Below are 57,671 nucleotides of genomic sequence, written 5' to 3' on the forward strand. Positions count from 1 at the left end.
CTTTTTTGGGTACATTCAGATGTCACCAGATCCAGGAGTAAGCGAAGCTTATGATACGTCGGGATGACAGCCCTCTGTTCCGCTACGGTTCAGTCGGGCTGACGGAACGGCCATGCTGCGCTAAATCACCCCATCCTACTCCCGTTGCTTCCACCAGGGTTTTAGCTGCAAACTTTTGTCGCTGAGGTTGGTAATATGTCCTATAGCCGGCGTAAGTACCGCTACCTGGTGCTGAGTCCCCAGCGCCGATATCCGCTCCAGCGGCTCATACCAGGCATGGTTGGCCAATGAAAACTTACCGGAATGTACCGGTAGTAAGGCTTTTGCCCCGAGGTCCCGGGTGGCCTGGATAACTTCTTCCGGCTGCATATGAATAAATTTCCAGCTCAGGTCATATTGCCCGTTTTCCAGGATTGCCAGGTCAAACGGTCCCAACCGGCGGCCGATTTCCGCGAAATGGGTGTCGTAACCGCTGTCGCCGCCCAGGAACAGGTGCATCGACGGTGTCTTCAGGGCATAGGAAGTCCACAAGGTATTCGCAGACCAGATGCTCCGCCCCGAAAAATGGCGCGCCGGTGTTAAGATGACCCGGAAGCCGTCGCCGAGGTTTACTTCGTCCCACCAGTCCTTTTCAATAATCCGGTCAGACGCGTAGCCCCAATATTCAAGATGTGCGCCTACGCCCAGGCTACAGATGACCTTGCCTACCTTCTCCCGGATTTTTACAAGCGTTCCATAATCCATATGGTCATAATGATCGTGGGAAATAAACAGGTAGTCTATCTCCGGCAGTGCCTCTGCCGTCGTAACGGTGGTTCCTTTAAAAGCCCGGGCGCTGCCGGGAATCGGCGATGCGCTTTCGCCGAGCACCGGGTCTACCAGGATATTTTTTCCGTCGATATGAATCAGGTAGGTGGAATGTCCCAGCCATACCAGGCTCGGTTGATCGGCAGGAAGCCGGCCCCAGTCGATCTTTTCGGCAGGAATCGGCGCTTTGGGAATATTGTCCTTGGATCTGTGGAACAGGAAGTCACTCAGCGCGATGCGGACAGGCCTTGTGAGCTGTGGTGTAACGTGGGTGTTGCGGAATTTTCCGTCTCGATATTGAGGAGATTGTTTAATCCGTTCCAGTCGCTCGCCGGAAGGGCGTTTTCCAAATGCCGGGTGCATGTTGTAGTAGCAGATCATTCCAATGAACAAAGCCAAAACCAGGCCTGTCCATTTGATTCCTGATGATATTTTAGTGGGGGTACCAATCGATTTTGCCATTCTTATTATTCTAAACAGAAAAGCAGATTGTCCCCGAAAAAGTTTCCCGCTATCGGGATTTATTTGCTCTCCACAGAATTGTCCCGTTTTTGCTACCTTAGCTACGTATTCAACATCGGAAGTAATGACTCAGGAGCGTTTGAAAGACGGGGGCATAGGCCGGCGTATCACGCCTCCGGCAAGCGAGGAGGCAGTTTTTACGCATTTTTATTACGCCCGGAACGACAGTGATAGCCCGGTGACCAGGCACTTTATCCCGTCATTCGAAATCTTTATGGTTTTTAGTTTCGGGACACCCGTTACGCTAGCCATCCCCGATCGGGAGCCAATGACCGGCGACCGCTGCCTGCTGATTGGCCCGGTGAGAAGAGCGTTTGCCTATACCATGCACCCCGGAAGCGAAATTCTTTCCGCCAATTTCAAACACGATGCCTATTACCGTTTCTTTGGCGAAATTAACCCGGGCGGGAATCCCGTAAACCCGGACGAGTCCTTCGAAGGCACCCCTTTCCGCAATTTATCGGACTCGCTTTCGGGGCTTCCGGGCGTGGATGAAAAAGTAGCTGGTATCCTTGCCTTTGCGCGGCCTTACCTGGCGCCCAGGGCGGCTTCCGGCGAGCGTATTGTAGCGCTGTCGGAGCTCGAGGCTCATCTGAACCCGATCAAGGTGATTTCCGGCGAGGAACAAATAAGCGAACGGGCCGTGCAGCTGCGGCACAAAAAATACCTGGGTTATACCGCCAAAGAAATTACACGCTACAAGCGTTTTCTGCAAACGCTGAAGTTCCTGGAGGGCAAAAAGCTTCCGGTAGACTGGGCCGAAACCGTGGCCTTGAACGGTTACTATGACCAAAGCCAGATGATCCGCGATTTTAAATTTTACCTCAACCTGACGCCGACCGGATACCTCGCTTCCAGAGAATCTCTCTGTTCTTCCAATGTAGATTGACCGTTTCGTTTTCTTACAATGGATTGAGCGACAGGAAGGGTAGTTTTGCAGAGTAAAAGGGAGGTCGGAAATCAGAAATCGGAAATCGGCCCGCCACTTTCGTCACGGCAGATTCCAATTTCCGATTTCTGATTTCCAATTTCCGATTTCCATCCCCAACAAAAGTTTAAAAAATGGCACTACATACTTTATTAGGCGGCAATGGTACCATTGCCCAGGCGCTTTACCCTTTGTTGCTGGAAAGCGGTGCGCGGGTCAGATTGGTTTCGCGGAGCAGCCCGTCGGTACCAGGTGCGGAATCGGTAGCGGCCGACATGCTGGATCGTGAGGCCGTTATGAAGGCAGTGGCAGGATCAGACGTCGTATATCTCCTCGTAGGAATTGCTTATGATGCCCGTGTCTGGAAACGGGATTGGCCGGTCATCATGCAGAACGTGGTAGATGCCTGTAAGGCGTCCCGGGCCAGGTTGATGTTCTTTGACAATGCATATATGTACGGCAAACAGGACGGTGTAATCACCGAAGAAACACCCTACCGGCCGGTGAGCAAAAAAGGAGAGATCCGGGCGGGCGTAGCCAGGATGCTGGAGCGGGAAATGCAGACCGGCGGCCTCCAGGCGGCCATTGTGAGGGCCGTTGATTTTTACGGGCCGGGCGTGACCGACAAGAGCGCGCCGGGTATTTTTGTGTTTGCCAACCTGGTAAAAGGACGGCGTGCCATGTGGCCGGTCAATGCGGACGTACCCCGTTCGTTCAACTATGTTCCGGATGCCGCAAAAGCGATGGTCCTGCTGGCAAACGATAGCCGGACCTGGGGCGAAACCTGGCATCTGCCGTCTGTACTGCCTGCGCCTGCAGGCCGTGAGTTTGTACGGATTGCTGCCGGGAGCCTGGGTACGGCGGGGAAGGTTACTGTGCTTCCCAAGTGGCTCCTGAAGGCTGCCGGATGGTTTGTCCCCTTCATGCGCGAAGCCTATGAAATGCTTTACCAGGATGAGTTCGCTTTCCGGTTCAGCTCGGAAAAATTTGAAAAAGCCTTTCAATTTGTACCGGTTTCATTTGAAGAGGGGATACGGGAAACCGCCCGATGGTTCATGAAAGAAAAGGGCAACCCGGGGTGACGCTTGCCGCCATTTCCTTATCTTAGGAGCAGCGCTTAAAAGAGAACCCTATGCTGACGTTTACAAATAGTGGCTTTTATTGCGAGCCGGGAAGGTTTTACATCGACCCGTGGCGGCCGGTTGATCGGGCAGTCATTACCCACGGGCACGGCGACCACGCCAGGCCGGGAATGGGCAGCTACCTTTGCCACACCCATACCGTGCCGGTTCTCCGCAGCCGTTTGGGGGAGGATATACAGGTCGAAGGCGTTCCGTACGGCCGGCTTTTGTCGGTGAACGGCGTGAAAGTTTCGCTTCATCCTGCCGGCCATATCGTGGGTTCTGCGCAGGTCAGGATGGAATACCGCGGAAAGGTGGTGGTGATTTCAGGAGACTACAAAACGCAGGACGACGGCCTGAGCACGCCATTGGAAATAATTCGCTGCCACGAATTTGTAACCGAAAGTACATTCGGGCTCCCGATTTACAATTGGACGCCGGTAGCAACCCAGAACGAGGCTTTGAGAAGCTGGGTGGCAGGGAACCAGGCCGCCGGTAAAACATCGGTACTGGTCGGTTATTCGCTAGGCAAAGCGCAGCGGATCATGAAGGCGCTGGAAAGCATGGCGCCGCTGCATGTGCACGCAAGCATCGGGCGCCTGAACCAGGCCTATGAAAGTGCCGGTGTAACGCTCCCTGAGTATAAGGTAATTAATTTTTATGAAGACGTCCGGCATTTAAACGGTGCAGTGGTCATTGTTCCGCCTTCACTGCTTCACAGCAACCTGTTGCAGAAAATCCCGAACCGCGCGGAGGCGCTCTGTTCAGGCTGGATGCAGGTACGCGGTGCGCGCAGGTGGCGCAGCGCAGACGCCGGGTTTGCCATAAGCGACCACGCCGACTGGAACGGCCTGCTGCAGACCATAACCGCGACGGAAGCGGAAAAGGTATATGTGACACACGGCCAGACGGCGGTTTTCGCCAGGTACCTGAATGAAGCCGGCATCCCGGCCGGCGAAGTAAAAACAGAATTCGGGGATGAGGAAGGGCCGGAATCGATCCCGGCCGGGACTTCCCCCGATAAAATGGGAGACGCGTGAGAGCTTTCGGAACATTGATCAGCCGGTTGGACAGCACCAACAAAACCAGCCTCAAGCTGGAAGCTGTGGACCAGTTTCTAAGGGAGGCTCCGGACGAAGACAAACTATGGCTGCTGGCGCTGTTTACCGGGAAAAGGCCACGCCGGAAAGTGAGTACAACCCTCCTGAAGGATTGGGTAATGGAGCAGACGGGTATCCCTGAGTGGCTGTTCCGGGAAAGCTACGCGGCGGTCGGCGACCTCGCAGAAACCATTTCCCTGCTGCTCCCCGAACCCGACCGGTACGACGACCGGAGTCTCAGCGAGTGGATGGAGGAAATTCTCGTAGTGGGAGAGAAGCCGGATGCGGAAAAAAAAGAGTTTGTTTTGCGGGCCTGGCACATGCTTCCCCACCAGGAGCGTTTCATCTTCAATAAATTACTGGGCGGGAGCTTTCGGGTAGGACTGTCGTCCGCCGGGCTGATCAACGCCCTGGCCCGTCATTATGAGCTGGACCCCAATGCTGTGGCACATGCTATCATGGGTGACTGGGGGCCGGAATCCGTTGCCTTTGAAAGCCTGGTCCGGGGGCATTATGCCAACACCAGCCTTTCTAAACCTTACCCTTTCTGCCTGGCCTACGCTGTGGAGAAAGAAGTGGAAGAGTTAGGTGAGATAACGGACTGGCAGGCTGAATACAAATGGGACGGTATACGCGGTCAATTTATCCGGCGCGAGGGAGAGGTTTTCATCTGGTCGCGGGGTGAAGAACTGGTAACCGATCAGTTCCCGGAAATACGGGACGCGCTTCTGAGCTGGAAGGACGATTTCGTGCTGGACGGCGAGATCCTCGTCTTTAAAGACGGCGCTGTCCAGAATTTTTCCGAATTGCAGAAACGGCTTAACCGGAAGACCATTACCAAAAAGATCATGGACGATCTGCCGGTAGTGGTCTATGCATATGATTTGCTGGAATACCGGGGAAAAGACATCAGGGAGGAACCGATGATATGCAGGAGAAAGCGTCTGGAGGTGTTGTTTGCCGGGAATCTGACCGCACCGTTTTACCTGTCCACGGTCATTGAGCCGTCGGATTGGGAACAATTGAAACAGTTACGCCTGGAATCGCGTGGCGTAAACAGCGAAGGCCTCATGCTCAAGCACCGGCAGTCGCCCTATCATACCGGGCGGAAAAAGGGTGATTGGTGGAAATGGAAAACCGACCCGCTGACCATTGATGCGGTTTTGGTTTATGCGCAAAAGGGTAGCGGGCGCAGGAGCGGCTACTACACGGATTACACCTTCGCCGTGCGGCAGGGCGACAACCTGGTGACGATCGCCAAAGCCTACTCGGGCCTTACCGACAAGGAAATCCAGGAAGTAAGCCGGTTTGTCAACCAGAACGCGCTGGAAAAATTCGGCCCCGTACGGACGGTCAAGCCGGAGCTGGTTTTTGAAATCGCCTTCGAAGGAATCGGTTTCAGCAGCCGGCACAAGTCGGGCGTAGCGCTGCGTTTTCCGCGGATCCTGCGTTGGCGGAAAGACAAAAAAGCAGATGAAATCGACGATATAGAAGAGATCAAAAAGCTGATTGTCTGACGGAGTGCCTCTCCGGGCCTAATGCCGGTTCCAGACCTTGTCGAGCTCTTCCAGCCTGACGCCGCTGGTTTCAGGAAGCATTCGCCACGAAAACACCACGCCACTCCAGCAAATGGCCGTAAATATGAGATACATGCCTGCGGTATTGCCATAAGTATTCTCAAACCATTCGCTCATGACCGGGAAAACCTGGGCGATAGCAAATGAAGAAGCATACAGGAAAAAGCAAACTACGCCCATCGCCTTGCCGCGAATTTTGTTGGGGAATATTTCCGAAACAATCACCCAACTAAGCGGCGCAAGGCCGAGCGTAAAGGCGCCGGTTGCCAGTAACATGGGGAACAGGATAGAAAGCGGCGGCATATCCAGGTAAAGGATCACCGCCATTGCTACATGGCCGGCGCCCATCAGGAAGAAACTGAAGTTCAACAAGCCCTTCCGGGGGTATTTCCGGATCAGCGGGAAGGCTAGTAGCGTGCAGACAAAAATGAACAGGTAGACCGGGATGGAACTCAGGATGGCGCTGGAGCCGACGCTTATGCCGGCCTGGGCAAGAATCGTCGGCGCATACAGCAGCATCATGTTCACACCGTTAACCTGCGACAGTACCATAAGAATGGTGCCGACGATCAGGGCCCGTTTGTTGCCGCCGTTAAACAGGTCCCGGAAGCCTCCTTCTTCCTGTGCAATGGCCTGCTCGATTTCCTTGAATTCGATTTCGGCGGCCCGGCTCCCGTTAATCCTGGTCAGGATGCGCAGCGCTTCATCCAACCGCCCTTTTTCGACAAGCCAGCGGGGACTTTCCGGGATGAGCATCAGACCGACCATAAGCAGTAGCACAGGAACGCCCTGCGAGCCGAACATCCAGCGCCAATCGCCGTCGAAAGACAGGAAATAACTGACTATGACGGCCATATTGATGCCGATTACGTTAGAAAGCTGGTTGACGTTCACCAGTCGTCCGCGCTGATCGGCCGGCGCCAGCTCGGCGATATAGATGGGCGAGGACATCATGGCCAGCCCGATCCCGATTCCTCCCAGAAAACGCCAGAAACAAAAATCCCACACGGAAACAGCCAGCGCACAGCCGATGGTGGACACCATAAAGAAGAGGGCGGCAACAAGCATGGTTTTGCGGCGGCCGATCCGGTCGGCAAACCAGAGGCCGATCAGCGGGCCCGAGATAGCGCCCAGTAGCGCGCTGCTGACCACAAACCCTTTCATGGCGGCCGTCAGGTGAAAGTGTTTTTCCAGGAAGAGGAGTGCCCCGGAAATAATGACAAGGTCGTACCCGAACAGAAAGCCGCCCACCGAGGCGACCAGCGCGATTTTGTAAACATAAAAAAGTCTGCGCTGTTTTTCCCGGTTTTCGTTCATATGGAAAAGGTTAGGTATCTGGTGTTTGGGTTTCCGCTTTACACGGAGGTCAGGCGGTAGGTGGGGTTCTCAGGGGTGAAAAGTTCCGGCAACCAGGCGGCGCCCAATCCGGCCCTTTCCGGCGCGGCAATGGCTCCGTCTACTACCTCAACAGGTGCATCGATCAGCTTCCGGTACACCACGCGCAGGTGTGCCCGGACGCTCTCCTGGAAAACAACATTCGGACAGGCAATTCCGACATGAACACCGGCCAGCAAGGTGAAAGGCCCCGTACAGTCATGCATGGTAACGGGGATGTTATAAGGAATCGCCATTTCGGTTATCCGTTTCGTTTCGGAAATACCGCCTACCCAGGTGGGGTCGATCATGACGTAATCCGCTGCCTGATGCTCCAGGATGTGGCGAAAATCTTCCCGGGTGGTAAACATCTCGCTTACGGCAATAGGTACGCCCGCCATTTCGTGGAATTTACGAAGCTGGTCCGCGTTGTCAACCCGCAGCACGTCTTCCATCCAGAGCGGTTTGATATCGCGCATCACTTCCGCAATGCGCATAGCAACCGGCCACTGGAAGAAACCGTGGCCGTCGAGCATAATTTCGATGTCGTAGCCCACCCGCTCCCGGATCCGGAAAAGCGGCTCCAGGGCTTTTTTGATGTCGCCCCAGGAGGCATACAGACTTCCGTTGGTCCGGTGCGCGAGCGGATCCAGCAGCCAGGTCTTCATTCCCTTGTACCCTTCCCGGATCAGCTCTTCGGCATAGTCGGCCGGCCTATGGACGCTCGACCAGTTGTCTTCCAGCGGGCCTTCGAAGCCGATGCTCCCGTGACCGGGCCAGAAAAGCTTGTCGCGCAGGCCCGCCTTCGGGCCTGGCGCCGGAATTCCGTAGCTGGTACCGCCTGCGCTGTTGTAAGCCTGTACCGCCGGACGGGTTTTTCCGCCCAGCAGCTGCCAGACCGGCAGGCCGCAGGATTGCCCGAGAATATCCCAGAGGCAGAGATCCAGGGCGGACAGTGCCCTTAATTCTGCCCCACGCCCGCCGAAATTGATAAAACGCTCGTAGAAAAAACGCCAGTGTCGTTCAATGGCAAGCGGGTCTTCACCCAGCAATTTCTGCGACATCCAGTCGTGGAGAATGGAGGCCACCGCTTCGGGTGCGTAGTAGGTTTCCCCGTTTCCGACAATCCCCTGGTCTGTGTGGACCCGAACCGCCAGCAGGTGCGATTCCCAAATGGTTTCGATTTTTGTAATTTTCAAGGTCTTTGTCTGTAAAGATTTTGTCAAAACAAGTTCAGGTTATCCCATGTACCAACCGCCGTTGACATGGAGCTCATGGCCGGTAATAAAACGGCTTTCGGGCGAAATCAGGAACCAAACGGCGTTGGCTACGTCTTCTGGCGCTGCCCGGAATTTAAGCGACTGTTTGGCCAGGATGGCTGCGTCGAGTTCCGACCGGTCGTCTTTCCAGAATTTGCGTTCCATAGCGGTAGGTATGGCGCCCGGGCTCACCGCGTTGACGCGGATTGAATCAGGGCCAAGCTCGCGGGCAAGCGAGCGGGTCATTCCCAGCAGCGCGCCTTTGGACATGGCATAGGGTGCCCGATTTTCCCACCCGCCACTGAGAATAATGCTCAGGATGCTGACGATCTGCCCGCCCCCGATCGCTTTCATGCCGGGCGCAACCGAACGACTCAGTATATAGGCCGATTCCGCGTTGATGCGTTGGGTAAGCAGGTATTCTTCTATTGTAGTCGTTTCCAACGGGCCCATGGTATCAATGGCCGCGTTGTTTACCAGTACCTCAAACGGTCCGTATTGTTCCGTCAGCTGAGTCGCTGTCTGGTGCAGCGACTGAAGGTCGGCCAGGTCGGCATAGACGAATACCGCCGCACTTTTTCCGTTTTCGCCGGTCAGCCCGGCCGCAAGCGCCTGACCTTCGGCGGTTGCTACGTCCATCACAAAAACCCGGTATCCTTTTTCGTGCAGGATCCTGCATACGGCAGAACCTATTCCGCCGGCGCCGCCGGTAACCAGTGCGTTGGGGTGCTTTTTCATGGCCGGGAAACTTATGGAGCTACTTTTTGTAAGGCAGTTTCGGTCACATTCCGCATTTCCTTCTTATCCATTGCGTAATGTATAACCTCCGGGCCCTTGCCCGAATAAAGTATGTTCATGAAATGGCAGTCGGCCACGGGGGCTTCAATCATGACGGCGGCGTGCCCCGTGGAGACAATATTCTGTGCGTAGATGTGGTTCAGCTTACCCGGTTGGGAAAGCGCACCATATCCCTTGCCGCCGATGAGCAGCGCATTGTGCCTGCCGCCCACTCCGGTCGTCTCCCTGGAAACAATGCCGGAAATGTACACATGGTGGATACTGGCGCTGTCGCTTGCCCGGATGGCAATACCCCGGCAAATGGATTCGCAGGTGATATTGGAGATAAAAATCTGTTCGGTGTCGTCTTCCGGCCCGTGCCAGCCGCTTTTGGTGACCATGGTTGAATTCAGGCTGCCGCTTTTCCGTGTGAGCGCGGGCTTCACATCGAGACTGGACAACGCAATAAAATCGTCGCCGGTAAACCCGTGAATGTTATTAATCCGGAAGTTCTTGCATCCCTGCCGCAGATCGATGCCGTCTTTGTTGAACACTTTCACTTTACGGTTCCCGATCGTAATTTCCTCCGGGTTGTGAAGGTAAATCTGTTCCAGTTCTACGTTCCGGGCACGCTCGAAACTGACTGCCCAGGCGTGGGAATTTTCGATCCTGACGTTGGTCATCGAGAAGCCGTCTACCTCGGCGACCAGGATCATGATGTTGCGCCAGTCTCCGGTTTGTTTGCGGTCCGGGAAAGCCGCATCGCTGCCATAGCTCACCCGCCAGCTGCCTTTTTTCCGGTCAGCCTCCGGGTCAAGCGAAAGCTGCCGGGCGCCGTCACCGGTGGACCGCGGGTTTTCTGCTCCCTTCAGCAAAACCCGCCCGACACCGATGAGGTGTATGTTGCTGATGGTTCGCGGATTTTCGATACCGATACCAACGTTGGCGCTCCTGAACATGTTGTCGCGACAGGAATCCGATAACTGAATCGTGCAATTGTCGAGCATGACCGTCATGTTACCGGGTAGCAGAATGGCTTCGTCTATTTTCCAGAGGGCGGTGCCGTTCGCATTGTGCCGGGGAATCCGGACCAGGTTGGTGGTTCCTTTTGCGGCATCCAGGGCTTTTTTTATCCGCTGGGAATCACTTCCGGAAAAATCGTTCGGTGTAATTTCCGCCGGTCCGGTGGCAGCGATTGCGCTGCTGTAGATAACCTGGCATATTCCCAATATAACGACATGCAATAATTTCCTCATAATAACTTGATGATGTTCGGGTTCAGGGCATTTTCATGAAGTTCTCCACTGAAACGCCTTTGGTATCCGTTACGGGCACATTAAAAGTGACAGGCTGTGGTGCAATGCCTGTATAAATTCCATTTACAAACCTGCAATTTTCAACCGGCGCCTCAATAAGTACCAGGTTTTTTCCGTCACCCATGAGGTTAAAGGCATAGATATTGTTGATTTTACCCGGCTGGGAGGGCGCGCCATAACCTTTTCCGCCGACGAGCAGGGTATAGGGGCTTCCGCCATAGGGTGGCGGGGTGTCGGGCCTCGCTTTGGTGATCACGCCGTTGACATACACATGGTGAACGCTGGCGCTGTCGCTGGCACGAATGGCCACGCCGGTGTAATTGGTCTGGCAATTGGTGATGAAGACCTGCTCAATGTCGTCCTCGGGGCCGTACCATCCGGAGCGCGTGACCATGGTTGAGAATAACGTCCCGTTGACGCGGGTAAGTGCGGGTTGTACGTCCAGGCTAGACAAGGCAACGAGGTCATCGCCGTTAATACCGTCAATGTTGTTAATGCGGAAATACTTGCAGCCCTGGCGTAGGTTGATCCCGTCTTTGTTATAGACTTTTACTTTGCGGTTGCCGATGGCGATTTCTTCAGGGTTGTGAATCTGGATGTCTGAGATACGGGCATTCAGCGTTCTTTCAAAGCTCACTGCCCAGGCATGCGAATGTTCGATTCTCACGTTGGTTAACGAAAAACCGTCCACTTTTGCGATCAGGACCATGATGTTGCGCCAGTCGCCGGTTTGTTTGCGGTCCGGGAAAGCCGCATCGCTGCCATAGCTCACCCGCCCGATCCCTTTTTTTTGCGACGCTACGGGGTCAAGCGTGAGCTTGCGTGCCCCATCGCCGGTAGAACGCGGGTTGGCCGCGCCGCGCAAAATGACCCGCCCCATACCTACCAGGTGAATATCCCGGTTCCAGCCCGGGTTTTCAATGCCGTCCCCGACATTGTCGCTTCTGAACATGTTGTCGCGGGATTGATCGGAAAGCTGCAGCGTGCAGTTATCCAGGATTACCCGGATGTTGCTGGGCAGTAAAATTGCGTCGTCGATCATCCAGACGGAGGAGCCGTTGGCATTTTCTGCCGGAATCCTGATAATATGGGTAGTTCGCGAAGCTTTTTCAACCGCTTGCCGGATGCGCTGCGTATCGGTTCCCTGAAAGGCATTCGGCGTAATTTCCAGAGATTCGCTGCTTTCGCCCCCCTTGACCATCCCCCAGGAAAACAAGACGGTAAATACCGTCCACCATATTTTTTGCATTTTTTTTGAGGTTTGAGGTTTGAGGGGTGGGGTGTGAGGGGAGGGCGAGTTGGATACTCACGCCCCACCCCTCAAACCTCACCGCTAAAAAACTAATACCCGTCGTTCTGGCCCAGTTCCGGGTTGAGGCTCAGCTCCCGGAAGGGTACCGGGAAACGTACTTTGGCGTCGGTTACTTCATAATTTGGTACGAGGTAACCGCCGTATTTGATGTACTTCTCTTTGTAAGCACGCATGGTGCTCAGCATGGTTCCGGTTCTGAGGAGGTCAAACCAGCGGTGCCCCTCGAAACAAAGTTCAACCCGGCGTTCGTGCTGGATGGCGGACCGGAGTGCGGCCTGGTCTAACCCGCTCAGGTTGGCCAGCCCGGCCCTTTTCCTGACTGCATTGATCAGGGGGAGCGCATCAGAGACGGTTCCGGTTTCGTTATAGGCTTCCGACAAAAGTAACAATACGTCTGAGTAACGGATCACCGGCCAGTCATTTTTACCTTCGTTGCTTGCTACAGGCTTGTCGAGGAATTTCCTGGTGTAGTACAGGGAATCTGTGGTGGGCCAGAAAGCAATGGACACCGGTTTGCGAAGGTCACCGGCTTCAAAGGCGTTGAACAGATCAAGCGTGCCCCCATTGGCGCTGGCCGGGATTCCCCCGCTCGTAATTTCCGTGCCCGAACCGAAAGGAGCAAACAGGATTGAAAAATTGCTTCCTTCACTAAAGCCGGTTCCGCCCAGGTATTGCACGGCAAACACCATTTCCGCGTTGTTTTTGTTGGCTATGTCAAAAACACTGGCGTATTGCGGCAGCAGCTTGTATTGATCGGAAGCGACCACCGATTTCAGAACGGGCACCGCTTTGTCGAACTGTTTATTGGTGACGTAAACCTTCCCCAGGAGGCTGCGCGCAGCTCCTTTTGTAATTCGCCCGGCATTTGCCGCATTATAGGCGTCGGGGAGGAGTTCGACAGCCGACAGGAGGTCGCGTTCAACCTGGGCGTAAATTTCGGCCACCGGCGATCTTTTGTAGGAATAGGCCTCGTTTTCGCTTGTAATTTCTTTGACAACAAGGGGCACATCGCCGAAAAACTGTACCAGGTTGAAATACATCAGCGCCCGGATAAACCGTACTTCGCCGAGGTATTGGTCTTTCAGCGCTTTTTCCATCTCGAAATTGGTTAGCCGCGCCTCTACCACGTTGGCCCGGGCGACGAGGGCATACGAAATGGTCCAGCGGTTTTGGATGGACGCGGTGGAGGTAATCCAGGTTAACTGGTCCAAGGGCGCCACACCCAGGTTATAACCGTTTATCTGCGCATTGTCCGAGGGAAGTTCAGCTACCTCGTAAAAGTTTCCGTAATAACTGCGCAAGCCGTTGTATACCCCGCTGACCGCAGACGTAAAATCGCTGGTGCTTTTAAAATAGGCGTCGGTCCTGACCGTGGTAGGAGATTCAATATCCAGGAAATCCGAACATGAGGCAAACAGCGCCATGACCATCGTTCCTAATAAGCCGAGATTGATTATTTTTTTCATCTGTGTAAGAGGTTATCAGCTGTCAGAAATCAGTAATCAGCTGCGCAGGCTACGGTGTATGCGGCCCGGCCGATTTCTGATATCCGATTTCCGACGGCTCATCTGTTTTAGAACGAGATATTCACACCTATCATGAAGGACCTGTTTACCGGGTAAGTTCCCTGGTCTGAGCCGGGCTGGTAGACTGTTTCTCCGTACTGGCTGGGTTCCGGGTTGAGACCTGGGTACTTCGTAAAGGTCAGCAGGTTTTGCCCGGTCACATAAATGCGTGTCGCATTGATCCCCCATTTTTCCTGGAGCCCGGCCGGTAGGGTATAGCCCAGCGTAACATTTCTCAGTCTCAGGAAAGCACCGCTATAAACCGCATACGAGTGAAGGTTACCGGCGGTTCCGAAGCCTGCGCGTGTCAGGCCAACGCGGGCATATTTCACATCGCGGTCCGGGTTAGCGGGGTCAAAATAGTTGTTGACCATTTCTTTCACCGTGTTGAACCGGCCGGCCCAGAGTTCGGTGTGGCGGCTTGCGCCGTTGATGATACTGTTCTTGGCTACTCCCTGGGCAATGATGCTGAGGTCGAAATTCCCGTAGCGGAGGTTGTTGGTAAGGCCGAAAAGGAGGCGGGGGAAGCCGTTTCCAAGAAGGGTGCGGTCGCCTTCGTTGATTACGCCGTCGCCGTTGACGTCCCTGATCTGGTAGTCACCGACGCCCGAGCCGGGCCATTGCGCATTTGAGGTCAATTGCTGTTCGTTTTTGATTACCCCGTCTATTTTGAAACCGTAGAAATTCCCAAGCGGCTGTCCGACTTCAATTTTATACACGTTGGGCCAACCGGGCGTTCCTTCGAACGTATTCAGAGAGCTCCTTCCGCCGAGGTCAAGCACTTCGGTAGCGTTGTAGCTGACATTCAGACCGGTGGACCATTTCAGCATCCCGGTGGTATTCTCGGTATTCAGGTCAATTTCAATCCCCCTGTTACGGATCTCCCCGATATTGGTTTGAAAGGAGGTCGCATACCCTACGATCCCCGGCAGTTCCTTGGAAAAGAGCATGCCGTGCGTATTTTTCTGGTATAAGTCTACCGTCAGCTGGATGCGGTTTTTCAGAAATGCTGCATCGAGCCCCAGGTTGACCTGCTTGCTCTTTTCCCAGGTAAGATCCCGGTTCATAAAGCCAGACGGGCTTACACCCGCAAAGCGCTGCCCGCCGAAGGCATAGTGGGTGGGGGTTAGCCCGCTGATCCAGGTAAAATCACCGATGTTGGCATTACCGGTTTCGCCGTAGCTGGCCCGTATTTTCAACTCGTCGAAAATGTGCTGGTCTTTCATAAACGATTCTTCTGACACGCGCCATCCCAGGGAGTAAGACTGGAAAACACCGAAACGGTTGTTTGGTCCGAAACGGGATGAACCATCGGTCCGGACAGAGCCGGAAAACAGGTATTTGTCCTTGTAGTCGTAGGTAATCCTGGCGGCATAGGAAAGGAAAGCGTTGGCGTCATAGCTGACCGAACCGGCCTGGTTGGAAGAGGCCGTGGGATTCCGGACGAGGTCATTGGTAAACGTGCCGACCCGCCCGGTGCTGGAGGTGGTAAACCCGGTGTATTTCTGCATGGAATACAGCAGCATCGCGCTCAGGTTGTGCGCAGTGCCGATCCTGCCGGAATAGGCCAGGCTGTTCTCCCAGATCCAGTCAAGTCCGCGGCCGTTTGAGGCGCTGGCGGCAATCCCGGTCAGAAGCGGGTTGGACAAATTGGCGAGCGGCGAAGCCGGGCTGGCTATGGTGGACGGCACATACATTTCATTGCCGTTGCTGGACCAGGATGCGCCTCCCTGTGTTTTAAATTTCACGCCTTTCAGAAATTCCCACTCCAGGAAAAGATTGTTCTGCATGGCAAAACGCCGGTCCCGGTTCTGGTACAATTCCACAACTGCCAACGGGTTATGTACCCCTATTTCCGAAAACCCGTATTGGGTATGCGGCAGCACGTTATTTTGTCCGTAGTCACCGTTCGGCAGCCGTACATCTACCACCGGCGGCATCAGCATGGCGGCATAAATGGGGCTGTAGCTCCAGTTTGCCGGGGCGCGGGGCGTGGGCATATTGTCGCGGGTGGTAAAAGAAGGCGCAAATCCGGCCCCCAAAGTGAGGTTCCGGCTGATGTTCGCGTCTATATTTCCCCGGAGGGTCACCAGCTCATAGTCGGTGCCGATCATGGTTCCTTTCTGGTTGAGGTAGCTTCCCGAGAGCGAAAAACGAACCTTTTCCGACCCGCCGCGCGCACTAAGCTCAATTTTGGACATAGGGGCGGTTCTGAGAATGACATCCTGCCAGTCGGTGTCCGGCAATTGACCGGGGTTGTTGTAAGCATCCGGGTAGGGCTGGTTGGTAGCGCCCCGTGCGTCTTTTACGTACTGCAGGTACTCCTCCTTGTTCATCATCTCGATCCGCTTGGCGGCCTGCTGAATCCCGGTGTAGGCATTGATATTGAAAGTTGTTTTTCCTTCCTGGCCTCTTTTCGTGGTGACGAGCACAACGCCGTTGGCGGCGCGTGAACCATAAATAGCTGCCGAGGCAGCATCTTTCAGAATTTCAATCGATTCGATGTCCGACAGGTTGAGGCGCGAAAATTCGGTAGCATTCAACGGGTAGCCATCAATGACATAGAGCGGTTGGTTGGATGCGCCAAGCGACCCGATTCCCCGGATCCGGATGGTGGGCGCTGTACCCGGCACATCGCCCGCACCTGCCTGCACCTGTACACCGGCGGCAAGTCCGGCCAGGGCGTCGCCGGGAAGCGCTACAGGGAGATTCCCGATGTCTTTCGCGGAAACCTTGCTGATAGAGGTCGAGAGTTTCTTTTTGGACTGTTCACCGTAGCCGACCACAATCACCTCGTCGAGGGATTTTTCGTCCACCGCCAGTCGTACGTTGATTGTCGATTGGTTGCCTACTGTAATTTCCTGCGACAGGTAGCCTACGAACGAGAACACCAGCACTGCATTTCCGTCCGGCACTTCTATCGAAAAGTCACCGTCGACGCCGGTGATTAACCCCTGCTGTGTTCCTTTCAGCAAGATGCTCACCCCGGGCATTCCTTCGCCCTTCTCATCGGTAACCTTTCCGGTTACGGCTATACCTGTTATTTCTTCGGCGCCGCCTACCGACATTGTTTTCCGGAATCCGGCAGGTATCACCGGTTTGAGCGCGATCATCCGGTCGTCAGAGACCGCGAATTCAATAGAGTAGGGGTTCAGAAGCGTTTTTAGTACGACTTCCAGTTTCTCGTTTTCGGCATATACACGTACTTTCCGACGTACGTCAATGGCATTGGGGCTGTAGATAAACCGTACATTGGCCTGTGCTTCAATGAGAGAGAGCACCTTTTTGAACGGCACCCCCACGGCGTGAACGGTTACTCTTTTTTCGAGCACTGCCTGCCCGTTGCTCTCGTTTGCGAAGGCAACTCCGCAGAAAAGGGCAAACAGGAGCAGTTGCGCGGTTGAGATTTTCATCATATTCCAAATCCACAAAGGGACATGTAACTTTTTGTTCATAGATTCGTAAAGTTTTACGGTTGGAAGACTCTAAAACAGGGGTACCACACCGCTCCTCCGGGAGCCGGTGCAAATCTCAAATTGCAGTTTGAGCCGGTACTGACGGCCGGTAATGTGCATAAGCATTGCCGGCTTTTTTGTTGGGGGGAGATTACACTTTCATCAGGTTAAGGATTTAAGATTAAGGGCAATAATTTGGGGGGCTTTAGCGGGAACTGCCGCATGCTTCGCCATTCAGGAAAATGGTAGTCCCCCTGATTTCATAATTGGCGCCGAGCACGTCACAGACGTAATCAAGCTGTTTGAACAAGCCATAGCCGCTCAGGTTGCCTGTAAACACACACTCGTTCAGTTCCGGGTTGCCGACAACGATTTCAGTTTCATAGGCCTGCTGCAGGGTTGACAGCACCTCCCGTAGAACTACCTCGTCGAAATTGAACGACAATTCCGGGGTTTCCTTTACCATTTTCGGGTGGTCCACGATGTCTTCTCTTATTGTTTTCTTTTCAACGTCGTATACCACCTTCTGATTGGGCGTAATGATCACGCCGCTCCGGCGCTGGTTCCGGTCTTTCTCGCTGCTGTAAACCGACACTTTGCCGGTTACAACCGAGACTTCGATTGTTTTTTTGCCGGTTTCGGGTCTGATTGCAAAGCTGGTACCCAGGACTTCGGTCACCAGGTCGCCGCTGTATACCAGGAAGGGCACCTTCCGGTTGGGCCTTACTTCAAAAAAAGCTTCGCCGGTCAGCCGGACGGTCCGTGTACCCTCACCGTATCGTTCGCTTGTTACAATACCTGCGCCCTGGGCCAGTGTAACCACACTGCTATCGGGTAAAACGATACGTTGCTGGTTCTGAGAGGCGTTCATGGTTTCCACGCCGACCATGTCGGGTTCTGTCTGCCCGTTTTTTTTAGTAAAATGTCCTGAATTCCAAATTAATACCACGCATGCTACACAAGCCGCTGCTACTCCGGCCGCGTTTATCCACCTGGAGACGCGGAAGCGCCTTTGTTTGGGCTCTTCCGTTTGTTTCCTGATGTTTTTCCATATTTCGGCGCCGGTTTTCTCGGCCTCGTTTTCGCTGTCGAACACCAGGTCTGCATCGTGGAGCCTCCCGTTCATCTCAACCCATCTTTCCACAAAAGCGATTTCTTCGGGAGAACATTTACCCGTTCTGTATCTTTCCGTAAGTTTTTCAAACTCCCCCCTGGTCATGTAGGAAACAATTATTTAGTAATCTCTTGAATCAGTTATCGTGAAGGAACTTCTGCAAGTGCTTTCTCACAGCCCGCATAGACTTGGTCAGGTGGTACTCCACTGCGCGGTCGGAAAGTCCCATTTCGGTGGCGATTTTCTTCACCGACACATCGTCGAGCTTGTTTCTTCTGAAAATATTGGCCGTCTTTTCGGGTAGTCTTTCCAACGCCCTTTCGATTGCTTCCGAAAGCTGTTTCTCGGTAACAATGTCGTCCGTACTTTCGAATACCTCCTGCATGAGCTGGTATTCGCGGTACTTTTTCAGGTTGATTTCCCGGCGGAAATGCATGTTCACCTGGTTCCGGGCCGCGATAAACAGGAACGACCGCAGGTGAAGAATGTCCGAGGTCATGCGGTTTTTCCAGAGGCTCAGCATCAATTCCTGGATAATTTCGCTGGCATCTTCCTTACCGCCTACCTGTTGGTAAACAAAAGCATACAACTGGCGCCAGTAACGATGGTAAATCGTTTCAAAGGCATCCGGATCATCCTCCTTCAGCAAAGCCAATAACCTTTCGTCCGGTACGTCGTTCTGGTACATAGTCCGCGCTATTTGTCCTGCTTTTTCCTATAGGTTGCAGAAAGGTCTTAAAACCGTAAAAATAAATTCATATTTTTTTGATCTTTACCTGGCGGAGATTTTTGGGGTTTGGGGTAACTGGTTGGTTGTTAGTTGTATGTGTTTAGGAGTGAGCCACGAATACACGAATAAATTATTTTCATTCGTGCATTCGTGGCCCCGTCATTTTGTACCATCCGGATGGTCATCCTGAGAAAGTAGTTTTTTGCGAAAACACCTTGTAGCAGGGATAACAAATAGATGTTGTCAATGGAAGTCAATGGTTGCCGGAGGCTACCACCCGGACGGTCATCCTGAAGCGGAGCGCAGCGGAGTCGAAGGATCTCCTGTTGCTATAAAAAAGCCCTCTGAAAGGGATTGGGTACTGGGAGCGGGAGATCCCTCCACTGCGGTCGGGATGACCGTCCGGTTGGAGCGGCACCAAACCTGTTGTTGTCAATGGTAGCGCATCTGCCGGATGGTCATCCTGAATGGAACGCAGTGGAACTGAAGGATCTCCTGTTGCTATAAAAAGTCCTCTGAAAGGGATTGGGTACGGGGAGCGGGAGATCCCTCCACTGCGGTCGGGATGACCCTCCGGTTGGAGCGGCTCCAAACCTGTTGTTGTCAATGGTAGCGCATCTTCCGGATGGTCATCCTGAATGGAACGCAGTGGAACTGAAGGATCTCCTGTTGGTACTAAAAAGCCCTCTGAAATGGATTTGGTACTGGGAGCGGGAGATCCCTCCACTGCGGTCGGGATGACCGTCCGGTTGGAGCGGCTCCAAACCTGTTGTTGTCAATGGTAGCGAAGCCGAGGAATCTCCCTCTCAACAACTCCTTCCCAACGACTACTTCTTACCTTCCTTTTCGGCGATCTTATCCTTCAATTTCCATCGTTTCAGAATAATCATGCCGGCCTGTCGCTTCAGGTGGTAGCTTTCGGGTTCTCCGATCAGGAATCCATAGGGTTTCATGGACGGGATTGCGTCGAAGAAAACTTTTAGCACCGCCGTAATCGGCAATGCCAGTATCAGACCGGCCAGCCCGAAAAGCATCCCGCCCAGCAATAGGGCGATTACGGCCATCAGGGGATTGATGCTCACTTTGCTGCCGACGATATTGGGCGTAATAATATTCCCCTCCAGGAACTGGACCACCTGGAACCACCCGATTACGCCCACTGCGTACCACGCACTGTCTTTTGTAGCCAGTGCGAATATCGCCGGTAATATGGAACCGATGGCGATGCCGATGTAGGGAAGCAGCATGAGCAGCGAGGCAAAAATCCCGAAGAACCAAGCGTACTGGATACCCAGGAACCATAGCCCGACCGTATTGAGAACCGCCACGATGCCCATTACCGTTACCAGGCCGAGCAGGTAGCTTTGCACCGCGTAGTATATTTTGTTGAGCACCTCATGAATGGTTTCATTGGGTGTCGACTCGAAGGCGAGAAAGAAGAAATCCCTGAAAAAATCGCGGTAATACAGCAGGAAAAAGGTAAACAAAGGTACGATTATGACCCCGGCCAGGATGCCGCCGACTGAATTGAAAGCGGTCGTCAGATAAGTACCTGCGTTTGAAATGCCTTTGTTCAGGGCTTCTTTCAGGCGGTCGGTTACCTGGCTTTGATCGATCCCGAATCGTGTGGATACCCATTGCTGAATCTCGTCGAATATCCGCATGAATTTGGTTTGGATAGCTGCGGCGTCCGAATTGATTACGATCACCTGGTGTACCAGGAACCAGATAAGCCCGCCGAGCAATATGGCGGCAAAAAATACAGACAACAGAGAGGCTGAAAGCCGGCTAAGCCGCAGGTTCTCTAGGAAGCGACAGACCGGGAAGAGAGAAATGGCAATCAGTATGGAGAACATCAGGGGTACCAGTACGCTCTGCAAGGTGTACAGGAGCGCAACAATCAAAGCCAGGCTTAACAGGGAATAGGCCAACTGTCTGGAGTACGGCGGCTTGTTTTCTTTTTCTGGCGTGTTTTGGGCAGTGTCTTTCATATGAAATGATTTTTGTTGATCGGCTGGCGTATGCGTTGTTTCATGAGCGTCAGGCAATTCATTAATCCGAAGTTTGTTTTTTACTTGTGGCAGACCGGCGAATGCGTAAGGTGGTCCGTATGGTAAGCACAGAACAACGGTTTCATAGTGTATCAGTTGTGGCTTTGGTTAAACATACAACATTATTCGCGCCGGAAGTAAGAATGCGTCGAATTTAAAAGTACTTTTTTAGAGATTTGTAGTTTTTGGACGGGGAGACCGGTTAGTTGAAAATAATATATAGTTGCGAATTGATTGGATTATTGCCGGTTGTTGTTTACATTTGGGTAAATGTGAATTGAAGGCTGGGCTTCTCCCGCCATCAAATGTTTCCGGCGAGTTGTAAATTTTTTTGCAGCGAAAATTGTTTTGAGCTACTGCAAAACCCTGCTTTTCCGGCAGGGGAATCCACAAACCTACGGGTTTCTGCTTTTTAGATAACGGTCAGTTCTGATCGGTTTAATCAACGTTAACCATTTAACCATTGCTTCACACATGAAAGACGATCAAAGGAATCCGGACAAAACTATGCTTACACCGGCTGTAGTCAACCACCTGGTTAGTAACGAGGACCGGGAAATGACAACCAATGACGGGGTACCGGTTCACGACAACAACAACACGCTAAAAGCCGGAGAGCGCGGTCCTTCGTTACAACAGGACCATATTTACTTCGACAAAATGATGCATTTCGACCGGGAGCGGATACCGGAGCGGGTGGTGCACGCCCGGGGATCGGGAGCACACGGCATTTTTGAGGCAACCGCCGATATGTCGCAGTATACCGTGGCCTCATTTTTAAAAAAAGGAACGGTAACTCCTCTTTTCGCGCGCTTTTCTACGGTAGCCGGTTTTAAAGGTTCGACCGACCTGGCGCGGGATGTGCGTGGCTTTTCGGTTAAATTTTACACGCAGGATGGCAATTATGATTTGGTAGGGAATAACATCCCGGTTTTTTTCATCCAGGATGCCATGAATTTCCCGGATGTGGTCCATGCCGTTAAACCGGAGCCGGACCGGGAGATTCCGCAGGCGGCCTCAGCACACGATACATTCTGGGATTTCATATCGCTGACACCAGAGTCGGCGCACATGTCATTGTGGGTCATGTCCGACCGTGCTATTCCCAGGAGCCTGCGTACAATCGAGGGGTTTGGGGTGCATACCTTCAAGTTCGTGAATGCAGAAGGCAAGGGGACTTTTGTTAAGTTTCACTGGAAGCCCAGGCTGGGGGTACACGCCGTAACGTGGAACGAAGCGCAGAAGATATCCGGTTTCAATTCCGATTTCCACCGGGAAGATTTATGGAATGCGATTGAAAAAGGGCACTTTCCGCAATGGGACCTGGCGGTACAGTTGATCCCGGAGGAAGATGAATTTAAATATTCATTCGATTTGCTCGACCCGACCAAGCTCGTGCCGGAAGAATTGGTGCCGCTGCAGATTATCGGTACGATGACGCTGAACCGCAACCCCGAGAATTTCTTCGCTGAGACAGAGCAGGCCGCTTTTGACCCTGGACGCGTGGTGCCGGGTATTGACTTCACGAATGATCCGCTGTTGCAGGGGCGCGTATTCTCCTATATGGACACGCAGAATTATCGTTTGGGTGGCGCCAATTTCCATGAAATCCCGATCAACCGACCGGTAAACGGAAAATACAACAACCAAAAGGACGGCACGGGCAGGATGGACATTCTGAAAGGGCCGGTAAGTTATTTTCCCAACAGCAAGGCCGAGGGGTGCCCGTATCATGCCATGCTCAGGGGGGAAACCGGTTATGTTTCCCATGCCGAGAAAATCAGCGATGCAGTCAAAGTACGCCGTCGCGCCGATTCCTTTGCGGATCATTTTACGCAGGCCAGGCTGTTTTTTCATTCTCAGAGTCCGCCCGAGCAGGCGCACATCATCAATGCGTTCAGTTTCGAGCTTTCGAAGGTCAAAGACGAAAATATACGGAAACGGGAGCTGGCGATCCTTCACCAGGTAGACCAGGAGTTGGCCCGGCGTGTAGGCGACAACCTGGGACTCGTGCCGCCGGAAGTACTTGATCCGCTTACCATACAATTTGCGCGGTATAACCATCCGGCTTACCCGATCACACCTCCGCGACCGGAGATTGAGAAAACGTCGGGGCTGAGCATGCGGGTAGCGCCCGGTAAGGGAACCGCGGAAACCCGCAAAGTGGCCTTCCTGGTAACCGATGGTGTTTCGAAAATTTCTATCGACAATATGAAAGCCGCACTTGAAAAAGAAGGCGCCGAAGCCATGCTGATCGCCGAGCGGGTTGGGACCGTAAGAATACAGGAAGGAGGGAATATTCCGGTGGACGGATCGTTGCTCACGGATGTTTCGGTTTGTTACGATGCGGTCTATACACCCGCCGGGGGAAACCTGGATGTGCTGGCAGCCAATGTCCGGTATGTACAATTCATAGAGGAGGCATTTGAGCACTGCAAGCCCCTGTTTTTCGCGAGGGGTGCGGAAAAGGTGCTGGAGGTTTGCCGCGTCGAAAAAGACCGGGGTGTGCTGCTGGCAACCGACGGGAAAGGGGACTCCGAGTTCCTGTCGCTGATAAAGGAGCACCGGATCTGGGAGCGGGAAAATACGGACCATTAACCGCAGAAGGAGGAAAAATATACGAAACTAGAGTTTTGGCCGTTATATATAGTAGAAAAACTTTTTTTAACACACAACTAAACTTGTTTAACATGGGATCACTCACAGATAAAATCCGGGGAAACTGGAACGAGCTTAAAGGTAAAATCAAGCAGAAGTATGCCGACCTGACAGACGACGATTTGCTGTACGTGGAAGGTAAGGAAGATGAGCTTCTGGGGCGACTTCAGAAAAAGCTGGGTAAAACAAAAGAAGAAATCGAAAAGGAATTCGATTAGCGATATAGTCCCGGCTTATCGGCTGAAGCCGCTTCTCTTCGGAGGAGCGGCTTTTTTTGTTAGTGAGTGTGATTCAAAAGTGGAAGGGATTGGTGCCGGACGGTCATCCTGAGAAAGAAGTTTTTTGCGAAAACACCTTGCAGGGGAGATGACAAATAGATGTTGTCAATGGAAGTCAACGGTAGCCGGAGGCTACCACCCGGACGGTCATTCTGAGCGCAGCGCAGCGGAGTCGAAGGATCTCCTGTTGCAAGAAAAAGTCCTCTGAAAGGGATTGGGTGCAGGGAGCGGGAGATCCCTCCACTGCGGTCGGGATGACCCTCCGGGTGGAGCTGCGCCAAACTTGTTGTTGTCAATGGTAGCGCACCACCCGGACGGTCATCCTGAAGCGGAGCGCAGCGGAGTCGAAGGATCTCCTGTTGTTACTAAGAAGCCCGGCGGAATAGATTGAGTGCCGGGAAGGGGAGATCCCTCCACTGCGGTCGGGATGACCCTCCGGTTGGTGCGGCTCCAAACCTGTTGTTGTCAATGGTAGCGTATCTGCCGGAGGATGGTCATCCTGAAGCGGAGCGCAGCGGAGTCGAAGGATCTCCTGTTGGTATTAAAAAGCCCTCTGAAAGGGATTAGGTGCCGGGAAGGGGAGATCCCTCCACTGCGGGATGACCCTCCGGTTGGTGCGGCTCCAAACCTGTTGTTGTCAATGGTAGCGCAGCGCAGCGGAGTTGAAGGATCTCCTGTTGCTATAAAAAAGTCCTCTGAAAGGGATTAGGTACTGGGACTGGGAGATCCCTCCACTGCGGTCGGGATGACCATCCGGCCGGAGTGCAGCCCATGTTGTTGCTATGGAATGTGAATAATATTTTTCTACTAAAAATTTGGAAGTTATTGTTTTGTCTCTACATTTGTAGAGTGTATTCTAATGATGTAGTTTTATGAGTAAACTGACCAATGCGGAAGTCCAGGTGATGGAATACATCTGGCAAAAGGAGCGGGTGTTTATGAAAGACCTGCTGGAGAGTTTCCCCGAACCGAAGCCGGCCGTTACCACGGTGGCGACGCTGCTGAAACGGATGCAGGAAAAAGGATTCATTGCCTATCGGACTTTCGGGAATTCGCGCGAGTATTATGCCCTGGTGGCGAAGGAAACCTATTTCAGCGGACATGTAAGCGACCTAATCCGGAATTATTTCGAGGATTCGTCGCTTCGGTTTGCGTCGTTTTTTGCAAAGAGCGGAAAGCTTACCAGGAAAGAGCTGCAAAGCCTGCGGGACCTTATTGACAATGAAATAGAACGAAAAGACGATGATCATCTACCTGGTTAAAGGAATTGCCTGTTCTTTCATATTATGGGCACTCCACCGTTTTTCCCTCGAAAAAGAGCGCATGCATGGATTCAACCGCTTTTACCTGTTGCTGGCGCCTGTCATTTCCGTGCTGATTCCTTTTGTACCGCTTCGTCCGGGTGATGCCGGAACCGGGACCGCCTGGCTTCCGCTTGAAACCGTGACAGCAGCGGAAAAAGAAATGGATTTAAGCGCAGTAGAAACTATTGTGGAAAGCGGCGACACATTTGCGGGGGCCATGCTTTCATGGGGGGTGCCGGCGGTTTACCTGTTGGGAGTAATCTTTTTGCTGATCCGGTTTGCGGTGAATATCGCCCGTATCAGGCGTGCAATCCGGGCATCGGACCGCTATCAGGTACCGGGCGCTACTATGGTCGCCATGCCCGGATCTACCGAGGTCTGTACTTTTATGGGATACATATTTTGCAGCCGGGACGAGTACCGGGCGGGTGCGATTCCCGCAGCCGTTTTGCAGCACGAATTGGCGCATGTAAAGCAGCGCCATACCTGGGACATCCTGTTTATGGAAGTGTTCGGTGCGCTCTATTGGTTCAACCCGGTTATGGCGCTTTACAAACGGTCGGTCAGGCTCAATCATGAATTCCTGGCCGACGAACAAGTGATGGATCACCCGGGTAAGGTTGCCGGTTATCAGCGGCTGCTGCTTGACCGGCTTGCGGGCGGGGTGGCGCCGTCGCTGGTGAGCAGTTTTAATTATTCTCAAACCAAAAAGCGATTGATCATGATGACGCAAAAACAAAACCCGCAACGTGTGTGGCTGAAAGGTGCCTGTCTTTCCCTGTTTGCCGGTGGACTGTTCTACTTCGCTTCCGACGAAGCGCGTGCCCAGGAAGCGCCGCCTTACCCGGGTGTGATAGAATGGAAGTATACGCAAGTGATTTCCCCGAAATCCCCTCCTCCGCCGCCGCCCATGGATCTGGACGAACTGCCGGTAGCACCTCCACCGCGGCCCCCTATGGAAGGACTTGTTACAGGAGCCGGTGCAACCCCGGAGGAGCTGGCGGATTATGACGCGACATTCGAAGCGCACAGGATCGAAAAGACGGATGCTGACGGAAGCCCGCGAAATCCTGAATTTGACTTGTCCAATGCCGAGAAGGAGCGTTTGTTAAAGATAAGGGAAAAGATGTCCAGGGAGCAGCTCGAACAACAGACCTATGCTATTTTCAGAAGACCCGCACCCTATAAGAATCCACCGTCGCCCGAGCTTTTCGAATCTTTTAAAAAAGCAGACGTATATGGGGTATGGTTGGACAACAAGAAGGTGGAGAGCGCAGCGCTGAGCGCGTACACAAACTCAGATATTGCCGACTACTCCATCAGCAAACTTTATGGTTCGGCCAAGGAGGGAAGAAGCTATACCCACCAGCTTAACCTGGAAACCAACCAGTATTTTGATGCCAATTATAAGCGGCGCGCGGCCGACCTGTTTATCATAACCGAAGGGGCACGCCGGGAGCCGAAAAAGTAGAGGGTTCCCTCAGTTTCTATTAAAAGTTGATTTGCGGCGGTGATATGACTTCATGTCCTCATGAAGGGAGTGACTCCATTGTTTTTACCTTCAAGCCACGAATTCACGAATGGGGTATTTTCATTCGTGAATTCGTGGCTTGAAGCTGAATTGAAGTTCAATTTGCGGCCCCGATGGTATGATGAGAGAAGGTGGCTTTCCCGACGTATTCCTTTAACGCTTCCAGGTAACATTTGATAAATGCGCCGTTGGAGTAGGGGTTCTGACTGGTGACCAGTTCCCGGTCGCGAAGGGCGAAGTTTGCTGCAGGTAACCCTTTTTTGTGCTTTAGTCCGTGTTTTTTCAGTTGCCGTGCAATTCTCCGGTTCAGAGGTTTCCCTTTCATGACAAAGTTTTCGATAACCAGTTCCTCCATTCTTGTCACCGAATTCACCCGGTACCCGGTGAAAGGGCTGGTAGCTTTGGGAATGGAAAGCAGGAGAGCCGGCGCATGACAAACGAGACCAATTGGCTGTCCTTTTTTGTTGAAGTGCATTAGCAGTGCCGATACGTTGGTATCGTGGATGAGATCAACCATGAGCCCCTGTCCACCGGGAATTACCACCCCGATGTAATCATCTTTACCGGCCAGCGCTTCCTCCAACGTTTTAGGGTTGTTGAAACCGGGATTGTCTTGGGTAAACTTCCTGGCTTCCGGTAAGAGATGTTTCTCCTTTTTCCAGTATTTCTCTTTCAGACTTTCCTGGTCAATGGTAGACTTTTTGCCATCTGGTGTGGCGAAATCTATTTCGAAACCGGCTTGAAGAAGCGTGGTGTATACGGGGTAAAATTCGCTGAGGAACACGCCTGTCTTAAATGTTTCTCCGTTTTGAAGCGGCAACTCATTGGCTGCGCTGGCAATGAACAGTATCTTCTTTTGGGCGAATGCGGGCAGGCCTGACAGCAGGGAGAGGGCGACCATCATACTTTTTGTCATTTCTTTTGTCTCGTTATTTTTACAAAAGAAGCTGGTCCGGTCTGCGCGGGCATTTACATAGGTAAAGAAATCAGGATTGGGAAAACTTTCTCCGGATGCGGCTTAGCTGGGTAGGGGTAATGCCCAGGTAGGAAGCAATATGATACTGTGGGATCAACTGCTGCAGTCCGGGATACTCCTGCTGGAACTGGAGATACCGCATGTCCGCGTTGAGCAGTACGATGTCTATTTCCCGCTTTTCCTTGTAGACAAAATATTGTTCAGCTTGCTTCCGGGCAAACCGTTCCAGGTCCTGGTGAGAGTCAAACAGCTCGGTAATCCGGGAATAGGGGGCTACGTACAATTCGCAGTCGGTGAGCGCCTGGTGATGAATCAGGTTAGGGCGCTGCGTAACGAGCGAAGAATAGCCGCCTGTAAAACTGTGCGGGACAAAGAAATGCTTGTTGTACTCGGTTCCTTCGGCGTTCCGGTGAAATGCCCTGATCACACCCGTGGTAAGAAAGCCTATCTCGTGGGCAACTTCGCCTTCACGGATGAAATAGTCATTCTTTTTCAGCCGCTTGCAGATAAACAGGCGCGCGAATTGTTCCCAGGTATGAGGACCGAGGGGAGAGATTTTTTCGACGTATTCTTTTAGAAGTTCCAAGGGATTAGGTTTGTTGGCGCGCAATAGCGTTAATGCTTTCCCGGCTTAAAAGTTATGGATTAATAATTTACTGCTGCCGGTTTTGCCGGATTTGATTTCAACAGGCGGATGGACTACTTCTTCATCCGAAACGGAGTCAATGTTCACGGTCCGTCCGCCGGGCGAGGTGTACGGGTAAATTTCGTTTTTCTATTTCTCCTTTTTTGGGTTCTGAAACGACAGGGGTTTTCGGAAAATACGGTCTTGCATTAGAAGGCATCGTAATAGTTTTTTTGCTTTCCTATCCGATCTTTCATTGTATTTTTGTCAAAAACAAACGATGATGCTGCAATCCTTAATATCTGAATTTGAACACGAAGTAGCCAACACACGGAAGTTGCTGAATGCCGTACCCGAAAAAGACCTTGGCTACCGGCCTTCACCGGTTTCATGGACTATGGGCGAGCTGGCCCAGCATATAGCCACTATCTACTACTGGTATGTGGGCGTTTTTACGCATGAGGTATATGACGTGTCCACCGACCGGCCCGAGCGCGGCGCTCCGAGCGATATCAAGGCTACACTCGACTTTTTCGAGCAAAATGTGGAACGGGCCAGAGCAATACTGAAATCGGCTACAGAGGATAGCCTCCAGGGGCTGTGGACGATGAAAGTCGGTGAGCGTACCGTTGTCGGGCCATTGCCCCGGGGTGTTGTCGCCCGAGGTTTCCTGTTTAACCATGTGTATCACCACCGTGGTGAAATGATCGTTTACCTGCGGGCAAGCGGTAATAAGGTCCCGGGACTTTACGGGCCTACGTATGAGGAGGCTGTGGGGAGAAAGTAGGGGGAGTCACGAATGCACGAATTCAAACCGGATTCGTGACAAAAAGTGCTGGAGTTATTGGGAAGGATGCGCTACGCAGGGGCTACTCCGGATATTTATGTCGTCACTCGGTTTGTGATGGTATCGGATCAACTGCGCCGACTTGTGTACGAAAGTGGTCTGCTGACCGATTGGGTTGAAAACCCCCGCACCTGGCCCAACGAGCGGATTGGCACCGTGCATACCGTACAGGGGCGCGAAGCCGAAGCGGTAATAGTGGCCCAAATATTAGGCTTTCTAAGCTACCGCTATAGCAACCGGTTATCCCATTCGAAATCCTCGACCGATATAATGAAGACCTTCCGGGCGAAGTCCGGGTGCCGGGTATTGATCAGGTAGTTGGGTTCCCATTGTACCAGCGAAGAGGGAACCTGTAACACGAGGCTTCTAAAGCTTCTATACCATTCGGAGCTCATTTCCTCCAAGTCCGGATAGGCGGCTATTGATTTCCAGTGAGGAGGCAAGGCGGACAGCGGGATGCTGGTGATGTCGTTTTCGTTTGCTTCGATTCCGATTCGTAGTAATTTGTATGGGATGGTTGTGTGAATGCCGCTTCGGTGCGCTACAAGTTCGAGTGTTGCCAGCGCAATTGATCCGCCGGTGTAGATAACGAATTCGTCGTCTTTGTTCCAGCGGTTTGCTACCCCGGAGGCCGTCAATGTGTTGGCGTATAGTGCTCTTCTGATATTAAAAACAACCATACGCTATACGTTCTCTCCGAATTCCAGGGCCGTTAACCGGTTGTCTATAAATTTAACACCGGAAATAGTGTCTAGAAATTGGCGGGGGGCTTTTTGGTCGAGAAGTACATTTGGGGTGGTTAGCCACTTTTCAAAGAGTTCCCTGCTACCGAAAACATCCATGCCATGCCTGTAAAGCGATAAAATCACGATCAGGTGTTCCTTGAGGTTGTCTTTCAGGGTTAGTTCCGGGTTTTTCCGGTACGACCTGTACGTCTTGGGCGTGATATTTAGCCAGCCTGCTACGTCTTCCGTGTTCAGATCGGTAATGTGATCAAAAAGCGTAATGTATCGCTGAACAGGCTCTTCTTTGAGGATGTAGGCGTAAAGCCGGGAGAAATCACGGAGGTAAGGAACCTCTTCAATGCTCTTGTATAAGACTGTTTTTGAAACTGCAACTCCCATTTTAATAGACCGTTAGAATAAAAATAGGTAAAATGTTTTATATAAAACGGTAAAATTATCGGAAATATTTCGCTTGCCGTGAAGTTCCTGGGGCCAATCATACCGGGCACCTGATTATGAGTCAGGTGGTTTTAAACAAGTGTTCGAGGTAATGTATTTTAGGAGGCCACTAATGCACGAATCCTCCGGGTCATCTAAGCCCATTCGTGCATTCGCGGCTTAAAATCTTTAACTTAGCCCCGAAACCCCTACAATAGCCTATGACCGACATCGAAACGCTCACCCGGGAACTGGTACGATTCCGCAACGAACGCGACTGGTGGCAGTTCCATAATCCCAAAGACCTCGCTATGGCCATCAGCATCGAGGCCGGAGAACTGCTTGAAGTATTCCTCTGGAAAGATCCCAAAGATGCCAATCCCGAAAAGGTAAAGGAAGAGCTGGCGGATGTGCTGGCCTACGCCCTGCTGCTTGCGGACAAATACCAGTTGGATGTAAAACAAATTGTGCTCGACAAGATCAAACGCAACGGGGAGAAATATCCTGTCGATAAAGCAAAGGGCACCGCAAAGAAATACAACGAATTATGAGTGCGACCCGCGAGGTGTCTGTCGAAATATCCAAGCCTTACCCGTTTAGTCGTGACGGATTGGCTGTACTGGAACAAAATCGCTGGGTCAAAAATCAATGGCCGCTGGTGTATTTTATAGAAAATGAAGCCGCTGCCGGTACCCGCATCGGGTACATTGGCGAATCAACGCATGCCTTGTCGCGTATACGCAATCACCTCGGCAACAGTCAGAAAAACAGTTTATTAACGCAGGTGTCGATTATCGCTAGCGAGCGGTTCAACAAGTCGGCCACGCTTGATATCGAATCGAGCCTCATCCAGTACGTAACGGCGGAGGGCACTTACCAGCTCCTTAATGGCAACTACGGACTTTCCAACCATCGCTATTACGAGCAGGATTTATACAAAGGCCTGTTCAGGCAGCTATGGTCGCAGCTCCGGAAACGGAAGATCGTAAACCGGTCGCTGACTGAGATTGAAAACTCGCAGTTATTCAAATATTCGCCCTATAAATCGCTCAATGAGGACCAGTACCGATCGGTCCTGGAGATACTCGAAGGGTTAACCACCCGGCAATCGAACCGGATTTTTGTACGCGGAAGCGCCGGCACCGGTAAGACCATCCTGGCAACCTACCTGGTGAAGCTGCTCAGGTCGGACGTAGGGGCCGAGGACGATGCCGATGATGAAGCCCTGGAGGAGGTGCGGTATATCCGGCAGTTTCAGACAGCCTATCCCAACGCGCGGATAGGGATGGTGGTGGCGATGAAGTCGCTGCGTAAAACACTTAAAAACGTGTTCGAGAAAATTCCCGGTTTGAAGGCTTCGATGGTGATGAGCCCTTCGGAAACCTTTAATCTTGGCGAAAAATACGATCTGCTGATTGCGGATGAGGCGCATCGGCTACGCCAGTACCGGAATATCAGTTGGGCGGGGGCTTTTCGGAAAAACAATCAAAAACTGGGGCTGGACCCTTCGGTAAACTCAGGGCTGGCTAATCCGGGTACGGAGCTTGACTGGATATTGGCGAATAGCAAAAACCAATTGTTTTTCTATGATCCGGACCAGTCGATCAGGCCGTCGGATGTAGAGGAAGCGCGGTTTACGGCCCTGCTTAACGAACAGCATGTGATACGGCTCAGTTTGCACTCACAGATGAGAGTGCAAGGCGGGAGCGATTACCTTCGCTTTGTAGACGATCTGCTCCACCTTAAGCGGACGGATCCGGAGCCTTACAAAAGCACCGGATATGACCTGATGCTGTTTGACTCACTACCGGACCTCTGCGCGGTATTGGCCGAAAAGGAACAGGAGCATCGTTTGTGTCGTCTTGTGGCCGGGTATGCCTGGCCCTGGGCGTCGAAGGAGAACAAAAAGGCGGTTGATATTGAAATTGACGGCATGCAGTTTCAATGGAACCAGGTGGACGAGGATTGGATCAATTCGCCTACGGCAGCCCGCGAAATTGGCTGTATCCATACCACCATGGGCTATGATCTTAATTATACCGGTGTTATTTTTGGTCGTGAGATACGTTACAATCCGGCCACCCATTCTATTGAGATCGCGCCGGAGCACTATCACGATGCCAATGGCAAGAAGAGTATCCGCGATCCGGAGGCATTGAAGTCCTACATCATCAACATCTACAAAAACATGATGTATCGCGGCATCAGGGGCACGTATGTGTATGCCTGTGATGCGGCTTTGCGGGAGTACCTGAAGCAGCATATCCCCGCGTACCGGGAGGTGCAGCCGTTCCGGTTCCTTTCGCCGGAGGAAGCGTTGGAAAGCCATCGGGCAGTACCGTTTGCCGATATATACGCAGCAGCGGGCACGTTCAGTGAACTACAGCTTCATGAGGTTTCGCAGTGGATAGAGCTGCCGTTTGATGTCGCCGACCGGGACCGCTATTTTGTTTGCCAGGTAATCGGCGAGTCCATGAACAAGGTCATCCCCAATGACGCCTATTGTCTATTTCGTCGTGACGAGGGCGGTACGCGGAATGGTAAAATTGTACTGGCTCAAAGTACGCGCTTTCCCGATGCGGAGTTTGGCTCGGGCTATACGGTGAAGCGTTATCGTAGTGCGAAGAGCAGTAATGCTGAAACCTGGGGCCACGATTCGATTACGCTTTACCCGGAGTCTGATGATCCGGCTCACAAGCCTATTGAGCTGTTGAAGGATGAGGCTGTGGATTTTAAGGTGATTGGGGTGTTTGAGCGGGTGATTTGAGGGAGAGGCCGCGAATGCACGAATTTCTCGCCCCATAACTGAGTCTATTGGACTTGGAAAAATAAGAAATCCAATTCCATATTTTTCCATATTGAAGTCTGGGCTTTAGCGGATCGGGCGATACTCAGGTTTTCAGACACTGCATAAAGAGACACTCAATACGCCTGTATCAATACTTCCGACGGGATATGCAGTTTCTCATTCAACTTCCGGATCATATCGAGTGATAGTTTTCTTTTCCTGTTCAGGATTTCACTTGCCCGGCTTTTCAGGCCAATTACATCAGCCAGGTCATTCTGAGAATAATCGAGTTGCTCCATCCGGAACTTAATGGCTTCGATCGGATCCGGCAGATCGATCGGGAAGTACTCATTTTCATATTTTTCAATCAGGATGCCCAGGATTTCCAGTTCGTCGCCCTCCTTGGAGCCGGGTTTTGTATCAAATATCTTTTCAAGCCTTTCAAGGGCCTGTTGATAATCCTGCTCTGTTTTTATCGGCTTTAGTTTCATAGGATTAAACCTCGTTTGCGTCTATTTTGTCGTATTCAGCATGTGTTCCTACAAACCTGATCCACATCATCTGATAGTAGAAATTGATTTTGACAATCAGACGGTAGTTATTCCCTTTAATGTTAAAACAAACCCGGTTATCATTTAAAATACTGGCAGCCGGGAAGTCGTTTTTTAGTTCATTCAGATTTTTCCAGGTTGCTTTGCCTGCTTCCTGGTACCAGGCTTTTAAGGATTGTTCACAGTCAGCATGAACCTCCCAGAATTCGCGCAGTATTTTTTTTGCAATGACTCTCAACCTGTTTCTTTTTTACAAATGTAGTATAAATTTCCCAAAACGGGAATTTTATTTGTGTTTCTGGTAAGCTCCTTATCGGTTAACTCTACCTTTTTGTTCCGCCGTAGTCTGTTTCCACTGATTTTTTACAGGATTTTTGAGATAGGACTATCGCGGGGCGACGCAGTATGTATTTTACCGAACACCTGTTTTCATCAACTCCCCCAAACTTGCCGTAAAGGGCGATGCCGATCTCCTCCCGGACGAATGGCGGGCTAGCTTACGGAAATCCCATTGTACGCCTTCAAATTCAGGATCGGTGGCTTTTTCTATTTTGATCACCAGGTAGGTTTTCTGCGAGGGGTTAGGGTATTGTTTTCGGATCAGGTCTTGCCGGGCCTCGAAGGATGCGCGGTTTGGGGCCCAATAGGTTCGGGTTCTGATTCCCTATGGCTTCGAAGGGGCTCAGCCGCCGGGTCCTATCGAAGAGCAGCGGCCGGGATGCAAGCGGTCCCTGAGCCCGTCGAAGGGTGAGCGTTTTGGATACCCTTTGGCTTCGGGGGGCTCAGCCGTCGGGCCTTCCCAGCGTAAGCCGATCTTTCCGATCTTCCGTAATCGCCATTATTTCGTTATTTTCGTCTCTAGACATACTATAGGGCTAAATCTAAGAAACATCATGAAAGGCTGGATTTACATTCTGGAATGTGCCGATAAATCATACTATACCGGGAGTACGAACAATCTGAAGTTGAGATTACAACAACACGAAAACGGAGCTGGGGCAAACTACACAAAGAAAAGATTGCCGGTGGTGCTGGTTTACTACGAAGAATATGCGCGGATTGACGATGCTTTCTACCGGGAAAAGCAGGTTCAGGGCTGGAACCGACAGAAGAAGGAAGCGTTAATAAGCGGACGACCTGATCTGCTTCCAGAGTTAGCTGTTTCCTATGGGAAGCGGAAATGTGATGGCTGATTTCATGTGGTTTCGGGTGATGAATGGCTTTGGCTTCGACGGGGCTCAGCCCCGGGAGGTAGCGGTCCCTGAGCTTGTCGAAGGGTGAGCGGTGTTTTAACCAATATGGCGTTGGTGGACTAAATCCCTCTGGCTTCGACCGCACCTGCGGACCGTGAGCTCAGCCGCTGGGTCTTATCGAAGAGCAGTGGCCGGAATGTTAGCGGTCCATGAGCCTGTCGAAGGGTGAACGTTTGGACTCTCTAAACCTTCGGTGGGGCTCTTGGATGCTACCCGTGCACAAATTGTAGGAGTGATCAAGGCGTATTTGGCGTGTTTTTGCTACTTTGCGCAGAAACCGATGATTCCCCCTCTAACCATGCAGCTTGGTATTTACGAGCAGTTGATTAACAAATTGGTGGCGGCTCAGCTCCAGCAGTTGGATCAGCGGCAGTTTTATGTAAAACAGCACGACATGAACGCCAGCCTATCGCGGTAGTCGTCGCGGTAGCCCGATTTTACCGATTGCACTTCCAGCATTACCATGTGCCCTGTAGCTCCACCTCCTGCTTCCAGCACCGGTAACGAAAGCGTACCTACGGAGATGTCGGGCGAGAGGGTACCGATGTGCCGGTTGCGGGAATGGGGCTGAACAACCTGGCCGCCCACGTCGTCAAAACTGAAATGAGCGTCGCTGAACGCATAGTCATAATAGCAGCCTTCAACGAGCTGGTACCGGGCTTCGTTGTGTTGCGCGGCACTTTGGTCGGCATCAAAAAGGGTATCGGGCCTGCGGGCATCAAGGAAGAGGCGCAGGCCTTCGGCGATGTGGTCGAGGTTGATTTCGATAGAGGCGAGCGACTTCACGATCAGGCTTCGGCAAAGCTGGTGAATCGCAATCACGCGCCGTTTTTTCCAGTGGATTTGGATGTGAACTTGTGTTATTTCCGGGACTTGATGACCTTTGGTAGTATCGATTACCTAATTAACCACCATAGATGGATTACTTAAGTAGAGCAACTATACCATTTGATTCAGATAGCTCGGAACAGTTGATGATGGAGTGGACTTGGCTTATTGGAGAAGATAAGCGACTCGTCCTTGTTTCGGTCATTGGAGACGTGTTTGTGACTGACAAGCATGAAAAGATATTCTGGCTTGATACCGGGGTGGGTAAACTTGAACAAGTAGCAGAAAGCCGCCACGATTTTTTCGAGAAACTAGAAGACCATGATCAGGTCGGAGATTGGTTAATGATGGATCTAGTAGACGAGTTGCTGGCTTCTGGTAAACTTTTAGGAGTTGGGCAAGTTTACTCATATATTATGTCTCCTATTATCGGAGGAGAATATGCAGTTCATAATTTTATACCCCTTGACTTGGAAGCCCATCTTGATTTTACAGGTCAATTTCACCGACAAATTAGCACCCTGCCAAATGGAACGCGAGTGCGAATCAAATTTGAAAATAAGAGCTAAAAATGACACTTAAGATTATATTGCGTTTCTATGCTTTTCATTTACGAAGAAATTAACTTCTCAGTTGGCGAAGACACATTTGTAAGAAGTGGGATTGATGCCTCTAAGACAGTTGTGTTCGATGATAATGAGGAAACAGGATACTTTTACGCTATCAGCCGGGAAAACGGCATGGAAGTACTTGATGCGCTTCATATCTATGATGTTGCAAGTGTTGTGGATAAGCATGTTCCGTCAGTGTTGAAGATACTTTGGACGGAAGACGAATCGACTGTGTTTCTGTCGATCAATGACTATTACCATGCCGTTTTTGATTTTCGGAATCAGGCGGGATATTGTAGGAATGCTTTTCCAGGCCCCAGAAGTCCTTGGACAGAAGTAAAAGAGCGGGAGTTAACGGATCAATTGATTGAAAGGTTGATAATCGATCGTATCTAGGGCGAAGTATTTGAAAAAGAGCAAAGAGCATGGGTTATAAATTGGTTTGTCTGGATTGCCAAAAAGCGTTTAATCTCGAATCCGATTTCGTGGAGCGAGCCAAACAGTCGGAAAAGTGTCCGGAGTGCGGTCAGGTGGCTATTCGCTACCTGCACAGGTTTCGACCACCTAAAAAATCGGATGACAAAGCATGGGAGGTGGTTCGGTTTCTTTACGAAAATGGCTTTGCGTACCATCGTCATATCACGAATGCTGACCGTAGCGGCTACGAAAAATATCCCGAGACGATGAGAGAAGCTCGCGAGTTTGTGGAAAGAATGAAATTTCAAAACCCTCTTTGAAACCATGCAGCGTGGTATTTACGAGCAGTTGATCAACAAACTGGTGGCGGCTCAACTCCAGCAGTTGGATCAGCAGCAGTTTTATGTAAAACAACACGACATTGATAAGGCCGAGGCGGCCCGCCTGCTTGGACAATACCTGGGCAACGTGGTAAGGTATGCGCTGAGCCTGCTTTCGGGCGACGATGCGGTAGAGAAGCAGATCGCGCTATCGAACAAAATAATCCGGCTGCTACAAGCAGAACTCGCCAACCAGGACTTTGAAGAGGATTTGATTGCCGTTGAGGGTAAAATACTGGCCGCCGTACTGTCCAAAATCGATTTCGGGGTGGCGGATCTGGACAAACACCTCAAACACATTACGCCCTATTCGAGGCTGTCGCACAGTGAGCTTTTTACCGGTAATAATTCGGGGATATCGCTCGAAAGTGAGATAAAGAAAGAAATCCTATCGGCCGACAGGGTGAGTTTTCTGGTGTCGTTCATCAAATGGACGGGCATCCGGATTTTTGAACGCGAACTGGCTGAGTTTACCGCCCGCGGTGGGGAGCTGCGGATCATCACCACCTCGTACATGGGGGCTACCGACCTCAAGGCCGTTGCGTACCTGTCTACCCTGCCCAATACGCAGATCAAGGTTTCGTACAATACCGACAACGAACGCCTCCATGCCAAAGCGTACCTGTTTTATAGGAACACGGGCTTTCATACGGGGTATATCGGGTCGTCGAACTTGTCGCGCTCGGCCCTGACCAACGGCCTGGAATGGAACCTGAAAATTACTACCCAGGAGGTGGGGCAAATTATCGATAAGTTTCAAAAGACCTTCGACACCTATTGGCAGGACAAGGACTTTGAACTCTTCGATCCCACTCGCGACACCGAAAAGCTGCGGGTGGCGCTTAAAGGCGAGCGGCGCGCAGATTATAGCGGTGCGGCGGCGTACTTTGACTTGAAGCCTTTTCCGTACCAAAGCGAAATACTGGAACGGCTGGCTACCGAACGGACAGTGCACCACCGCTACCGGAATTTGCTTGTGGCGGCCACCGGTACGGGCAAAACCGTGATTTCGGCCTTTGACTTTAGCCGGTACCAACGTAGTAAGCCCTCGGCGAGGCTGCTTTATGTAGCCCATCGGAAAGAAATATTGCAGCATGCCAGGGCCACTTTCCAGGGTGTGCTCAAGGATGCCAATTTTGGAGAGCTTTGGGTGGATGGCCTGGAACCGGAGCGGTACGATGTGGTGTTTGCCTCCATCCAAACGCTGGGCAACCGGCTTCCGTTGCTGGATTTGTCGGCGACGTTCTATGACTTTATCATTGTTGACGAGGTGCACCACATTGCTGCGGCGAGCTACCGGCCTGTGTTGGCGCGTTTTGAGCCCGAAATTGTACTCGGCCTTACCGCTACGCCCGAGCGGATGGACGGGGAGGATATTCTGAAGGATTTTTGTGATACCGTAGCCGCCGAGATTCGCCTGCCCGAGGCCCTCAACCGGAAGCTGTTGTGTCCGTTCCAATATTTTGGTATTACGGATAACGTGGATCTATCGGCCGTGACCTGGCGAAACGGCAAATATGTACCCGGCGAGCTCACGCGCCTTTATACGCAAAACGATGTAAGGGTTAATCATATCCTGACCAACCTGCAAAAGTACCTGAACGATATGGGCGAGGTACGGGCGCTGTGCTTTTGTGTAACGCAGGAGCATGCGCAGTACATGGCCGAAAAATTTGTACTGGCCGGGTTGAAAGCCGACTATCTGGTGAGTGCCAACAATCACCAGCGCGACGAGCTTCGTGGGCAATTCAGGCGGAGGGAGATTAACTACCTCTTTGTGGTGGATATTTTCAACGAGGGTGTGGATATACCCGAAATTGACGTGGTGCTGTTTTTACGGCCTACCGAAAGCTTAACGGTGTTTTTACAGCAATTGGGCCGTGGCCTGCGCCTGGCCGACGGAAAAGACTGCCTCACGGTGCTGGATTTTGTAGGGAACTCGCGTCCGGAATACGATTTTGAAGGGAAGTTTAGGGCGCTGATCGGCAAAACCAACTCGCCGGTGCAGAAGGAGATCGAGGACGATTTTCCGCATTTGCCATTGGGCTGCTCCATTGTGTTGGAAAAAAAGGCAAAGGAGTATGTGTTGAACAACATCCGCTCGGCTACTTCGGTAAACCGGAGCCAACTCATCAACAAAATCCAGTCGTTTGGGCATCAAACGCACCTGCCGCTCAACCTCAAAAACTTCTGCCGGTTTTATCACCTTCCGTTGCAATTGATTTACAAACGAGGCGGATGGAAACGCCTGTGCGCCATGGCTGGTAAGGTGGAGGAGTTTGCCGATGTGAACGAGAAGGAGATTATCCGCGCTATTGGCCGCAAATGGCTGAGCTGCTCGTCGATCACGTATTTTGAGTGGATTCGGAAACTGGCCCGGCGCAATTTTCAGGTCAATTGGCCAGAACTGACTGAGGCGGAAAAGCAGATGTGCTTGATGCTGCATTACGGAAGAAAGCATCCGGACTATTGGACGTAATGCGATACTGAACCAGGAAATTGTGGAGGTGATGGATATGTTGATTGACGGCATCGACTATCTGGAGCTGGAGGTGAATTTGCCTTACTCGCTACCGCTAAAGGTGCACAGCCGCTACACCCGCGAGCAGATGCTGGCCGGGTTTGGGTTTAGTACGTTTGAGCAGAAGAGTAACATCAGAGAGGGCGTGGCGGTGTTGAAGGAGAAAAACACGGAACTGCTGTTTATTACACTCAACAAATCGGAGAAAGACTTTTCACCTACCACGCTGTACGACGACTTTGCCATTAGTGAAACACTTTTCCATTGGCAAAGCCAGAACGCCGTACGTCCGGAAAGCGGCAAGGGGAAGTCGTACATCCACCACGAAAGGGAAGGCAAGCGGATACTACTTTTTGTAAGGGAGCGTAGCGAGGACGAATTTGGCAATGCGATGGGCATGGTGTTTTTGGGTGAAGCCCGCTTGGTAAAGTACTACGGAAGCAAACCCATGAGCATCACCTGGGAGCTGGTGGAGCCCATTCCGCATTATCTGTGGAAGGAATCGGCTAAGATGGCGGTGGGGTGAAGTTAAGGTAGAAACAGCTTTAGTTTGATAGCAATTAAGTTCTTTGAATAAGACTATTAGACTGGAAGACTTGGGTTCTGTATGAGCCAATTGTCACCGCAGGCTGTATCGGTAGCCTGGAGTTACATCGATGGGTAGTTAGAGGGATGATTGGAGATATGCGTCTATAAATTTGCCTATAAGATGGTCGCGATGTATTTGGGCCCGGATGATGAAATACAACGATATCAAGCAGATGAGTAAATGACAATAAATACTTAATTAATACATTAGATAATCTATAATGAATACACCATTAGACGAGCAACGCGAGTTGGTTGTTGCTAAATTTTTTAATCAATACTTAGAGCCATTTTTTGTTCGGGAATTGCGAGAGACCCCGCGTACATGCCATTTGGCAAAGAGTATGTTGCTTTTTGCAGCCTTAGATTTTTACGGTAAGATATACAGGACTGGGCTGGAGGGCTTTCCCAAAAAGAAAAATGGAGAAAGAGACTATAATAGTTTCAATAATAGTGAAAAAAACTATATATATTTTGTGAAAAATTTTTTCCCTATAGAGCAAAGTTGCAAAGGAATTATTCTATATAGGGTTTTTAGATGTGGGATTATGCATCAAATAGTGCCTAAGGGGGCAGGAGTTAGTTTTATAGAAAGTTGTAATGAAATGTTCATAAACCAATCTCTTTCAAACGGTCAAAATATTCCAGTTCTCAACCTTTATGTTTTAGAGAAGATTGTTGTAGAGTCAATTTATTTATTTAGATCCTTTTTGTTAAAGGATAAGAGTGATGATTTTGTGAATCAGATTTCAAATGAACTGATTTATAAGTATGATGGATTTGGAGATTTTGAAAAATTAAATGGGGCGATAAGATCAACACCAGAACTAAATAATTCTATTGTAGATAAATGCAATAATAACGAAGATATTTTCTAAGCAGGAAATTAAAATTTTTCACTAGATAATATAACAACACTCTCTCTTAGATCGGTCACATTTGGACTATGTTTTGTTTTGCGTTTTTTTACATATCGAAGCACACCTATTTCTTTTAGATACCAGCCACACTTTGAAGCAATGTCACCAATAATTAGATCTACAGGTACCTCTAAATCAGCATATGCAGAATTGGAAACGACAAGCCATACCTCACTATTCTTTGCACATTTTCCTCTTAAAATGGTAAGAATATTCTGAATATCTTCAAAGTAGGCTTGCACCATAAGCAGAATGTCTTTATGCATGAGTTTATCCTTATTTTCATTAAAGTATGCCATTGTCTGGTGATACAATGCCCCAAAATTATTTCGCTTAGGAGCGACCCATTTTGCTTGAATATGAGAACGAACTGTCTCTAATCGTAGGTTATACAATGCTTGCTTGCTTTCTATGAATTTCCCTAAAAACAGCTCGGGTCTATAGATGTCTGTATAGTCAAACGTATTCAAATAGGGAGGGGAAGTAATGCATAATTTGAAGTTGTTCACGCTATTTGATTGACGTAAAATATTTCTACAATCTCCCGAATGTATTATGGGCTCTATCTCAATTGGGTCTGCCTGAATATCCGACCTTATTTTTGATAAATTTTGTACTAGAGACTCGGTAAACGAATATTCGTCAAAGCCGTTACTCTTCCAGCTACTCCTATACCTTAAACATTTCCCGTCGCGCTTTGCATTGCAATTCTGCATAGCCGATGATATCAAAGCTAACTGTAACAGTTCTCGCGTACTGCGATTATCAATTGAGTGCGAAAACTGCCATCCGGCTTCGAAAGAATTAAGAACGGAGTCATTAAACAACCATTTTTCAAGATGATCCATTTGTGAGAATGTCGAAAATCCAACAAGCGGCGACTTGGTTCCCTTTATCGTAGATTCAAACAGTTTTCCCTCAATGCTATCTATAATATCTATTTGAGAGTTTCTAACCTTTACTTTAGACAAAAATGAAGTGAATGGGTTGACTTCGATTCCAACGGATTGTAACCCCAATATTGATGAGGTTAAGGTTGTTGTTCCACTTCCGTTAAAAGGATCGAGTATAAGATCGCCTTTTTTTATTTCAACTTGTTCAATGGCCTTTTCCACTAGATAAGGAGAGAATCCTTCCTTATAATAGTACCACCTATGCCTCGGTAAATCACTAGAATCTTCGTAGTTTGAGTAACCCCTATCACGTAAGCTAAAATTGTTATTCAGTTTATTTTGCATTTGATTTGTGGAACTACTATTACCAAAATTTGAGATACTTGTTTTTTAACTGTTAGTTCTATATTTCTATTATCCGTATAAAGGTTCCATGAAAAATCGTAATGGCTTCGCAAAATCTCTTCTGATGTTTTCATATTGAGGATTGTATTGTATCTCCTGACGATCGTAATCTAGTACCTGACTTTTGTTAATAGACTCGGTTGCAGTGGTACAGCCTTTTCTCCGAGCATCAAAGATAACCAAGTATCCTTGTGTTGTATAAGTGGGAGCTTGCTGTATGTTTCCATCTAAATATGAGGCTAGTTGACTGGCTCCGTCCAGTGCTCTACTTTCAAAAAACTGCTTGGTGAATTGCTTTTTTCTTGAGGCCAGTGACTTTCCTAACCACTTTATTTCTATTAGGGCTAATCTATTAGCAAGCGCCCAAGTTACTTTTATATCGACGGGATGAGAACGATCTACTACTTGCTCGGGTCGGACTTCAGTATTTCTCAAACTAATTTTTAAATATTGAGTCAGTGAGTCTCTCAGTCGATGTTCGGGACTAGCTTTTAAAAATATACGTTTTTCGTCAAACCAAACTCTTCTTAGGATTTCACAGTCGGAGTGCCTGGCTACTTTTGACTTATAATAGTCGAGTGCCGAGTTTAGTTCTCTGAATGTTTGTACTGCGAAATAGCTGTCCGCTCCAGGTATCGGTATTAATTTTGATTTATCATTTTTTCCATAGATACATTCCTCGGCCAAATGCTTTTCAAAAGTATAAACTAAACTATTTACTCTAATCGACTCCACATCGGGTGAATATCCAATAGCTGCGTTGATTTCCCCGGTGAGAATAAGTTCTAGAGTGATTTCTTCACCGTTTAATGGCGTCAAATTCTCCAAAGAATAAATAGTTAAAGGATTTGCCCCGAGATTTGATAGGGAAAGATTCTTTGTTAAAGGAAGATAGATTGTAACTTTATTAAAGCTTACATAATCTAAATATTTGTATATATTCGTTATTGAATCAGTAAAAAATACCAAGTAGTCATCAGAATAGTCACTCAGTAATATTGTTGAAAATTGTATTTGAGCAATTTTCTTAAAAAAATTGATCTGAGACTGATCGGTGATCATAATTGTGTATTTTTTTTTCTTAGAGATTCAATCCAAACTAGTGCCGGTGCCATTAAGCTCTCGTATTGATCTGAGAGCGCAATTTTTAGTAAGGCAAATTGAGTATAGAGAACTCCAGTTGCAGGGTTACTGTCATCTAATAGTAATTTATTAATAGGTGAACTTCTAGCAGATACAACCACCGGATCGTTTATTATAGCCTCTTTTATTACCCCATATGGGAAAACAGATAGACTATGGCAAGCAATATTTAAATATTTGCATCTCCAATTTAGTAACTCCAGCGTAACGTAAAAGTTTAGATTCGATTTTCCTTTTTCCGTTATCTTATAGTAGTCTCTATCTGTTTCTATGATTGATTCATTTGACAGAAGTATTTCTATTCCGTTAAGTATGTCAGCGCTGTATGGACTTCCAAGACTACTTTTAATAAAGGAGTAGTTCCATTTCGTTGCTGTTTGGCCGTCATATAATGAAAGTAAGCAACCTAAGTATGAAAAGAATTGGATCTCTGAGAGCGAAAAGTCCCCAATTTTTGATTGAAGCCTCTCACCAATAAAGAGGGTATCTATGATAGCTTCGGGTTTACTCATTACTAAATAGATTGTAGCTTTGATTCTATGAGGGTATATGCTTCTTCTATTCTTTCGACTTCTTGTTGTTGTACCTCAGATAAAATAGTCCAATTGGTCATACGTTCTATTTTCATCTTGTCTCCTCGACATATCGATGCTAGTTCCAATAAAAGCTGCGAGCTATTAATATTGGCCGTCATAATAAGCTTATGTTTTTCTTTCGCAAAATCCGCCAACATTTTCCCAGCTCGGCTTTCATACGCAATATCAAGAGAACCCTCCGGAGTATCTATCAAAAATGTGGCCGATTCGGTACCCAATTCTATAAGCGCCATCCTCAGGGCAATATCTATAAAGTATCTTTGACTTTCGGAGAGCTTGAATGAGTCTTGTCTCCTTGAGTCCTCAATATGAAGCGATAAATTTGTTCCTTTTGTCGAAGCTGAAAGTTCGATGGAAACGTCTAGACCTAGAAAACTCCTGGCATAATCATTGAAAATTGGAATAAATATAGATTCCGCATTTATGTAGCCTTGGTTCAGGTCTTTCTCTAACTTCTGCAACTCTTTTCGTGCTAAACTTCTTTTGTACGAACTCTCATCTTTTTGGGTTGTGTATCTTGCTATTTGTTCTTCATAGCTTCTGGTTAATTCAGAATAATCGACGGTTTTTCTTATCCTGCTTATTTTTCGAATCTCATTCTCATTTTCCCTTTCTATTTCTCTGATTCTATCATTAATATACTTGCTCTTCTCAAGTTTTTCTGTTTGTTCTTCTAAAAGTCTGGTTTTTCTATTTTGAATACTCGTAATTTCTTTTGAGAAACTAGATAGTTCGCTGTCTATTTTAGATAATTTTTTAAAGTATTCATCATTCGATTTATTCTCAGACTCCTGATTTTTAAGTTTCGTTAATGCATTTATTAGGTCTTGTATCAAATCTTCGTAGTTTTTTGAAGAATATATCCTTACTTTTAGGTCATAAAGTATCTTAATTATTTCCGTATTTTTTTCAAGTGGAACCTCTTCTGTTAAGGAATTAGAGAATAATATTTCATATTCACCACGAAGAGTTGATGACTTTAAAAGAAAATCTGAAATAGCCAAATCACAGTCTTTTATTTCTAACATCAATCGATCAATTACTTTATCTATTTCATCAACTTCTTCTGATAGAGATTTATGTTCTTCGTAAAGTTTTAATTCATTGGGATCTAAATCGCTATCATGAGATATTGACTTTAGAATGTTATTTAGCTCATTTCTAGTTTTGGTTATTTGCCACTGAAGATTTCGGAAGGTAGAGTCAAATTTGTTGTACTCTTTTCTGTGTTTGTCCGCGAGTTTAGCTTTTTCAGAATCTACCCCAAAGAATAGATATAGAACCCTTTCTATAAGGCTTTCGTCCCAGAATAAAAGTTGGTGAGTTTCGTCAAATGTCAGAACAAAAGTTTGGATGAATACAAACTGGTCGAATTGAGAAAGTTGAATGTCCTTTGTGAAATGCTCCTTGTATACTTCGTTTAAGTCTAACTCTATCTCATTGAAGTTTATAATTTCTCCAGTACTTTCATCTAATTTTGAGAATGACCTTAGTTGATCTGGTTCAAAGAACCCTCTAGTAATTCGATACCTGTTTAACCCAATTAAGAATTCAATTGACACTTCTGCTGATTCATAATTTTCTTCAGAAATTCTACCGTCGAAATAAATCGAAGCAAACCCTTTGCTTTGGTTGTAGAATTTTGGAATCTCATTGTACCATGTAAATTTTCTTGAAGGATTTTTTACAATACCGGTTAGGCAGTAATTGATTATTGTTATAAATGTAGATTTTCCGAGTCCATTAGCGCCGGCTAAACAATATACTTCTTTTGTTAAATCAATTTCAATTAGGTCTACTTTTTTATATAGACTAAAGTTTTTTATTTCAACTTTTTCGATCGTAGGTAGAATGAATTTTTTCAACTTATTGGCTTTTGATGGTTTTGGTTAAAGTTGATAATTCTAGCTTCAATATTGTTAGTAGTTTGATCGGTATAGAATACCATGCGTTTTGCAGATATAGTTCTATATTGAGAAAATATAACTTATTCATGGTATACTTCTAGGGAGAAGTAATGTGAATATCTGCTGTTTTTGCCTTTTTATTGGCAGATTTGAAACCTGGAGGGGTAGGACGGATTTATTTAGTATATTGGTGTTCAAGAGAATTCGGTTCAATAATTGTTGGTTTTCAAACATATTCTATGCAAAGTACTTATTGTCATTTAATAGAAGCAGAAGTTAAGCCCCCGCGTGAGGGATAGCAGCGGAAAGCCCACAGCGAGGAACGAGCGAGGACTTGCAGCATAACCGAGTGGCGAAGCAACCTTATGTTGCTTTGGCGCGAAGGTTACTAGCGCAGCTAGCCCGGCCCGTAGGGGCACGCCCAAATATTACTTGAGTTCCGCTAATCGCTCTACCCGAGCTATTATTTCATCCTTCTCTTTCAACATGCGCTCATACTCTTTGAGCATACGCTCATAAAGCGACATCTTCTCCTCGTGAAGTTGGATAAGCTTTTCTACCGGGTTGTAATTGATGGTGCCGTAGTTGATGGAATTGCCTGTAGCGCTATCTTTGCTATTAAACGTATTCGCAATAACGTTGACGGCGTTTTCTTCATCAAAGTTCTGAATGGCTTCGGCGGGGATTTTGAGGATGGCTGCGAGCTGATCGAGTATGGGTCGGTCGATGGTTTCTTTTTGCTCGAGGAGTGATACTTTCTGCTGGTTCCAGTCCTCACCGAGCTCCCATGCGAGTGCCTCCTGCTTGAGGTTGAGCATCTCGCGGAAGCGCTTCAGGTTGCGGCCCTGGTGGATTGTATGGTTTGGCATAGTATTGAAATTTAAGGGATACCAAATATAAATTATTCCGGGGAGATTCGGAAGAGGGGTTGCCACGAAGAGCACGAATTTCTTTAGTGAATTCGTGGCGGCCTACCACCTATACCCCGGTAAAATACCGGATACACACCTGGTGAAACACCGGGCTGGGAAGTGGTGTACCGGCGGACGCATGCCGTGCTTTGACCTAAAAAAAGCAGCACATGGAAACGATCAAAGAAGGTCAGGCGAAGGTACGCACGCTCAAGGTGTACGACAAGATTTTTACCCGCGGCGGCAATGTGGCGTATGGGCGTCATCAGGTGGTTTACCCCGAAATCAGGCTCATGGGGCAGTGGCTGGCCGATTGCGGTTTTGGACCGGGGCAGCATATAGAAGTGGTGCAGGAGGAGGGCCGGCTTACGATCAGGAAGGTGGAGAGGTAGCCACAAAGGACACGAATTTTGGTTATTCACGGTTCTGTAATGACGTACCGGTAGCCTCGCGGTAAATTGGTGGCTGAAAAATTGGGGCCACGGATGCACGAATTTTTGACTTTTTATCCGCAGGTGTCCGTCCGTTGTTGTGAATTCATGGCGTTATTGTTTATCTTGGTCAGGTCAATGCTATACTTTACAGACTATCTTCTCCGGCTCTATGGAATTGATCCTGAAGGAAGAAGCCTATCGCATTATTGGTGTTTGCATGGAGATCCATCGCCATCTTGGGGCGGGGTTCCTCGAAATCGTTTATAAGGATGCACTGGAGTATGAGTTCCGGTGCAGAGGTATGGTCTATGAAAGGGAGAAGGAATATTTTGTGCACTACAAGGGGATTGTGCTGCCGCACCGGTTTTATGCCGACTTCGTGGTGGAAGGTGAAATTATACTGGAGGTGAAAGGGAAATCGGGTATTGCGGATGAGCATATCGCGCAGGCGATCAATTACCTGAGAGTGTCGGGGAATAAGCTGGCGTTGGTAGTGAACTTCGGAGAGGAAAAGTTGACTTATAAGCGGGTGGTGCTTTGAGGACGGGCAGCCACGAAGGGCACGAATTCAAATTTTAGCTGATGCATTTATTCGTGAATTCGTGGCTAATTTTTTGAGCCGTTAGCAGCCACGAAGGGCACGAATTCAAATTTTAGCTGATGCATTTATTCGTGAATTCGCGGCTAATTCTTTGAGTCGTTAGCAGCCACGAAAGGCACGAATTAAAATTTTAACTGATGTATTTATTCGCGAATTCTCGACTAATTCTTTGAGTCGTTAACAGCCACGAAGGGCACGAATTAAAATTTTAGCTGATGCATTTATTCGTGAATTCGTGGCTAATTATTTGAGTCGTTAGCAGCCACGAAGGGCACGAATTCAAATTTTAGCTGATGCGTTTATTCGTGAATTCGTGGCTAATTCTTTGAGTCGTTAGCAGCCACGAAGGGCGCGAATTCAAATTTTAGCTAATGTATTTATTCGTGAATTTGTGGCTAGCTGCCGGATTTTGCCGATCAATCTCTGTTCTAATTCGTTTTCTTTGACGGTTTCGGTCAGGCCGGGAAACCCGAGGTTGTAATCGGTTGTAAGGTAGGTGTTTCCTGGTATAAATGTGGAACCGGAATTACCTTAATTGATTTAAGTCACGAAGTCATGAAAGAAACTCGGACCCTTTTACCGCTCCTCCGTCAGCCGCTTCAACCGCTCGAGTTGCTCGTCTTTTTCCCTGAGCATGCGTTCGTACAGCTCCATTTTTTCTTCGTGCAGCTTCGAGATCCATTCGATGGGGTTGTTGAAGGTAGGCCTGACGTTGATGGCCGATGAGGCGCCTTTGAAATCGCTGAAGGTATTGCCTATAATATTCACGGTTTTTTCCTGGTCAAAGGTTTGCAATGGGTTCACGGGGACGTTTAATAAGGCTAAAATCTGCTGAAGGGGAGTGGCTTCGGATGCTTCGGCGGGCCGGGAGAGGGAAATTTTCTGCCCGTCGCGCGCGGTGGTTTGATTTGGCATCGTATCAGGATTTGGTACGGAGCAAATCTACGTCGTTTACGAGGTGGTAAAAAAATGAATGGGGCGGTAAATTACCGGGCGTTGTATTGTGGGGCCACGAAGGGCACGAATGTAGTTGGGTTTTATTCGTGCCCTTCGTGGCAAAAAAATATCGCTAATGCACGAATTGCACAGGTTTTATTCGTGAATTCGTGGCGTAGTCGGTACGTAGATGCGTGGCGCTTCTTCATCACACCCATCTCCCCGCAAATACCTTGGTATCATAATTGATCCGGATGCGGCCGTTTTGCTGGTAGCGGTCGAAGAGGGCTTTCAGGTCGGCGGACATGGCCATGTAGCCGGGTTCGTTTTTGGCGGGCATGTAGGACGAGGATAACAGGCGGCCTTCCAGTCCGTTAAAGTCAAAGTCCTGGTGGTTAGGGAAAACGGTCAGCGTCACGGCGGCAGGACTGAAAAACGCCTCGATTTTGTCCAGGTCGATGTTCCGGTGATCTACCTGCACGTAGTCTTTGCCGTGCCGGATGATCAGTTGATCGTATTCCTGCTCAAACGCACTGGTGGTAAGCCGTTCGTTCCAGATCAGGGCCACCAGGCCGCCCGGTTTCAGGATACGGGTGAACTCCTGCCGGGTTTTGTCGCGGTCGAACCAGTGGAAGGCCTGGCCGGCAATTAGGGCGTCGATGCTTCCGGTGGCGAGGCCGGTATGCTCCGCCGTGCCGTCAACTGCCGTAAAACGCGGTTCGCTGCCGAGCAGGTCCTGCGATTTTTCACGCATTTCCTTGTTGGGCTCCACGCCGATGACGCGGTAGCCGTTTTTGAGAAACAGCTCGGACGAAATGCCTGTACCCGAGCCGACGTCGGCAAGCAGGTTGCCGGAACTAAGGCCGTATTGTTTTTCAAGGAAACCGACAATTTCTCCGGGATAACCGGGACGGTAGGTCACGTAGTCGTCGACACGGTTGCTGAAACGGGTGGTATTTTGCTGCTCCATAAATCAAATATACCGATTTTCGGGCGAATGCGCGCTATCTGAGCAGGTAAAAGCGGGTGACAGGCCAGGTCAAAACCCTGCTATGGCCTCTTTCATACGTTTTATCCTGCCGGCCCAGATCCTGGACAAGAAGAAAACCTGGACCGAGACGATCACCATACCGAGTGCGAGCAGCCCGTACCGGTGTGCATCAAGGTCCATAACGGAAATAAAAAAGAACCACAACCCGGCAGCGCTCAATACCCGCAGCGTTACCGACACAAACGCATAGGTTTTCATCCCGGAAAGGCGGTTTGTCAGCGCCTGCCGGATGTTGCTGCCGGTGATGCCGCGCCTGGCGATCAGGTACCCGGCCACGTTATGCCCGATTACCAGCAACAGCACGCCGACGAGCAGCAGGTTGGCGTATAGCGGCTTGCGGTCGCCGTCGAAAAAATCGTAATACACCAGGAGGAAAAGTGAGAACGCAACGGTCTCAAAAAGCAGTTGCCGGCGGATCTCTTTCAGTACCGGGTGGGCGCTTTCTTTCAGGATCGACGTTAACTCTGCGTCGTTTTTCTGCGGGGTGGCGATGTTATGCCAGGCTGATTTTAAAGGATCATTTTCCATGAGTCAGTGTTTTAAAAGTTGCTGGATTTTTTGTTTGATGCGGTTGAGCTTCACACCTACATGGTTTTCGCTGATACCGGAAATTTCCGCGATTTCGTGGTAGGAGAGGTCTTCCAGGTAAAGGGTGATCAGCGCTTTGTCGGCGTCGTTTAACTTCCGGAGGGCCCCGAACAGACGCTCGCGCCGGTCATGCGATTCGGGTGGTTCCTCCAGTGCGTCGGGTAAGGCGGCGGTGTAACGGATATCCGGCCGTTTTTTGCGGAAGGCCGAGATAGCCGTACTGAGGGCGATCCGGTACATCCAGGTGCTGAACGCGGCCTTTTCCCGGAAGGACGGCAGTGATTTCCATAGTTGAAAGACGATTTCCTGGAAGAGGTCTTCCCGGTCCTCCGGGGAATCGCGGTAAAGTCGGGAAATCTTGTGGATAATGCCCTGGTGCTCGTTGATGAGGCGTACGAATTGCGCTTCTTCCATGGCTAGTGTTTCAGGAATTGGTGTTGCCCCCTTATTTCCGCTTCCGGGTCGGTAATGCGACTTTTTCCGCCTGACATAAAAATAAGGCTTACCGGCGCGTTTTTACAGGAAAACGTCATTTTGTTTTCCGGGTAAGTTTCAAAAGGGAGGCTAAAGAACCGAAAGCGTGTCTGAAACCCCGGGTTGATCTTTTGCATAAGTGATTGTTTGCCGGGTTAGTTGCAGCGCATGGAAAAAACTTACACAACGGAAGGAATTTTTTGGAGGGACATATTGCAGCAGATCCTTCGACTCCCGAAAAGTCGACTCAAAGTCGCCGCTACCATTGACAACAGTAGGGTTAACAACAAGTTTGGCGCCACTCCACCCGGAGGGTCATCCCGACCGCAGTGGAGGGATCTCCCGCTCCCCAATCCCTTTCCGAGGGCTTTTTTCTTGCAACAGGAGATCCTTCGACTCCGCTGCGCTCCGCTCAGGATGACCGTCCGGGTGTAGCCTCCGGCTACCATTGACTTCCATTGACAACATCTATTTGTCATCTCCCCTGCAACGTGTTTTCGCAAAAAACTTCTTTCTCAGGATAACCCTCCGGCCAGTGCTATCCGGACGTGCCACTTGCACGGCGCCTGAGACCGTCAAAAGTATTTTATCCCTGTATATCAATTCAACAAAAAAATATATAGTCTCGTAACACACCTGCACTTTACTACACCGAATACCCCCAACAAAACCGACACAATTCGTGCATTCTGTACAACAAACTTACAGATACCTGATGGAACGCATGGCTTCTATTGAATGGGTATCCAAATATAAGCCTTCGACAGGCTCAGGCGCCGTCCGGACGGCACCGTCCGGATGGCGCCTGCCGGATGGCGGGTGAGCCCGTCGAACCCCTTTAACACAATCTGCCGGATGTCTGATCCTCAACCAGGTCAAAAGCTAAGCGTTGTTTATTTAAATCAAAGCACCAAACGTGCTTCAATGGAATTCGTGGCCACCCGCTATCTTCTATTTTTTCCACATATAAATTGCCACATCTCCCGGATCAACGGCGAGCGTGCTGGTATAGGCGCCGGCAGGAACGAGCGTGCCGTCTTTTTGTACTTTTCTGACATCATCTTCAGCCACCAGCGTCAGCTTCATCGGTTGCTGGTAGTCACGGTTTACAATGACCAGGAAGGTGTCGTTCCCTTTTTCCATCAGCGAGACCACCGCCCCCCCGCCGGTGGTTTCCAGTACTTTGATTTTTGGCGGAAGCGCAGCCATGCGCCTGGTGCCCTGCGGGATTTTGTCGCCGGTATGCCATACCGAAAGGACTTTACTGCCCACAAATACGCCTGCCAGTGACTGTATCTCCTGGTTGATCGTTTTGACGTGCTCATAGGTGTCGGTGCGTTTACCGTCGGCGGTGATCGGTGCGTGGTGAAAGTCCCATACATCTGTAACAGGCGTCCAGTAGGTAAAGTACTGAACCGTCTGCGCCCCGTACGCCAGGATGCTGTAGACCTGGAATTTCATCTCGGCAAGCGTCGGAATCGCATAGTCATGAAAGGCCACTGCAAGTGAAAACGCCCAGAGGTCGCGCCCCGATTTCCGGGCAATGTCGGCGACGATTTCCATGTTCTCGTAATAATCCCTGGTACTGACCCGGTTTTTCATCAAAGGGTAATGGTCAAATGAGATAAAGGGCAAGGGCACCTCTTTTACAAAGGTTTCCACGTATTCGCGATAGGTTTCGGTACCGAGCTGCTCCTTGCTGGCATAGGTCGGAAACAGGTTGATATAGCAAAATTTGGACTTGTCGACGCTCCGGATCCGTTTTGCCCATTCGCCCAGTTCGGGGAAGTCCTTCCGCGAAGGTTCGTCCCTGAGGTAGTAGCCGGCCACCGCCGGGTGGTTCATCAGGCGTTTCACGGTTTTCTCCGGCTCGCTCTTAAGCTCCGGACAGGCGACTACGAGCTGCACACCCGTCTTTTTGCCAATTTCGAGCGCTTTTTCTACGGCAGCCAGGTCGGGGTAGTGCACGAAATTGAGCGAGATTCCGGCCTCCTTCAACTCCCTGAACCGCGCTTCGGAGGTTTCTTCCGCAGGAACGCCCATCCAGGCAAGTACAGGCAGGGGCTTGCCGGCCGGAAGTTTGTCCTGGCTTAGGGCCCGGGTGAATAATAAAGTGAGGAGTACGATGACAAGCGAATATCTCATAAAGGAAAGGGATTGAGAAACAGGTAATTTACCTGTTAATACGGTAAAGGTTGGAGGGAGTACCTCTCCGAACCATCTCCTCTGCTTTTTCCTACTTCCATCCGCCACCTCCTAGTGGTAAAATTCCCGAATAAAATTGTAATTACATAAGGGTTTTGCGCTGGGCTATGTGTCTGATAGGAAAACGCCAAAAAAGGCACATTTCTCAATTCCCGGATATACTATGGCAGAAGAAAACAGGGACAAGCGATCTGCCGGCAAAAGTGAACACTTGGCCGGGGAGCGGCCGGTTTCGGGTAATGAGCCGCCTGCGGTTGATAACGAACGTTTTATCAGGCATGCTTTCGGCCAGGACCCAAAGCTGGGCTGTGAGCTGCTGTTCAGGAACTACTACGCGGCGCTCTGCAGCCATGCCGTGCGGTTCCTGGCGTCACCTGCCATCGCCGAGGACCTGGTGGCCGAGGTTTTCTGCGACTTTTACGAAGAAAATATATTCAGGGATATCAATACTTCTTACCGGTCTTACCTGTACAAGACCGTCCGGCACCGGGCTTTTAATTACCTGCGACAGGCGTTGCGCCGGGACACGGGCCTCGAGGAGGTTTATTACCGCAGTACGCCCGAAAGTCAGCAGCCCGATGCAATGGCCCATTACGAGGAATTGCGCCGCGACGTTGAAGCCGCCATCCAGGGCCTGCCCCTGCACAGGAGAAAGATTTACCTGATGAACCGCTTTGAAGGAAAAAAGTACCAGGAAATTGCCGAAGAGCTGAGCATTTCGGTTCGTACCGTGGAAGTACAGATTCGCCAGGCGAGTCACCACCTGAGAGATGTATTAAGGGAAAAATGGGGGAGCAACAGCCATGAAGATTACTTTTAGCAAACAGCGCATTTTTGATTATTTCGACGGAAAGGTAACGCCCCTGGAAGCAAAGCAGGTAGAAGAGTGGCTGGAAAACCAGGAAAACGAGGAGCGGTTTTACGCCTGGCTCCACGAATGGGAGTTGGAACGTTTACAGTATACACCTGACCCGGTCCGGGGGATCGGGAAGCTCAGGAGTTTTCTGGATAAAAAGGAGCGCACCCCTACGTCGGTAACGCAGGCGACAGCCCCGCCCCAAAGGAGCCGGCTTCCGGGAAGAGTGCGGATGGGGTACTGGGCGGCGGCGTGTGCGGCCGTGGCGATACTCCTCCTGGCGGTTACCGCGCCGTTTTATCGTAAGCTAGCCAATGTAACCTATACAACCGGTTACGGTGAAACAAGGTCGCTGCTCCTTTCCGACGGAAGCTCGGTGGTGCTGAACGCCAATACTTCTCTTCAGGTACCCCGGTTCGGCTTCGGAAACGATACCAGGGAGGTGGTCCTGCAAGGCGAAGCATTGTTTTCGGTGGCCCACCTGGACAAGGACCGGAAGTTTGTGGTAAAAACGCTGAATGCGGCGGAAGTGGTGGTGCTCGGTACCGAATTCAGCGTGTTTGCGCGTTCCCGAGGCACCCGTGTGAAGCTGAACAAAGGCAAAGTAGAGTTACGGTACCGCGGGGCAGACCAGCGGTTCAACCAGGTGGTGCTGGCCCCGGGCGACCAGGTGACACTCGACGCAAAAGGAGGGATGGTATTGGACGAGGTGGCGCAGGCCGAGCCTTCAGGCAACTGGGCGGCCCGACAGTTCAGGTTCGAAAAAACGCCTCTTTCTGAAATCCTGCACATGTTATCCGAAAATTATGACCTGACGGTAAGCCTGGAAAAGGATGAGCTGGGGGAGCTGTCGCTGACCGGTACGTATGAGGCCAACCGGGGGGAAGAGCTCCTACTGACCATAGCCGAAGTGCTGGACCTGGACGTGAAAAAGGAGAAAGACAAATACAAGCTGGTTCCTAAACCCGAATAAACCAATAATGACCCTAAATATGATGCAATCAGATTTACTGAAGGTAAGAGTCGTTGCTATGGCTCTGACAATTGTGCTGCTTCTCGGCAGCACCGCCCGGTCTGAGTCATCCGTGCAGAGTAGCAGGCCCTCGCTCTCTCACGTCTCTCCGGAAAACACGCGCGAGTTGTCGGAAGTCCTCAATGAGCTCAAGGGACGCTACAAAGTGCATATTCTCTACAACGACCAACAGGTAGAAGGCCTCGGCGTCAGGGTGGACCGGCTGGATTTTTCGGCGGGAATTGAACAGAATCTCCGTTCCATCCTTTTAGACACGGGCTTAAAGTACAGGAAGGCCAGGGGGAATTCCTACCTCATCACCGGCAAGCGTATAGCGCATAAGGTAACGGTGCTGGTTGAGCCGGAAACCGGTGCTGCCGGAACGGAAGAAACTCCACCTATTGCGCAGCCTGAAGTGGTGCAGCAGGTCATAAAAGGGGTTGTCCGCGATGAAAAGGGAGAGCTTCTTCCGGGGGTAAGTATCCTGGTCAAGGGCTCCCAGGCCGGGACGATTACCGATGGCGAAGGGAGCTTTTCGCTGACTGTTCCCGATGCCAACGCAGTGCTCGTGTTTTCTTTTGTCGGGTATATAACCCGGGAAGTGACAGCGGGCAACCGCAGCAGCCTGGAAGTATCGCTGGAGGTAGACGAAAAAGCGCTCGACGAAGTGATTGTGGTAGGGTACGGCGAACAGAAAAAAGTAAACCTTACCGGTTCTGTCTCTACCATTTCGGCAGACGAGCTCATAAAAAGACCCGCGCCGAATGCCCAGAACCTGTTGCAGGGGAAGGTGCCCGGCCTGCAGGTGGTACAGAATTCCGGGCAACCCGGGGATGACGGCGCCGTCATGACCATCCGCGGAATGGGGACGTTCAGTGGGGTAGGGAACGCCCCGCTGGTCCTTATAGACGGGATCGTAGGCGATATGACCAACCTGAACGCCGATAATATAGAATCGGTGTCGGTGCTGAAGGATGCCGCCTCGTCTGCTATCTACGGCGCAAGAGCGGCCAACGGTGTTATTCTCGTCACCACCCGCAAAGGGGCGGCCGGCTCGTTCAACCTCGACTACCGCGCAGATTTCCAGTTGCACCAGCCGACGGCGCTCCCCGAGCTGGTGACCAATTCGGCCGACTATATGCAATACTGGAATACCGCCCGGACCCGGGCGAACCAGGCAGCCCTCTTTAGCCAGCAGGAAATTGACGCCTACCGCAACGCCACCGACCGGGTACGCTATCCGAACTTTGACTGGGTGAAGCACATGGTCGGGAATGCCGCCTCTCAGAACCATTATCTGGCGGCCAATGGCGGCGGCGACAAAACTACCTACAACGTCGCGCTCGGTTATCTTGACCAGAACGGTATCGTGAGCGGGCACGATTACAAACGGTATAATTTCAATCTCAACCTCGATTCGAAAGTCAATAACATCGTAAGTATAGGCGGCAGAGTGGCCTGGACAAGGAAAATTGTGGATGAACCCACCTACACCGACGACAACTTTATGCTGACGATTTATTCCCGGAACCCTACGACTTCTGTGTACCTTCCCGATGGGAGCGGGCGTTTTGCAGGAAATTACCGCCAGGGCGTCCCTTCCAACCGGAACCCGCTCTCGATCCTGGCCAGCGGAGGAACTACCTTTGAAAAGAACAACCTGGCGGCGCAGACTTACGTGGATGTCAACCTTCTTAAAGATCTCAAATGGAGCGTCAAAGGCGCGGTGAACTTTGTAAGCGATTTTTCAAAACTGGTAGATCACCCGGTAGATGTGTATTTTTTCTCCGACGGGCAATACCAGAACAACGGGGTGTCGACCACGCTCGGCGTGCGCGACAACTTTAATACTTCTCTGCTCACTACGGTTTATTCCACGCTTCATTACAACCGGAATTTTGCAGGCGGCCATGCGCTCGAAGGGCTTGCCGGCTATAACCAGGAGTCGTTTGTCAACCGCTTTTTACAGGGCTCCAGAATTTCGTATCCTTCCGACGGTCTTACCGAGATTGACGGCGGCTCTGTCAACGGACAGGCTACCACCGGAACTTCCTACGAATGGGCGATCCGGTCTTTTTTCGGAAGATTGGGCTATAACTTCAAAGAGAAATACCTGCTGGAGGCGAATTTCAGGTACGACGGTACTTCCCGACTGCACAGTAGCAGCCGTTGGGGCGGATTCCCGTCCATTTCGGCGGGCTGGCGGATTTCCAATGAAGAATTCCTGAAAGGAAGCAGCTGGCTGCACAACCTGAAGGTCAGGGCCTCGTGGGGGAAACTCGGGAACCAGAACATCGACTACTACCCGTACCAGGACATCCTGTCGGTTTCAACCTATCCTTTCGCCACCCTCGAGCAGGGAGTGGTTTTGACCAGGCTTACCGATAAAAACCTGAGATGGGAAACTACTAC

General features: G+C 50.2%; 55 protein-coding genes (1 of these 55 running past the window's edge). 25 read left to right on the forward strand and 30 right to left on the reverse strand.

Translation table 11 applies throughout. The features are described from left to right. Positions 1-135: 135 nt before the first annotated feature. Positions 136-1,269, reverse strand: a complete 1,134-nt coding sequence (locus ABD852_RS08395) for an MBL fold metallo-hydrolase (protein WP_345027836.1) — start codon at positions 1,267-1,269, stop codon at positions 136-138. A 124-nt stretch (positions 1,270-1,393) separates the two neighbouring features. On the opposite strand from ABD852_RS08395, the gene ABD852_RS08400 reads away from it, so the two are divergent. The 4 genes from ABD852_RS08400 (at position 1,394) to ABD852_RS08415 (ending at position 5,995) form a co-directional block, all read left to right on the forward strand. Then, a complete protein-coding gene (locus ABD852_RS08400) occupies positions 1,394-2,218 on the forward strand; it encodes a helix-turn-helix domain-containing protein (RefSeq protein ID WP_345027839.1) in 825 nt (274 codons plus the stop codon). Between the two features lie 173 nt (positions 2,219-2,391). After that, entirely contained in the window at positions 2,392-3,339 is a 948-nt protein-coding gene (locus tag ABD852_RS08405) for an NAD-dependent epimerase/dehydratase family protein (RefSeq protein ID WP_345027840.1), read from the forward strand. 50 nt (positions 3,340-3,389) lie between these two features. Then, entirely contained in the window at positions 3,390-4,418 is a 1,029-nt protein-coding gene (locus ABD852_RS08410; protein WP_345027841.1) for a ligase-associated DNA damage response exonuclease, read from the forward strand. Beyond that, entirely contained in the window at positions 4,415-5,995 is a 1,581-nt protein-coding gene (locus tag ABD852_RS08415; protein WP_345027842.1) for an ATP-dependent DNA ligase, read from the forward strand. The genes ABD852_RS08410 and ABD852_RS08415 overlap by 4 nt, the downstream gene beginning before the upstream one ends. A gap of 18 nt (positions 5,996-6,013) precedes the next feature. Here ABD852_RS08415 and ABD852_RS08420 read toward each other — a convergent pair whose 3' ends face one another. The 9 genes from ABD852_RS08420 to ABD852_RS08460 form a co-directional block, all read right to left on the reverse strand. Continuing rightward, the gene (locus tag ABD852_RS08420) at positions 6,014-7,372 is read right to left on the reverse strand and encodes a sugar porter family MFS transporter (protein ID WP_345027843.1); all 1,359 of its coding nucleotides are present in this window, start codon (positions 7,370-7,372) and stop codon (positions 6,014-6,016) included. 38 nt (positions 7,373-7,410) lie between these two features. Next, positions 7,411-8,628 carry a mandelate racemase/muconate lactonizing enzyme family protein gene (locus ABD852_RS08425; protein ID WP_345027844.1) on the reverse strand — a complete coding sequence of 406 codons (1,218 nt, stop codon included), beginning with the start codon at positions 8,626-8,628 and terminating at the stop codon, positions 7,411-7,413. A 39-nt stretch (positions 8,629-8,667) separates the two neighbouring features. Further along, positions 8,668-9,426, reverse strand: coding sequence for an SDR family NAD(P)-dependent oxidoreductase (locus ABD852_RS08430; RefSeq protein ID WP_345027846.1), 759 nt, complete (start codon positions 9,424-9,426; stop codon positions 8,668-8,670). An 11-nt stretch (positions 9,427-9,437) separates the two neighbouring features. Further along, on the reverse strand, positions 9,438-10,721 hold the full coding sequence (locus ABD852_RS08435) for a glycosyl hydrolase family 28 protein (RefSeq protein ID WP_345027848.1): 1,284 nt from the start codon (positions 10,719-10,721) through the stop codon (positions 9,438-9,440). 22 nt (positions 10,722-10,743) lie between these two features. After that, positions 10,744-12,030: a glycosyl hydrolase family 28 protein gene (locus ABD852_RS08440; RefSeq protein WP_345027849.1), complete on the reverse strand. Its 1,287-nt coding sequence runs from the start codon at positions 12,028-12,030 to the stop codon at positions 10,744-10,746. A gap of 92 nt (positions 12,031-12,122) precedes the next feature. Then, entirely contained in the window at positions 12,123-13,559 is a 1,437-nt protein-coding gene (locus ABD852_RS08445; protein WP_345027852.1) for a RagB/SusD family nutrient uptake outer membrane protein, read from the reverse strand. Between the two features lie 107 nt (positions 13,560-13,666). Next, complete coding sequence (locus ABD852_RS08450) at positions 13,667-17,113, reverse strand: SusC/RagA family TonB-linked outer membrane protein (RefSeq protein WP_345027855.1); 3,447 nt, start codon at positions 17,111-17,113, stop codon at positions 13,667-13,669. Positions 17,114-17,318: 205 nt separating this feature from the next. Then, entirely contained in the window at positions 17,319-18,332 is a 1,014-nt protein-coding gene (locus ABD852_RS08455; RefSeq protein ID WP_345027856.1) for a FecR family protein, read from the reverse strand. 31 nt (positions 18,333-18,363) lie between these two features. Beyond that, positions 18,364-18,915 carry an RNA polymerase sigma factor gene (locus ABD852_RS08460; RefSeq protein WP_345027857.1) on the reverse strand — a complete coding sequence of 184 codons (552 nt, stop codon included), beginning with the start codon at positions 18,913-18,915 and terminating at the stop codon, positions 18,364-18,366. 244 nt (positions 18,916-19,159) lie between these two features. Between ABD852_RS08460 and ABD852_RS08465 the strand changes: the two genes are divergently transcribed. Both ABD852_RS08465 and ABD852_RS08470 read left to right on the forward strand, forming a co-directional pair. Beyond that, positions 19,160-19,399: a hypothetical protein gene (locus tag ABD852_RS08465; protein WP_345027858.1), complete on the forward strand. Its 240-nt coding sequence runs from the start codon at positions 19,160-19,162 to the stop codon at positions 19,397-19,399. 196 nt (positions 19,400-19,595) lie between these two features. Beyond that, a complete protein-coding gene (locus tag ABD852_RS08470; protein ID WP_345027860.1) occupies positions 19,596-19,742 on the forward strand; it encodes a hypothetical protein in 147 nt (48 codons plus the stop codon). A gap of 42 nt (positions 19,743-19,784) precedes the next feature. On the opposite strand, the gene ABD852_RS08475 is transcribed toward ABD852_RS08470, so the two are convergent. Then, a complete protein-coding gene (locus tag ABD852_RS08475) occupies positions 19,785-20,948 on the reverse strand; it encodes an AI-2E family transporter (RefSeq protein ID WP_345027863.1) in 1,164 nt (387 codons plus the stop codon). Between the two features lie 534 nt (positions 20,949-21,482). Here ABD852_RS08475 and ABD852_RS08480 point away from each other — a divergent pair. The 4 genes from ABD852_RS08480 to ABD852_RS08495 all read left to right on the forward strand — a co-directional run bounded on the left by ABD852_RS08480 (position 21,483) and on the right by ABD852_RS08495 (position 26,719). Beyond that, positions 21,483-23,606 carry a catalase gene (locus ABD852_RS08480; protein ID WP_345027866.1) on the forward strand — a complete coding sequence of 708 codons (2,124 nt, stop codon included), beginning with the start codon at positions 21,483-21,485 and terminating at the stop codon, positions 23,604-23,606. A gap of 92 nt (positions 23,607-23,698) precedes the next feature. Next, complete coding sequence (locus ABD852_RS08485) at positions 23,699-23,884, forward strand: CsbD family protein (RefSeq protein ID WP_345027868.1); 186 nt, start codon at positions 23,699-23,701, stop codon at positions 23,882-23,884. Positions 23,885-24,816: 932 nt separating this feature from the next. Further along, positions 24,817-25,206 carry a BlaI/MecI/CopY family transcriptional regulator gene (locus tag ABD852_RS08490; RefSeq protein WP_345027869.1) on the forward strand — a complete coding sequence of 130 codons (390 nt, stop codon included), beginning with the start codon at positions 24,817-24,819 and terminating at the stop codon, positions 25,204-25,206. Beyond that, positions 25,187-26,719, forward strand: coding sequence for a M56 family metallopeptidase (locus ABD852_RS08495; protein WP_345027870.1), 1,533 nt, complete (start codon positions 25,187-25,189; stop codon positions 26,717-26,719). Before ABD852_RS08490 ends, ABD852_RS08495 begins: the two co-directional genes overlap by 20 nt. A gap of 157 nt (positions 26,720-26,876) precedes the next feature. Here the strand turns inward: ABD852_RS08495 and ABD852_RS08500 are convergent, their stop codons facing one another. Beyond that, complete coding sequence (locus ABD852_RS08500) at positions 26,877-27,695, reverse strand: DJ-1/PfpI family protein (RefSeq protein WP_345027871.1); 819 nt, start codon at positions 27,693-27,695, stop codon at positions 26,877-26,879. Between the two features lie 70 nt (positions 27,696-27,765). Further along, positions 27,766-28,341: a Crp/Fnr family transcriptional regulator gene (locus ABD852_RS08505; protein ID WP_345027872.1), complete on the reverse strand. Its 576-nt coding sequence runs from the start codon at positions 28,339-28,341 to the stop codon at positions 27,766-27,768. A gap of 319 nt (positions 28,342-28,660) precedes the next feature. Between ABD852_RS08505 and ABD852_RS08510 the strand changes: the two genes are divergently transcribed. After that, positions 28,661-29,167 carry a DinB family protein gene (locus ABD852_RS08510; protein ID WP_345027874.1) on the forward strand — a complete coding sequence of 169 codons (507 nt, stop codon included), beginning with the start codon at positions 28,661-28,663 and terminating at the stop codon, positions 29,165-29,167. A gap of 287 nt (positions 29,168-29,454) precedes the next feature. On the opposite strand, the gene ABD852_RS08515 is transcribed toward ABD852_RS08510, so the two are convergent. After that, a complete protein-coding gene (locus ABD852_RS08515) occupies positions 29,455-29,907 on the reverse strand; it encodes an RES family NAD+ phosphorylase (protein WP_345027875.1) in 453 nt (150 codons plus the stop codon). Positions 29,908-29,910: 3 nt separating this feature from the next. Further along, complete coding sequence (locus ABD852_RS08520; protein ID WP_345027877.1) at positions 29,911-30,351, reverse strand: antitoxin Xre/MbcA/ParS toxin-binding domain-containing protein; 441 nt, start codon at positions 30,349-30,351, stop codon at positions 29,911-29,913. 260 nt (positions 30,352-30,611) lie between these two features. Here ABD852_RS08520 and ABD852_RS08525 point away from each other — a divergent pair, with 260 nt between their 5' ends. Next, positions 30,612-30,941, forward strand: a complete 330-nt coding sequence (locus ABD852_RS08525) for a nucleotide pyrophosphohydrolase (protein WP_345027880.1) — start codon at positions 30,612-30,614, stop codon at positions 30,939-30,941. Further along, the gene (locus ABD852_RS08530) at positions 30,938-33,157 is read left to right on the forward strand and encodes a DNA/RNA helicase domain-containing protein (protein WP_345027883.1); all 2,220 of its coding nucleotides are present in this window, start codon (positions 30,938-30,940) and stop codon (positions 33,155-33,157) included. Before ABD852_RS08525 ends, ABD852_RS08530 begins: the two co-directional genes overlap by 4 nt. Positions 33,158-33,312: 155 nt before the next feature. On the opposite strand, the gene ABD852_RS08535 is transcribed toward ABD852_RS08530, so the two are convergent. Both ABD852_RS08535 and ABD852_RS08540 read right to left on the reverse strand, forming a co-directional pair. Beyond that, positions 33,313-33,669, reverse strand: a complete 357-nt coding sequence (locus tag ABD852_RS08535) for a helix-turn-helix domain-containing protein (protein WP_345027884.1) — start codon at positions 33,667-33,669, stop codon at positions 33,313-33,315. A gap of 4 nt (positions 33,670-33,673) precedes the next feature. Next, positions 33,674-33,967 (reverse strand): type II toxin-antitoxin system HigB family toxin, encoded by a 294-nt coding sequence (locus ABD852_RS08540; RefSeq protein ID WP_345027885.1) that lies wholly within the window; start codon positions 33,965-33,967, stop codon positions 33,674-33,676. A 655-nt stretch (positions 33,968-34,622) separates the two neighbouring features. Between ABD852_RS08540 and ABD852_RS08545 the strand changes: the two genes are divergently transcribed. Next, the gene (locus tag ABD852_RS08545; RefSeq protein ID WP_345027886.1) at positions 34,623-34,922 is read left to right on the forward strand and encodes a GIY-YIG nuclease family protein; all 300 of its coding nucleotides are present in this window, start codon (positions 34,623-34,625) and stop codon (positions 34,920-34,922) included. 435 nt (positions 34,923-35,357) lie between these two features. Here the strand turns inward: ABD852_RS08545 and ABD852_RS08550 are convergent, their stop codons facing one another. Next, complete coding sequence (locus ABD852_RS08550) at positions 35,358-35,804, reverse strand: hypothetical protein (protein ID WP_345027889.1); 447 nt, start codon at positions 35,802-35,804, stop codon at positions 35,358-35,360. Between the two features lie 95 nt (positions 35,805-35,899). On the opposite strand from ABD852_RS08550, the gene ABD852_RS08555 reads away from it, so the two are divergent. The 6 genes from ABD852_RS08555 (at position 35,900) to ABD852_RS08580 (ending at position 41,205) form a co-directional block, all read left to right on the forward strand. Further along, positions 35,900-36,379 (forward strand): T6SS immunity protein Tdi1 domain-containing protein, encoded by a 480-nt coding sequence (locus ABD852_RS08555; RefSeq protein ID WP_345027890.1) that lies wholly within the window; start codon positions 35,900-35,902, stop codon positions 36,377-36,379. Between the two features lie 30 nt (positions 36,380-36,409). Continuing rightward, the gene (locus ABD852_RS08560) at positions 36,410-36,817 is read left to right on the forward strand and encodes a DUF2251 domain-containing protein (protein WP_345027891.1); all 408 of its coding nucleotides are present in this window, start codon (positions 36,410-36,412) and stop codon (positions 36,815-36,817) included. 29 nt (positions 36,818-36,846) lie between these two features. Beyond that, a complete protein-coding gene (locus ABD852_RS08565) occupies positions 36,847-37,158 on the forward strand; it encodes a hypothetical protein (RefSeq protein WP_345027892.1) in 312 nt (103 codons plus the stop codon). Between the two features lie 4 nt (positions 37,159-37,162). Next, on the forward strand, positions 37,163-39,697 hold the full coding sequence (locus ABD852_RS08570; RefSeq protein WP_345027893.1) for a DEAD/DEAH box helicase family protein: 2,535 nt from the start codon (positions 37,163-37,165) through the stop codon (positions 39,695-39,697). Positions 39,698-39,728: 31 nt separating this feature from the next. Continuing rightward, a complete protein-coding gene (locus ABD852_RS08575; RefSeq protein WP_345027894.1) occupies positions 39,729-40,265 on the forward strand; it encodes a DUF3427 domain-containing protein in 537 nt (178 codons plus the stop codon). Between the two features lie 283 nt (positions 40,266-40,548). Continuing rightward, positions 40,549-41,205, forward strand: a complete 657-nt coding sequence (locus ABD852_RS08580) for a hypothetical protein (RefSeq protein ID WP_345027895.1) — start codon at positions 40,549-40,551, stop codon at positions 41,203-41,205. 8 nt (positions 41,206-41,213) lie between these two features. Here ABD852_RS08580 and ABD852_RS08585 read toward each other — a convergent pair whose 3' ends face one another. The 5 genes from ABD852_RS08585 to ABD852_RS08605 form a co-directional block, all read right to left on the reverse strand. Continuing rightward, positions 41,214-42,485 (reverse strand): DNA methyltransferase, encoded by a 1,272-nt coding sequence (locus tag ABD852_RS08585; protein ID WP_345027897.1) that lies wholly within the window; start codon positions 42,483-42,485, stop codon positions 41,214-41,216. Between the two features lie 69 nt (positions 42,486-42,554). Next, positions 42,555-43,607: a hypothetical protein gene (locus ABD852_RS08590; protein WP_345027899.1), complete on the reverse strand. Its 1,053-nt coding sequence runs from the start codon at positions 43,605-43,607 to the stop codon at positions 42,555-42,557. Further along, positions 43,604-44,200, reverse strand: coding sequence for a hypothetical protein (locus ABD852_RS08595; protein ID WP_345027900.1), 597 nt, complete (start codon positions 44,198-44,200; stop codon positions 43,604-43,606). Before ABD852_RS08595 ends, ABD852_RS08590 begins: the two co-directional genes overlap by 4 nt. A gap of 2 nt (positions 44,201-44,202) precedes the next feature. Beyond that, positions 44,203-46,149, reverse strand: coding sequence for an AAA family ATPase (locus ABD852_RS08600; protein WP_345027901.1), 1,947 nt, complete (start codon positions 46,147-46,149; stop codon positions 44,203-44,205). Positions 46,150-46,619: 470 nt separating this feature from the next. After that, positions 46,620-47,060, reverse strand: a complete 441-nt coding sequence (locus ABD852_RS08605) for an XRE family transcriptional regulator (protein ID WP_345027903.1) — start codon at positions 47,058-47,060, stop codon at positions 46,620-46,622. A gap of 212 nt (positions 47,061-47,272) precedes the next feature. Between ABD852_RS08605 and ABD852_RS08610 the strand changes: the two genes are divergently transcribed. Both ABD852_RS08610 and ABD852_RS08615 read left to right on the forward strand, forming a co-directional pair. Beyond that, the gene (locus tag ABD852_RS08610; protein ID WP_345027904.1) at positions 47,273-47,494 is read left to right on the forward strand and encodes a SymE family type I addiction module toxin; all 222 of its coding nucleotides are present in this window, start codon (positions 47,273-47,275) and stop codon (positions 47,492-47,494) included. Positions 47,495-47,705: 211 nt separating this feature from the next. Further along, positions 47,706-48,077 carry a GxxExxY protein gene (locus ABD852_RS08615; protein WP_345027906.1) on the forward strand — a complete coding sequence of 124 codons (372 nt, stop codon included), beginning with the start codon at positions 47,706-47,708 and terminating at the stop codon, positions 48,075-48,077. Positions 48,078-48,713: 636 nt separating this feature from the next. Here ABD852_RS08615 and ABD852_RS08620 read toward each other — a convergent pair. The 7 genes from ABD852_RS08620 to ABD852_RS08650 form a co-directional block, all read right to left on the reverse strand. Next, a complete protein-coding gene (locus ABD852_RS08620; RefSeq protein ID WP_345027907.1) occupies positions 48,714-49,052 on the reverse strand; it encodes an XRE family transcriptional regulator in 339 nt (112 codons plus the stop codon). 229 nt (positions 49,053-49,281) lie between these two features. Next, the gene (locus tag ABD852_RS08625; RefSeq protein ID WP_345027909.1) at positions 49,282-50,043 is read right to left on the reverse strand and encodes a class I SAM-dependent methyltransferase; all 762 of its coding nucleotides are present in this window, start codon (positions 50,041-50,043) and stop codon (positions 49,282-49,284) included. A gap of 69 nt (positions 50,044-50,112) precedes the next feature. Further along, positions 50,113-50,652: a hypothetical protein gene (locus ABD852_RS08630; protein WP_345027910.1), complete on the reverse strand. Its 540-nt coding sequence runs from the start codon at positions 50,650-50,652 to the stop codon at positions 50,113-50,115. A 3-nt stretch (positions 50,653-50,655) separates the two neighbouring features. Further along, positions 50,656-51,126, reverse strand: a complete 471-nt coding sequence (locus ABD852_RS08635) for an RNA polymerase sigma factor (protein WP_345027911.1) — start codon at positions 51,124-51,126, stop codon at positions 50,656-50,658. Between the two features lie 2 nt (positions 51,127-51,128). After that, the gene (locus tag ABD852_RS08640) at positions 51,129-51,323 is read right to left on the reverse strand and encodes a hypothetical protein (RefSeq protein ID WP_345027912.1); all 195 of its coding nucleotides are present in this window, start codon (positions 51,321-51,323) and stop codon (positions 51,129-51,131) included. A 178-nt stretch (positions 51,324-51,501) separates the two neighbouring features. Continuing rightward, positions 51,502-51,645 (reverse strand): hypothetical protein, encoded by a 144-nt coding sequence (locus ABD852_RS08645; protein ID WP_345027914.1) that lies wholly within the window; start codon positions 51,643-51,645, stop codon positions 51,502-51,504. Positions 51,646-52,137: 492 nt separating this feature from the next. Further along, entirely contained in the window at positions 52,138-53,331 is a 1,194-nt protein-coding gene (locus ABD852_RS08650; protein WP_345027916.1) for a beta-galactosidase, read from the reverse strand. Positions 53,332-53,554: 223 nt separating this feature from the next. On the opposite strand from ABD852_RS08650, the gene ABD852_RS08655 reads away from it, so the two are divergent. The 3 genes in view from ABD852_RS08655 to ABD852_RS08665 are tightly spaced (at most 19 nt apart) and all read left to right on the forward strand, a layout consistent with a single transcriptional unit that may run on beyond the window. After that, entirely contained in the window at positions 53,555-54,211 is a 657-nt protein-coding gene (locus ABD852_RS08655) for an RNA polymerase sigma-70 factor (RefSeq protein ID WP_345027917.1), read from the forward strand. Continuing rightward, positions 54,195-55,220 carry a FecR family protein gene (locus ABD852_RS08660; protein WP_345027918.1) on the forward strand — a complete coding sequence of 342 codons (1,026 nt, stop codon included), beginning with the start codon at positions 54,195-54,197 and terminating at the stop codon, positions 55,218-55,220. Before ABD852_RS08655 ends, ABD852_RS08660 begins: the two co-directional genes overlap by 17 nt. A gap of 19 nt (positions 55,221-55,239) precedes the next feature. Next, positions 55,240-57,671, forward strand: partial view of a SusC/RagA family TonB-linked outer membrane protein gene (locus ABD852_RS08665; RefSeq protein WP_345027919.1) — the 5' portion only. 967 nt of this gene lie beyond the right edge of the window; only the first 2,432 of its 3,399 coding nucleotides appear in the window; the start codon lies at positions 55,240-55,242; its stop codon lies off the right edge, out of view.

Source organism: Ravibacter arvi, assembly GCF_039540405.1.
Classification (GTDB): Bacteria; Bacteroidota; Bacteroidia; order Cytophagales; family Spirosomataceae; genus Ravibacter; species Ravibacter arvi.

Bases quoted from the DNA above. Each gene is read 5' to 3' on its own strand.
- ABD852_RS08395 (WP_345027836.1), bottom strand. From the start codon at position 1,269: ATGGCAAAATCGATTGGTACCCCCACTAAAATATCATCAGGAATCAAA.
- ABD852_RS08400 (WP_345027839.1), top strand. From the start codon at position 1,394: ATGACTCAGGAGCGTTTGAAAGACGGGGGCATAGGCCGGCGTATCACG.
- ABD852_RS08405 (WP_345027840.1), top strand. From the start codon at position 2,392: ATGGCACTACATACTTTATTAGGCGGCAATGGTACCATTGCCCAGGCG.
- ABD852_RS08410 (WP_345027841.1), top strand. From the start codon at position 3,390: ATGCTGACGTTTACAAATAGTGGCTTTTATTGCGAGCCGGGAAGGTTT.
- ABD852_RS08420 (WP_345027843.1), bottom strand. From the start codon at position 7,372: ATGAACGAAAACCGGGAAAAACAGCGCAGACTTTTTTATGTTTACAAA.
- ABD852_RS08430 (WP_345027846.1), bottom strand. From the start codon at position 9,426: ATGAAAAAGCACCCCAACGCACTGGTTACCGGCGGCGCCGGCGGAATA.
- ABD852_RS08435 (WP_345027848.1), bottom strand. From the start codon at position 10,721: ATGAGGAAATTATTGCATGTCGTTATATTGGGAATATGCCAGGTTATC.
- ABD852_RS08440 (WP_345027849.1), bottom strand. From the start codon at position 12,030: ATGCAAAAAATATGGTGGACGGTATTTACCGTCTTGTTTTCCTGGGGG.
- ABD852_RS08445 (WP_345027852.1), bottom strand. From the start codon at position 13,559: ATGAAAAAAATAATCAATCTCGGCTTATTAGGAACGATGGTCATGGCG.
- ABD852_RS08450 (WP_345027855.1), bottom strand. From the start codon at position 17,113: ATGAACAAAAAGTTACATGTCCCTTTGTGGATTTGGAATATGATGAAA.
- ABD852_RS08455 (WP_345027856.1), bottom strand. From the start codon at position 18,332: ATGACCAGGGGGGAGTTTGAAAAACTTACGGAAAGATACAGAACGGGT.
- ABD852_RS08460 (WP_345027857.1), bottom strand. From the start codon at position 18,915: ATGTACCAGAACGACGTACCGGACGAAAGGTTATTGGCTTTGCTGAAG.
- ABD852_RS08470 (WP_345027860.1), top strand. From the start codon at position 19,596: ATGGAACGCAGTGGAACTGAAGGATCTCCTGTTGGTACTAAAAAGCCC.
- ABD852_RS08475 (WP_345027863.1), bottom strand. From the start codon at position 20,948: ATGAAAGACACTGCCCAAAACACGCCAGAAAAAGAAAACAAGCCGCCG.
- ABD852_RS08480 (WP_345027866.1), top strand. From the start codon at position 21,483: ATGAAAGACGATCAAAGGAATCCGGACAAAACTATGCTTACACCGGCT.
- ABD852_RS08485 (WP_345027868.1), top strand. From the start codon at position 23,699: ATGGGATCACTCACAGATAAAATCCGGGGAAACTGGAACGAGCTTAAA.
- ABD852_RS08490 (WP_345027869.1), top strand. From the start codon at position 24,817: ATGAGTAAACTGACCAATGCGGAAGTCCAGGTGATGGAATACATCTGG.
- ABD852_RS08495 (WP_345027870.1), top strand. From the start codon at position 25,187: ATGATCATCTACCTGGTTAAAGGAATTGCCTGTTCTTTCATATTATGG.
- ABD852_RS08500 (WP_345027871.1), bottom strand. From the start codon at position 27,695: ATGACAAAAAGTATGATGGTCGCCCTCTCCCTGCTGTCAGGCCTGCCC.
- ABD852_RS08510 (WP_345027874.1), top strand. From the start codon at position 28,661: ATGATGCTGCAATCCTTAATATCTGAATTTGAACACGAAGTAGCCAAC.
- ABD852_RS08515 (WP_345027875.1), bottom strand. From the start codon at position 29,907: ATGGTTGTTTTTAATATCAGAAGAGCACTATACGCCAACACATTGACG.
- ABD852_RS08520 (WP_345027877.1), bottom strand. From the start codon at position 30,351: ATGGGAGTTGCAGTTTCAAAAACAGTCTTATACAAGAGCATTGAAGAG.
- ABD852_RS08525 (WP_345027880.1), top strand. From the start codon at position 30,612: ATGACCGACATCGAAACGCTCACCCGGGAACTGGTACGATTCCGCAAC.
- ABD852_RS08530 (WP_345027883.1), top strand. From the start codon at position 30,938: ATGAGTGCGACCCGCGAGGTGTCTGTCGAAATATCCAAGCCTTACCCG.
- ABD852_RS08535 (WP_345027884.1), bottom strand. From the start codon at position 33,669: ATGAAACTAAAGCCGATAAAAACAGAGCAGGATTATCAACAGGCCCTT.
- ABD852_RS08545 (WP_345027886.1), top strand. From the start codon at position 34,623: ATGAAAGGCTGGATTTACATTCTGGAATGTGCCGATAAATCATACTAT.
- ABD852_RS08555 (WP_345027890.1), top strand. From the start codon at position 35,900: ATGGATTACTTAAGTAGAGCAACTATACCATTTGATTCAGATAGCTCG.
- ABD852_RS08560 (WP_345027891.1), top strand. From the start codon at position 36,410: ATGCTTTTCATTTACGAAGAAATTAACTTCTCAGTTGGCGAAGACACA.
- ABD852_RS08565 (WP_345027892.1), top strand. From the start codon at position 36,847: ATGGGTTATAAATTGGTTTGTCTGGATTGCCAAAAAGCGTTTAATCTC.
- ABD852_RS08570 (WP_345027893.1), top strand. From the start codon at position 37,163: ATGCAGCGTGGTATTTACGAGCAGTTGATCAACAAACTGGTGGCGGCT.
- ABD852_RS08575 (WP_345027894.1), top strand. From the start codon at position 39,729: ATGGATATGTTGATTGACGGCATCGACTATCTGGAGCTGGAGGTGAAT.
- ABD852_RS08580 (WP_345027895.1), top strand. From the start codon at position 40,549: ATGAATACACCATTAGACGAGCAACGCGAGTTGGTTGTTGCTAAATTT.
- ABD852_RS08585 (WP_345027897.1), bottom strand. From the start codon at position 42,485: ATGCAAAATAAACTGAATAACAATTTTAGCTTACGTGATAGGGGTTAC.
- ABD852_RS08590 (WP_345027899.1), bottom strand. From the start codon at position 43,607: ATGATCACCGATCAGTCTCAGATCAATTTTTTTAAGAAAATTGCTCAA.
- ABD852_RS08595 (WP_345027900.1), bottom strand. From the start codon at position 44,200: ATGAGTAAACCCGAAGCTATCATAGATACCCTCTTTATTGGTGAGAGG.
- ABD852_RS08605 (WP_345027903.1), bottom strand. From the start codon at position 47,060: ATGCCAAACCATACAATCCACCAGGGCCGCAACCTGAAGCGCTTCCGC.
- ABD852_RS08610 (WP_345027904.1), top strand. From the start codon at position 47,273: ATGGAAACGATCAAAGAAGGTCAGGCGAAGGTACGCACGCTCAAGGTG.
- ABD852_RS08615 (WP_345027906.1), top strand. From the start codon at position 47,706: ATGGAATTGATCCTGAAGGAAGAAGCCTATCGCATTATTGGTGTTTGC.
- ABD852_RS08620 (WP_345027907.1), bottom strand. From the start codon at position 49,052: ATGCCAAATCAAACCACCGCGCGCGACGGGCAGAAAATTTCCCTCTCC.
- ABD852_RS08625 (WP_345027909.1), bottom strand. From the start codon at position 50,043: ATGGAGCAGCAAAATACCACCCGTTTCAGCAACCGTGTCGACGACTAC.
- ABD852_RS08630 (WP_345027910.1), bottom strand. From the start codon at position 50,652: ATGGAAAATGATCCTTTAAAATCAGCCTGGCATAACATCGCCACCCCG.
- ABD852_RS08635 (WP_345027911.1), bottom strand. From the start codon at position 51,126: ATGGAAGAAGCGCAATTCGTACGCCTCATCAACGAGCACCAGGGCATT.
- ABD852_RS08640 (WP_345027912.1), bottom strand. From the start codon at position 51,323: ATGCAAAAGATCAACCCGGGGTTTCAGACACGCTTTCGGTTCTTTAGC.
- ABD852_RS08645 (WP_345027914.1), bottom strand. From the start codon at position 51,645: ATGGAAGTCAATGGTAGCCGGAGGCTACACCCGGACGGTCATCCTGAG.
- ABD852_RS08650 (WP_345027916.1), bottom strand. From the start codon at position 53,331: ATGAGATATTCGCTTGTCATCGTACTCCTCACTTTATTATTCACCCGG.
- ABD852_RS08655 (WP_345027917.1), top strand. From the start codon at position 53,555: ATGGCAGAAGAAAACAGGGACAAGCGATCTGCCGGCAAAAGTGAACAC.
- ABD852_RS08660 (WP_345027918.1), top strand. From the start codon at position 54,195: ATGAAGATTACTTTTAGCAAACAGCGCATTTTTGATTATTTCGACGGA.